The sequence below is a fragment of the Ruoffia sp. FAM 24228 genome (assembly GCF_045528575.1).
GTDB lineage: Bacteria > Bacillota > Bacilli > Lactobacillales > Aerococcaceae > Ruoffia > Ruoffia halotolerans.
The window spans coordinates 1-57,223 of sequence record NZ_JBGQQZ010000007.1; the positions used below are offsets into that span (position 1 = coordinate 1).

General features: G+C 36.9%; 52 protein-coding genes and 1 pseudogene. 48 read left to right on the forward strand and 5 right to left on the reverse strand.

The features are described from left to right. The 10 genes and pseudogenes from ACEN33_RS02005 to ACEN33_RS02050 all read left to right on the forward strand — a co-directional run. A pseudogene (locus ACEN33_RS02005) lies at window positions 1–118 on the forward strand (IS30 family transposase); the annotation flags it as partial. Window positions 119–162: 44 nt separating this feature from the next. Then, complete coding sequence (locus ACEN33_RS02010; protein ID WP_407094451.1) at window positions 163–1,182, forward strand: ABC transporter substrate binding protein; 1,020 nt, start codon at window positions 163–165, stop codon at window positions 1,180–1,182. Between the two features lie 19 nt (window positions 1,183–1,201). Beyond that, window positions 1,202–2,158: an ABC transporter substrate-binding protein gene (locus ACEN33_RS02015; protein WP_407094452.1), complete on the forward strand. Its 957-nt coding sequence runs from the start codon at window positions 1,202–1,204 to the stop codon at window positions 2,156–2,158. 11 nt (window positions 2,159–2,169) lie between these two features. Further along, window positions 2,170–3,120: an ABC transporter substrate-binding protein gene (locus ACEN33_RS02020; protein WP_407094453.1), complete on the forward strand. Its 951-nt coding sequence runs from the start codon at window positions 2,170–2,172 to the stop codon at window positions 3,118–3,120. Between the two features lie 69 nt (window positions 3,121–3,189). Next, complete coding sequence (locus ACEN33_RS02025) at window positions 3,190–4,107, forward strand: ABC transporter permease (RefSeq protein WP_407094454.1); 918 nt, start codon at window positions 3,190–3,192, stop codon at window positions 4,105–4,107. Continuing rightward, window positions 4,107–4,922: an ABC transporter ATP-binding protein gene (locus tag ACEN33_RS02030; protein ID WP_407090444.1), complete on the forward strand. Its 816-nt coding sequence runs from the start codon at window positions 4,107–4,109 to the stop codon at window positions 4,920–4,922. The genes ACEN33_RS02025 and ACEN33_RS02030 overlap by 1 nt, the downstream gene beginning before the upstream one ends. Before the next feature lie 455 nt (window positions 4,923–5,377). Further along, complete coding sequence (locus ACEN33_RS02035; RefSeq protein ID WP_407090445.1) at window positions 5,378–6,658, forward strand: uracil-xanthine permease family protein; 1,281 nt, start codon at window positions 5,378–5,380, stop codon at window positions 6,656–6,658. Between the two features lie 208 nt (window positions 6,659–6,866). Then, on the forward strand, window positions 6,867–7,547 hold the full coding sequence (locus ACEN33_RS02040; protein WP_407090446.1) for a zinc metallopeptidase: 681 nt from the start codon (window positions 6,867–6,869) through the stop codon (window positions 7,545–7,547). A gap of 26 nt (window positions 7,548–7,573) precedes the next feature. Beyond that, window positions 7,574–8,776, forward strand: coding sequence for a YcjF family protein (locus tag ACEN33_RS02045; RefSeq protein ID WP_407090447.1), 1,203 nt, complete (start codon window positions 7,574–7,576; stop codon window positions 8,774–8,776). Between the two features lie 140 nt (window positions 8,777–8,916). After that, the gene (locus ACEN33_RS02050; protein ID WP_407089480.1) at window positions 8,917–9,324 is read left to right on the forward strand and encodes a YbaN family protein; all 408 of its coding nucleotides are present in this window, start codon (window positions 8,917–8,919) and stop codon (window positions 9,322–9,324) included. Window positions 9,325–9,344: 20 nt separating this feature from the next. On the opposite strand, the gene ACEN33_RS02055 is transcribed toward ACEN33_RS02050, so the two are convergent. After that, window positions 9,345–10,106: a hypothetical protein gene (locus tag ACEN33_RS02055; RefSeq protein WP_407089422.1), complete on the reverse strand. Its 762-nt coding sequence runs from the start codon at window positions 10,104–10,106 to the stop codon at window positions 9,345–9,347. Further along, window positions 10,090–11,028 carry an ABC transporter ATP-binding protein gene (locus tag ACEN33_RS02060; RefSeq protein WP_407089423.1) on the reverse strand — a complete coding sequence of 313 codons (939 nt, stop codon included), beginning with the start codon at window positions 11,026–11,028 and terminating at the stop codon, window positions 10,090–10,092. The genes ACEN33_RS02055 and ACEN33_RS02060 overlap by 17 nt, the downstream gene beginning before the upstream one ends. Before the next feature lie 304 nt (window positions 11,029–11,332). On the opposite strand from ACEN33_RS02060, the gene ACEN33_RS02065 reads away from it, so the two are divergent. From ACEN33_RS02065 to ACEN33_RS02095, 7 genes are all read left to right on the forward strand, one after another. Beyond that, on the forward strand, window positions 11,333–12,298 hold the full coding sequence (locus ACEN33_RS02065) for a metal ABC transporter solute-binding protein, Zn/Mn family (protein WP_407089424.1): 966 nt from the start codon (window positions 11,333–11,335) through the stop codon (window positions 12,296–12,298). A 27-nt stretch (window positions 12,299–12,325) separates the two neighbouring features. Beyond that, the gene (locus ACEN33_RS02070) at window positions 12,326–13,018 is read left to right on the forward strand and encodes a metal ABC transporter ATP-binding protein (RefSeq protein WP_407093760.1); all 693 of its coding nucleotides are present in this window, start codon (window positions 12,326–12,328) and stop codon (window positions 13,016–13,018) included. Continuing rightward, window positions 12,979–13,812: a metal ABC transporter permease gene (locus ACEN33_RS02075; RefSeq protein ID WP_407089426.1), complete on the forward strand. Its 834-nt coding sequence runs from the start codon at window positions 12,979–12,981 to the stop codon at window positions 13,810–13,812. Before ACEN33_RS02070 ends, ACEN33_RS02075 begins: the two co-directional genes overlap by 40 nt. Window positions 13,813–13,980: 168 nt before the next feature. Further along, on the forward strand, window positions 13,981–15,771 hold the full coding sequence (locus ACEN33_RS02080) for a PTS mannitol transporter subunit IICBA (RefSeq protein ID WP_407093762.1): 1,791 nt from the start codon (window positions 13,981–13,983) through the stop codon (window positions 15,769–15,771). A gap of 26 nt (window positions 15,772–15,797) precedes the next feature. Continuing rightward, the gene (locus tag ACEN33_RS02085) at window positions 15,798–17,852 is read left to right on the forward strand and encodes a BglG family transcription antiterminator (protein WP_407093763.1); all 2,055 of its coding nucleotides are present in this window, start codon (window positions 15,798–15,800) and stop codon (window positions 17,850–17,852) included. Between the two features lie 15 nt (window positions 17,853–17,867). Beyond that, window positions 17,868–18,311, forward strand: coding sequence for a PTS sugar transporter subunit IIA (locus ACEN33_RS02090; RefSeq protein WP_407089429.1), 444 nt, complete (start codon window positions 17,868–17,870; stop codon window positions 18,309–18,311). Next, window positions 18,311–19,459, forward strand: a complete 1,149-nt coding sequence (locus tag ACEN33_RS02095) for a mannitol-1-phosphate 5-dehydrogenase (RefSeq protein ID WP_407093764.1) — start codon at window positions 18,311–18,313, stop codon at window positions 19,457–19,459. The genes ACEN33_RS02090 and ACEN33_RS02095 overlap by 1 nt, the downstream gene beginning before the upstream one ends. 216 nt (window positions 19,460–19,675) lie before the next feature. On the opposite strand, the gene ACEN33_RS02100 is transcribed toward ACEN33_RS02095, so the two are convergent. After that, window positions 19,676–20,068 (reverse strand): hypothetical protein, encoded by a 393-nt coding sequence (locus ACEN33_RS02100; protein WP_407089431.1) that lies wholly within the window; start codon window positions 20,066–20,068, stop codon window positions 19,676–19,678. A gap of 192 nt (window positions 20,069–20,260) precedes the next feature. Between ACEN33_RS02100 and purR the strand changes: the two genes are divergently transcribed. The 5 genes from purR to ACEN33_RS02125 all read left to right on the forward strand — a co-directional run bounded on the left by purR (window position 20,261) and on the right by ACEN33_RS02125 (window position 26,608). After that, complete coding sequence (purR, locus tag ACEN33_RS02105; protein WP_407089432.1) at window positions 20,261–21,115, forward strand: pur operon repressor; 855 nt, start codon at window positions 20,261–20,263, stop codon at window positions 21,113–21,115. Between the two features lie 108 nt (window positions 21,116–21,223). Next, the gene (gene glmU / locus ACEN33_RS02110) at window positions 21,224–22,609 is read left to right on the forward strand and encodes a bifunctional UDP-N-acetylglucosamine diphosphorylase/glucosamine-1-phosphate N-acetyltransferase GlmU (protein WP_407089433.1); all 1,386 of its coding nucleotides are present in this window, start codon (window positions 21,224–21,226) and stop codon (window positions 22,607–22,609) included. Between the two features lie 2 nt (window positions 22,610–22,611). Beyond that, window positions 22,612–23,595: a ribose-phosphate diphosphokinase gene (locus tag ACEN33_RS02115; RefSeq protein WP_407089434.1), complete on the forward strand. Its 984-nt coding sequence runs from the start codon at window positions 22,612–22,614 to the stop codon at window positions 23,593–23,595. 217 nt (window positions 23,596–23,812) lie between these two features. Beyond that, window positions 23,813–25,213: a sugar transferase gene (locus ACEN33_RS02120; RefSeq protein WP_407089435.1), complete on the forward strand. Its 1,401-nt coding sequence runs from the start codon at window positions 23,813–23,815 to the stop codon at window positions 25,211–25,213. A gap of 255 nt (window positions 25,214–25,468) precedes the next feature. Further along, a complete protein-coding gene (locus ACEN33_RS02125) occupies window positions 25,469–26,608 on the forward strand; it encodes a hypothetical protein (protein WP_407089436.1) in 1,140 nt (379 codons plus the stop codon). 124 nt (window positions 26,609–26,732) lie between these two features. Here the strand turns inward: ACEN33_RS02125 and ACEN33_RS02130 are convergent, their stop codons facing one another. Continuing rightward, window positions 26,733–27,674 carry a YdhK family protein gene (locus ACEN33_RS02130; RefSeq protein WP_407089437.1) on the reverse strand — a complete coding sequence of 314 codons (942 nt, stop codon included), beginning with the start codon at window positions 27,672–27,674 and terminating at the stop codon, window positions 26,733–26,735. A 150-nt stretch (window positions 27,675–27,824) separates the two neighbouring features. On the opposite strand from ACEN33_RS02130, the gene ACEN33_RS02135 reads away from it, so the two are divergent. From ACEN33_RS02135 to ACEN33_RS02155, 5 genes are all read left to right on the forward strand, one after another. Then, window positions 27,825–28,760, forward strand: coding sequence for a 2-keto-3-deoxygluconate permease (locus tag ACEN33_RS02135; protein WP_407094455.1), 936 nt, complete (start codon window positions 27,825–27,827; stop codon window positions 28,758–28,760). 219 nt (window positions 28,761–28,979) lie between these two features. After that, on the forward strand, window positions 28,980–30,479 hold the full coding sequence (locus ACEN33_RS02140) for a nicotinate phosphoribosyltransferase (RefSeq protein WP_407094456.1): 1,500 nt from the start codon (window positions 28,980–28,982) through the stop codon (window positions 30,477–30,479). A gap of 3 nt (window positions 30,480–30,482) precedes the next feature. After that, entirely contained in the window at window positions 30,483–31,310 is an 828-nt protein-coding gene (gene nadE, locus ACEN33_RS02145; protein WP_407094457.1) for an ammonia-dependent NAD(+) synthetase, read from the forward strand. A 34-nt stretch (window positions 31,311–31,344) separates the two neighbouring features. Next, window positions 31,345–32,343, forward strand: a complete 999-nt coding sequence (locus tag ACEN33_RS02150) for an MraY family glycosyltransferase (protein ID WP_407093769.1) — start codon at window positions 31,345–31,347, stop codon at window positions 32,341–32,343. A 128-nt stretch (window positions 32,344–32,471) separates the two neighbouring features. Further along, complete coding sequence (locus ACEN33_RS02155) at window positions 32,472–33,338, forward strand: DegV family protein (protein ID WP_407094458.1); 867 nt, start codon at window positions 32,472–32,474, stop codon at window positions 33,336–33,338. Window positions 33,339–33,381: 43 nt separating this feature from the next. Here the strand turns inward: ACEN33_RS02155 and ACEN33_RS02160 are convergent, their stop codons facing one another. After that, window positions 33,382–34,035 carry a YigZ family protein gene (locus ACEN33_RS02160; RefSeq protein ID WP_407089442.1) on the reverse strand — a complete coding sequence of 218 codons (654 nt, stop codon included), beginning with the start codon at window positions 34,033–34,035 and terminating at the stop codon, window positions 33,382–33,384. Between the two features lie 203 nt (window positions 34,036–34,238). Here ACEN33_RS02160 and ACEN33_RS02165 point away from each other — a divergent pair, with 203 nt between their 5' ends. The 21 genes from ACEN33_RS02165 (at window position 34,239) to ACEN33_RS02265 (ending at window position 57,042) form a co-directional block, all read left to right on the forward strand. Beyond that, window positions 34,239–35,105 carry a DegV family protein gene (locus ACEN33_RS02165; protein WP_407089443.1) on the forward strand — a complete coding sequence of 289 codons (867 nt, stop codon included), beginning with the start codon at window positions 34,239–34,241 and terminating at the stop codon, window positions 35,103–35,105. A gap of 146 nt (window positions 35,106–35,251) precedes the next feature. Next, window positions 35,252–36,331, forward strand: coding sequence for an LLM class flavin-dependent oxidoreductase (locus tag ACEN33_RS02170; RefSeq protein ID WP_407089444.1), 1,080 nt, complete (start codon window positions 35,252–35,254; stop codon window positions 36,329–36,331). Between the two features lie 13 nt (window positions 36,332–36,344). Then, the gene (locus ACEN33_RS02175) at window positions 36,345–37,421 is read left to right on the forward strand and encodes an LLM class flavin-dependent oxidoreductase (protein ID WP_407089445.1); all 1,077 of its coding nucleotides are present in this window, start codon (window positions 36,345–36,347) and stop codon (window positions 37,419–37,421) included. Between the two features lie 14 nt (window positions 37,422–37,435). Beyond that, complete coding sequence (locus ACEN33_RS02180; RefSeq protein ID WP_407089446.1) at window positions 37,436–38,005, forward strand: NADPH-dependent FMN reductase; 570 nt, start codon at window positions 37,436–37,438, stop codon at window positions 38,003–38,005. A gap of 587 nt (window positions 38,006–38,592) precedes the next feature. Further along, window positions 38,593–39,972, forward strand: a complete 1,380-nt coding sequence (locus ACEN33_RS02185) for a DEAD/DEAH box helicase (RefSeq protein ID WP_235888824.1) — start codon at window positions 38,593–38,595, stop codon at window positions 39,970–39,972. Next, the gene (locus ACEN33_RS02190) at window positions 39,953–40,732 is read left to right on the forward strand and encodes a ComF family protein (protein ID WP_138405266.1); all 780 of its coding nucleotides are present in this window, start codon (window positions 39,953–39,955) and stop codon (window positions 40,730–40,732) included. The genes ACEN33_RS02185 and ACEN33_RS02190 overlap by 20 nt, the downstream gene beginning before the upstream one ends. Before the next feature lie 201 nt (window positions 40,733–40,933). Continuing rightward, window positions 40,934–41,149 carry a hypothetical protein gene (locus tag ACEN33_RS02195; protein ID WP_407089447.1) on the forward strand — a complete coding sequence of 72 codons (216 nt, stop codon included), beginning with the start codon at window positions 40,934–40,936 and terminating at the stop codon, window positions 41,147–41,149. Window positions 41,150–41,162: 13 nt separating this feature from the next. Then, complete coding sequence (locus tag ACEN33_RS02200; RefSeq protein ID WP_407089448.1) at window positions 41,163–42,500, forward strand: TrkH family potassium uptake protein; 1,338 nt, start codon at window positions 41,163–41,165, stop codon at window positions 42,498–42,500. 11 nt (window positions 42,501–42,511) lie between these two features. Next, entirely contained in the window at window positions 42,512–43,171 is a 660-nt protein-coding gene (locus ACEN33_RS02205; protein WP_407089449.1) for a potassium channel family protein, read from the forward strand. Between the two features lie 225 nt (window positions 43,172–43,396). After that, on the forward strand, window positions 43,397–43,951 hold the full coding sequence (hpf, locus tag ACEN33_RS02210) for a ribosome hibernation-promoting factor, HPF/YfiA family (protein WP_407089450.1): 555 nt from the start codon (window positions 43,397–43,399) through the stop codon (window positions 43,949–43,951). A 273-nt stretch (window positions 43,952–44,224) separates the two neighbouring features. Beyond that, a complete protein-coding gene (gene secA, locus ACEN33_RS02215) occupies window positions 44,225–46,624 on the forward strand; it encodes a preprotein translocase subunit SecA (protein WP_407089451.1) in 2,400 nt (799 codons plus the stop codon). 112 nt (window positions 46,625–46,736) lie between these two features. Next, a protein-coding gene (prfB, locus tag ACEN33_RS02220; RefSeq protein ID WP_407089452.1) for a peptide chain release factor 2 occupies window positions 46,737–47,838 on the forward strand; the annotation gives its coding sequence in 2 pieces (ribosomal slippage) (window positions 46,737–46,808 and window positions 46,810–47,838; 1,101 coding nt in all). 83 nt (window positions 47,839–47,921) lie between these two features. Then, window positions 47,922–48,608 (forward strand): cell division ATP-binding protein FtsE, encoded by a 687-nt coding sequence (gene ftsE, locus ACEN33_RS02225; protein WP_338490112.1) that lies wholly within the window; start codon window positions 47,922–47,924, stop codon window positions 48,606–48,608. Next, window positions 48,595–49,485 carry a permease-like cell division protein FtsX gene (gene ftsX / locus ACEN33_RS02230; RefSeq protein ID WP_407089453.1) on the forward strand — a complete coding sequence of 297 codons (891 nt, stop codon included), beginning with the start codon at window positions 48,595–48,597 and terminating at the stop codon, window positions 49,483–49,485. Before ftsE ends, ftsX begins: the two co-directional genes overlap by 14 nt. A 218-nt stretch (window positions 49,486–49,703) precedes the next feature. Next, on the forward strand, window positions 49,704–50,504 hold the full coding sequence (locus ACEN33_RS02235; RefSeq protein WP_231606915.1) for a response regulator transcription factor: 801 nt from the start codon (window positions 49,704–49,706) through the stop codon (window positions 50,502–50,504). Continuing rightward, window positions 50,501–52,231 carry a two-component system histidine kinase PnpS gene (gene pnpS / locus ACEN33_RS02240; RefSeq protein ID WP_407094459.1) on the forward strand — a complete coding sequence of 577 codons (1,731 nt, stop codon included), beginning with the start codon at window positions 50,501–50,503 and terminating at the stop codon, window positions 52,229–52,231. Before ACEN33_RS02235 ends, pnpS begins: the two co-directional genes overlap by 4 nt. A 346-nt stretch (window positions 52,232–52,577) precedes the next feature. After that, complete coding sequence (gene pstC, locus ACEN33_RS02245) at window positions 52,578–53,441, forward strand: phosphate ABC transporter permease subunit PstC (protein WP_407089455.1); 864 nt, start codon at window positions 52,578–52,580, stop codon at window positions 53,439–53,441. Beyond that, entirely contained in the window at window positions 53,441–54,262 is an 822-nt protein-coding gene (pstA, locus tag ACEN33_RS02250) for a phosphate ABC transporter permease PstA (RefSeq protein ID WP_407089456.1), read from the forward strand. The genes pstC and pstA overlap by 1 nt, the downstream gene beginning before the upstream one ends. A gap of 5 nt (window positions 54,263–54,267) precedes the next feature. Continuing rightward, window positions 54,268–55,026: a phosphate ABC transporter ATP-binding protein PstB gene (gene pstB, locus ACEN33_RS02255; protein WP_407089458.1), complete on the forward strand. Its 759-nt coding sequence runs from the start codon at window positions 54,268–54,270 to the stop codon at window positions 55,024–55,026. A 42-nt stretch (window positions 55,027–55,068) separates the two neighbouring features. Continuing rightward, complete coding sequence (gene phoU / locus ACEN33_RS02260; protein WP_407089459.1) at window positions 55,069–55,725, forward strand: phosphate signaling complex protein PhoU; 657 nt, start codon at window positions 55,069–55,071, stop codon at window positions 55,723–55,725. Window positions 55,726–55,950: 225 nt separating this feature from the next. Further along, the gene (locus ACEN33_RS02265) at window positions 55,951–57,042 is read left to right on the forward strand and encodes a substrate-binding domain-containing protein (RefSeq protein WP_407089461.1); all 1,092 of its coding nucleotides are present in this window, start codon (window positions 55,951–55,953) and stop codon (window positions 57,040–57,042) included. The last annotated feature ends 181 nt before the right edge of the window (window positions 57,043–57,223 follow it).

The window sequence follows — 57,223 nt, forward strand, 5'->3', positions numbered from 1 at the left end:
TGTGTCATCGATTGCACACAAACGGAACACGATTCCACGGAAATCCTTACACTACCGAACACCGTTGGAAGTATTTTTGAGTTACTTAGATGAAGCAGTTTTGTCTAGCTTAATTTGACAAATCAAAGTTATAAAAAAATAGAAAAAATGGAGGAATAAATTATGTATCGATATTTAAAAACAGCCTTAGTTTCATTATTAGCATTAGGTACAATCGCAGCACCAATGTCTGCAGAAGCACAAGATCAAGAAGAAATTAACGTAGGTGTCCTTCAATTTGTAGAGCATGAATCATTAGACCAAAACTATCAAGGTTTCATTGATGGCTTAGAAGAAGCCGGTTATGTTGAAGGTGAAAACCTAACTTTAAATTATTTAAATGCCTCAGGAGACACAGCAAACTTACAATCAATGAGTGAGAATGTGACGAACAGTAGTGATTATATTTTCGCTATTGCAACGCCAGCCGCTCAAGCTATTGCGAATGTCGAACAAAAGAAACCCGTATTATTCTCATCAGTCAGTGACCCTGTTGGTGCAGGTTTAGTCCAAAACTTAGAAGAGCCAGAAGCAAATATTACAGGTACGACCGATGCTGGTCCAATTGAAGACCAAGTAGCTTTACTCCAAGCAGTTGTTCCTGACGCAGAACGTGTTGGAATCATCTATAACTCAGGTGAAGCAAACTCAATGAGTGAAGCAGAAAAAGCAACAGCAGCCCTTGAAGCAGCTGGCATTGAAGTTGTTGAAGCAACAGTGACTTCAACGAATGACATCTCTCAAGTCATGAGTGGTTTAGTTAATGATGACGTAGATGCAGTCTTCACAGTAACAGATAACACAATTGCAAGTGCAATGACACTAGTTGGAGATTTAGCATTAGAAGCTGAGCTGCCAATTATCGGTGGATCAAAGGATATGGCTTTAGCAAATGGGTTAACGACATATGGTTTAGATTATTACGAATTAGGTAAACAAACAGCGGGAATGCTAGTAGAAATCATTGAATCTGGTGAGATTATCCCAGTTGAATCCGCAGATACATTAGAATTAGTTGTTAATGAAGAAAATGCAGAAATATTAGGTCTAGATTTATCAAATATTGATTTAGGTTCTGAAGAAACATCAGATGAAGAAGATACAGAAGAATCTGAAGAAGAGAGCTCTGAAGATTCCGAATAAAAGATAAGGAGAATTCAAAATGAAAAGTCGATTTAAATTTATTAATATTATTACTACCGTTGTATTAGCTTTACTTCCAATGTTAGCAGGTGGCCAAGCAGTCCAAGCACAAGAAGAAACAATTAATATAGGTGTTGTTCAATATGTAGAGCACGAAGCTTTAGATGCAGTGCTGAAAGGTTTTCAAGAGACGTTAGACAATTCAGCTTATGGCGACCGTATTGAATGGGATATTAATAATGCCAGTGGTGACCAATCGAGTCTTCAATCATTAAGTGAAAAAGTTGCGCGTGACAATGATATTTTATTTGCCATCGCAACGCCTGCTGCTCAAACTTTAGCAGCAGTTGAACAAGAGAAGCCAATTTTTATTGCAGCAGTAACAGATCCAGTTGAAGCTGGTTTAGCAGACTCTATCGAAGCTCCAGGAGGAAACATTACTGGAACAAGTGATATGGCGCCGATCGAAGAACAAGTCGACTTATTAATACGTAATTTTCCAGATGTTGAAACAGTTGGTTTAATTTACAACTCAAGTGAGGTCAACTCACAAGTTCAAGCGGGCGTAGCCGTTGAATTACTTGAAGAACAAGGTTTAGCGACGGATGTTCAAACAGTGATTAGTACGAACGATATATCACAAGTGATGAATGCACTTGTTGGTAATGTCGATGCGATGTTTATGGTAACGGATAATACGATTGATAGTGCCATTACTTTAGTTGGAGATATTGCTAAAGAAGCAGGGATCCCAACAATTGGGTCATCTGATTCAGTTGTAAGAACAAACGGACTAGCAACATTATCAAACTCTTATGAAGACTACGGTGTTCAAACAGCAGAAATGGTAATTCGCATGTTGGATGAAGATTTAAACCCTGGAGAAATGGAAATTGAATTAGGGAAAGATTTTCAAATTGTAGTGAACGAAGATTTTGTTGAAGCCATCGGTGTCGATCCGTCAACGATTGAATAGGAGCATATAAAATGAAAAAAATAATTCAATTAGTAACAATCATTGCCTTAGCGTTCGTATCTATTTTTCCAGCAACTCAAACGGTTAAAGCCCAAGATGAACCAATTAAAATTGGTATCTTACAACACGTCAGTCATGAAGCTTTAGATGACACACGTGACGGCTTTATAGAGCGTATTGATGAGCTATTAGATGGGAATGTCGAGTGGGACTTACAAAATGCGAACGGCGATATGACAACATTGCAATCATTATCAGAAAAAGTTGCGCGTGATAATGATATTATCTTTGCGATTGCCACACCAGCTGCACAAGCTTTAGCAACTGTTGAAGAGGAGAAACCAATATTTTTTGCAGCAGTGGCAGCACCAGTTGAAGCGAAGTTAGTTGATTCAATGGAAGCGCCCGGACGTAATTTAACTGGAACGACAAACTTAGGTCCAATTGCCGATCACGTAGATTTATTACTACAAGTTGTCCCTGATGCACAAAACATCGGAACAATTTACAATTCAAGTGAAGTTAACGCACAACATCAAGTTGATATTGCGACAGAAGTTATTGAAGAAAAAGGACTAAATCATATTGTCCAATCAGTAACGAACACGAATGATATTGCGCAAGTCATGACTGCTTTAGTTAATGAATCCGATGCAATTTTATTAGTGACTGATAATACGATTGATAGTTCAATCTCACTGGTTGGTGATATCGGGAAAGAAGCTGGTTTAGCGTTAATTGGGTCATCTGACTCAACGATTAATGCCAATGCTTTAGCAACAATTTCAAACTCTTACTTCGACTACGGTGTACAAACAGCTGACATGGTTAAGCGTATGTTAGATGAAGATTTATCTCTAGCTGATATGCCAGTTGAAGTTGGTAAGAACTTTGAGTTAATTGTCAATGAAGAATTCGCAGAAGCTGTTGATATTGATGTCAGTTCAATTCAAATAGATTAGTGTTTATTCATTAAAATATGGTAAGATAATATGGATTTTTAAAATTAATTAAAGGAGTATGTTTAACTTATGATTCTAGATGTTATTTCATCAAGTTTTAGCCAAGGGGTTGTATGGGCAGTCATGGCTATTGGGGTATACATTACCTTCAGATTACTTGATATCGCAGATTTATCAGCCGAAGGGGTGTTCCCATTAGGGGGCGCCATCGCAGCCATTTTAATTACAAATGGTCTTAACCCATTTCTCGCAACTGCTGCAGCTTTCGCAGGTGGGGCAGCCGGTGGTTTACTCGCTGGTTGGATACACACAAAACTTCATATCCCACCGCTGTTAACGGGTATTTTACTTCAAACAGGTTTATACTCGGTTAACTTCCAAGTGATGGGTGGACGTTCAAACTTAGCTTTACTTGGTCAAGAAACGATTTTTACACCTATGGAAGATATGTTTGGTTTCAGTAAAAATATGTCTGTAACAGTTCTTGGCTTGATTATCCTAGCGATTATCATTACTTTATTAGTTCTGTTTCTACATACTGAAATGGGCCTATCGCTTCGAGCAACTGGGGATAACCCACGAATGAGTGAAGCAAACGGGATTAATACAAACCTTATGAAGACTTTAGGCTATATTATTGGTAACGGGTTGATTGCCTTAAGTGGAGCAATGGTAGCACAAAAAGACGGCTTTGCCGATCTAAGTATGGGTATTGGTACCATTGTTATTGGACTGGCCTCAGTCATTATTGCTGAAGTGGTAATTCCTAACCAATCAATTGGTTTCCGTTTAACTTCGATCATTTTAGGTAGTTTCATTTACCGCTTAATTATTGACTTTATTTTAAACCAACCATGGATTGATATTCGTCCAACTGACTTACGTATATTCTCTGCTATCTTACTTGGATTTGTATTGTATTTCCCTCAAATTCAAAGACAATTTGGTAGTCGGAAAAAGAGCGCAGTGAGCGGAGGTGCGAAATAATGACTGAAGAAAGAAAAATTAAATTAGAACTATCAGGGATTCAAAAATCATTCGAACGTGGAACAGTGAATGAGAATCACGTTCTAAAAGGCATTGATTTAACACTTTATGATGGAGATTTCGTAACGGTTATTGGTGGTAACGGTGCTGGTAAATCAACTTTACTCAATACAATTAGTGGTTCACTGACACCTGATGAAGGATCAATTAAAATCAATTACGAAGACGTGACACGCCTTCCAATGAACAAGCGTGCGGACTCAATTGGGTACGTGTTTCAAGACACGAAGATGGGGACAGCGGCGCGTTTAACAATTCAGGAAAATATGGCGTTAGCTAACCGACGTGGTTTAAAACGTGGCCTTCGTAAAGGTGTTAAAGAAGCGGATCGTCAACAAATGATCGAACGCTTGAAAATATTAGATTTAGGATTGGAAGACCGTTTAACTACAGATGTTGCTTACTTGTCAGGTGGACAACGCCAAGCGTTAACACTCTTAATGGCAACATTACGTAAGCCACAAGTATTGCTACTGGATGAGCATACGGCAGCGCTAGACCCTAAAACAAGTGAAATGGTTCTCAGACTAACAGATAGAATTGTGAGCGAACAACAATTAACTGCATTAATGATTACCCATAATATGAATGATGCGGTGAAATATGGTAACCGTCTGATTATGCTCCACCAAGGAAGAATAATCCTTGATGTGAGTGCCGAAGAGAAGAAAAACTTAACGATTGATCGTTTAATGGAGCTCTTCCGTCAAGAATCAGGTGAAACATTAGCATCTGATGCGATGTTATTATCTTAATTAGAAACATATTCCAATATACCGGCCAGCAGCCAGCTAAAAGCGACTGCTGGTCGGTTTTTGTGTTAGTTTTGGTTAAGGGGTAGGTCTAACGGGACGTGTCATGTGGTGACACGTCCTGTTAAGTGTTTAATTACCACTGTCACTGTCTGACCTGTCCTATTAACCGATTAATTCCCTTCTCACCACCCAACATCCCCCATCAACAAACTTTTCTAAACAAATATTTAATAAATCTTACATTTTCTATTGCAATATTCCTTATACATGGTAAAATTTTGACAGGTTAAAGGGACTTTTAAAGTAATCCAGAGAGGTTACTAAAGACTTCATTTTATTGAGGGTATTGCGTTGAGCGAGCCATCAATTTACATATGAACTTCTTTAAAGCCCTGTTTTTGCAAAGGGCTATTTATTTTGTCCAAAGTGAACCTAAACAAAAAGGAGCTGTTTATATGGAAAATTCAGGAAAAGAAAAAAGAATGTTGTTAGATGTGCATGAGAAGCCATTATTAATACCTGGTTTATTATTAAGTTTCCAACATGTGTTTGCGATGTTCGGTGCGACAATTTTAGTGCCTTTAGTATTAGGTTTACCAGTGTCGACGGCACTTTTAGCAAGTGGGGTTGGGACGCTGATTTATATGGTTGTGACTCAGTTTAAAGTACCGGTATATTTAGGTTCATCATTTGCTTATATTACAGCGATGTCATTTGCGATTGATCAAATGGGTGGAAGTATTGATGCAGCTCAAACTGGAATTATGTTAGTTGGACTTGTTTATGTTGTTGTAGCATTTATCATACATAAAATCGGAAGCGGCTGGATTAATAAATTATTCCCACCAATCGTTATTGGACCAATGATTGTTGTTATCGGATTAGGATTATCAGCGACAGCGGTTCAAAATGCTGGCTTTGTTTCAGGTGGTGATTGGCGCCAAATTCTTACGGCTGTTGTGACTTTTGCCGTAGCTGTATTTGTGACATGTAAAGGGAAAGGTTTTGCCAAAGTGATTCCATTCTTAATCGCAATTATTGTGGGTTATATAGTAGCGTTTTTACTAGGTATTGTTGATTTAACCCCAGTTCATGAAGCAAGTTGGTTTGCGTTACCAGATATTCGCCTACCATTTGGAAACAGTCCAGATCGATATAACTTCTACTTTGGTGCTGAAGCATTAGCGATTATCCCGATTGCGTTTGTAACAATTGCGGAGCATATGGGAGATGTGATGGTTCTTGGGGAAATTACAGGTCATGATTACATTAAAAAACCTGGTTTAGACAGAACTTTAGCCGGTGACGGAATTGCCTCATTATTCTCGGCATTCATTGGTGGACCAGCCAATACAACCTACGGGGAAAATACAGGAGTTATTGGTATGACAAAAGTAGCGAGTATATCAGTCATTCGTAATGCTGCTATTATTGCAATTATCATCAGTTTCTTAGGGAAATTCACGGCTCTAATTTCAACAATTCCTCAATCAGTTTTAGGTGGAATGTCAATCTTACTTTACGGGGTTATCGCAAGTAACGGATTAAAAGTATTAATCAGTAATCGAACAGACTTTAACCAATCCCGTAACTTAATTATCGCAAGTGCGATGCTAGTTATTGGTTTAGGTGGGGCAGTTCTTGAAGTAGGTTCAGCCTTAGTTATTTCAGGGACGGCTTTAAGTGCGGTTGTTGGAATTATCTTAAACTTAGTTTTACCTACCGAAGAAAAATAATATCCGCCTTAAGTTGCATGTCAATTTATCAAATTATGCGATAATAAATATACGCTAATCTACAAACCGAAACGTTCAGAGCGTTTCGGTTATTTTTTATTCATCTTAAATTAATGTCAGTATTATATAATCATTACAAGTTGTCAGATGCAAAGAAAAATGGTATATGTGGTATAATTATAGTGATTTCAACTAAGGAGGAATACATATGTTTTATATGGATTGGACTTACATTTTAGTCCTTATCGGAATGGGGATTGTTATGTTTGCACAAAATCGTGTGCAATCGACATTCAATAAATACGATCAATTAGATACAGAAAAAAGAATTACAGGGAAGCAAGCAGCAGAGCATATCTTGCAAACAGCAGGAATATCTAATGTAAAAGTGGAACAAGTAAGAGGGCGCTTAACTGACCATTATGACCCTAGAAATAAAGTGTTGCGCTTATCAGAAGCAACTTACAATCAAACTTCAGTAGCTGCAGTAGCCGTAGCAGCCCATGAGGTTGGACATGCGATTCAAGATCAAAAAGATTACGCATTCTTAAAAGTAAGAAGTGCGATTGCACCGGTCGTTCAAATTGGGTCATCTATCGCGATGCCTTTAATTTTAATTGGTTTATTATTTCAATTAACTGGTTTAGTTAATATAGGGATTCTTGCTTTTGGTTTAGTTGTCGTTTTCCAATTAGTCACTTTACCCGTAGAGTTTGATGCAAGTAAAAGAGCCCTAGCGATTCTAGGGGATACAGGAGTATTTGTGCAGGAAGAAGTGCCCGCAGCGAAAAAAGTGTTAGATGCAGCGGCTTTCACATATATTGCAGCCACGTTAAGTACGGCGCTCCAGTTAATACGACTCATTCTAATATCGAACCGCAGAAGATAAGAATGAATTGAAAGGGATGGTAGATTGTGAGCTTATGGAATAAAATCACACAAAGAAAAGCGAATCGAGATATCGCGAATAATTTAATGGAGAAGACTCAGCAAGAAGTGGACCACATTGAACCCATTAATATTTTAGTTGCTGGAAAAACAGGAAGCGGTAAAAGTACTTTAATTAATGCTGTCTTCCGGGAAAAATTAGCAGAAACCGGTGTTGGACAACCGATCACTCAACATGTTGAGAAAATTACTAAAGAGGGTGTCCCACTGACTTTGTATGACACAAAAGGTTTAGAACTTAATCCTGAAGCGCAGCATGAAGTCTTACTGTCACTTTCAGATTTAATTAAATCACAAAAAGAAAAAGGTCCTCATGAAGCCATTGATATAGTTTATTACTGTATTAACAGTACAATGGCGCGGATTGAGCCATTTGAAATGGAGTTAATTGAAGCAATGGCTGAGCATGTGCCTGTGTTACTAATCTTGACGCAAGCGATAGGTGAGAAGAATAGTGACTTTGAGAAATATTTAAACGAGCTTGATATGCCAGTTCAGTCAATTATTCCATTGTTAGCGAAAACATATTTGATACGTGGTGAACAAAGAATACCTGCCTATGGATTGCAAGAATTAATTGATACAACACTTGAAGTGGTACCAACAGAGGTTCACAAGGCTTTTATCAACGCCCAACAAATAGATTTGAACATTAAAGTGGAACACGCTAGGCGTTGGGCAAATAAGTATGTAGCTTCAGCTTTTGGAGTTGGTTTTTCACCGATTCCGATTTCCGATGCCACGCTTCTTGTGCCGATGCAAATCACAATGTTAGCGCACATTACATCTATATTTGGTTTGTCATTGGACAAATCACAAATTGTGTCAATTATTGCAGGGATTGGTGGGACTGGTGGGGCGACTTACTTCGGTAAAATCCTCGTCTCATCAGCTTTTAAACTCATACCAGGTATCGGGACAGTTGCTGGTGGGATGATCTCTGGGACAACTGCAAGTGTGTTGACTGTAGCTTTAGCTTTCAGTTATATTGAAGTACTTCGTCAAATTGCGATCGCTGAAATTATTGGACGCGATATGAAGATTAAAGAAATTCAACAAATAATGAACAAAAATTTATCTGAACAACTTGATGTTGTTTACGAAAATCTTCCTAAAGACATTAAAGAAAAATATTTACCTGAATGGTTAAGTACATTTTTAAATCAATAGACGCTAGAGTAAAGTGATTGTTTCCAATATGTTGGACACAATCACTTTTTTTGTATAAATTCAAAAGAATCTTTGAAAAAGTTTGTGATTAAGTGTACAGTGATACTATCTTGAATAATAAAAAGGAGGGATATAAATTGATAAAAAAATATATTTACATCATCTGTGGGTTTATTACGTTTGTGATAGGTTTTATTGGGACTATCTTACCTGTATTGCCGACGACTCCCTTTTTATTATTAGCCGGTTTCTTTTTTGCACGAAGCTCCGAACGCTTTACAAACTGGTTGCAACAAACTAAAATGTATCAGTTTTACGTTTCAGATTACGTTGAAACTAAATCTATTCCACGTAAAAAGAAATACAAAATGCTTGTCAATATCGTGATTTTAATGGGCGTATCAATTTATTTCGCACCAATTATATTTGTAAAAATTATACTCGCTTTATTAATGTTGGGCATTCTGTCTGTCTTGTTCTTAGTCGTACCAGATAGAGAAGAATCATATCAGTGTAACGAAAAAAACACGAGCCACACCGGAAATTAATCCGAAGTGGATCGTGTTTTCTATTTTATTTCACGTCGTTTGAATAGACTGATCCCAATAAACATAAAGATAGCGAAATAAATCAAGGCTAACCATGGCGTGAAATCAATCCCTTGAATCATGATTGGATTATCCGGACTTAATTGGGTGAAGATGTAAGGTTCAATCATTTCGATAAAATCAAAACGCAATGCCAAAAGCTGTAAGATTAAAGGTAAGGCAACGATACCTAGTATCGTTAAATTCATCAAAGCATTACTCGTTGAGAAAAAATATATGATTTGAAAAAGTGCCAAGTACATTAACCAAATTGGTAAGTAACTTAAAACAGTCTCCATAAATAAAATCTCATAATAAATCGAAATGCCACCATTGAAAATCATAGAACCCGCAATAGCAAACCCGGTGATAGTAATAAATAAAAAGCAAACAGCTAAAAATAGACTACTTAAGTATTTAGTTAAGTAAATCTTCATTCGAGAGTGCCCTGTACTCACAGTGTTAATTAAAGTGCGGTTTCGCGTTTCGTCATGAAAAGCCGTATTGCCTAGACCGATTAATAGGAAAATTGCGGTACTTGTCATTAATGGGATAAAGGCAAAGTAAATTAAAGACTCTGCCGGAAGGACTTGAATAATTGGGCGAATGCCTTCTTCTACCCAAGTTCCGAGATAAAAAATTAACGGAATGGCTGCACCCAGTAATAAACCAACAAGTAACCAAATTTTAGGTGCAAGGCGGGTTGAAAGTTGGTATAATTCAGCTTTAAATAATCTCATCATTAGAATGCGCCTCCTCAGTTAAATTAATAAACATCTCTTCAAGATTATGGGAGTTACGCGATAAATGAGAAAGTTTCAGATTGTTCTTTACAAAGGTATCAGCAATGTCGCTGGCTTCAATATTTGGGTCAAATACATGGATCATCCCTTCAGCTGTCACTTCAAATTCAGTTGTATTTAACTCTGTTTCAAGCAGTTGGCTAGCTCGGCCAGTGTCATCTACTTTAAACTCAAAGTAACTTTGCAGACGTTGTTGTAATTCTTCTTTGGTGAACTCATCGATTTTCTTGCCATGGTTTAAGATTACAAAGCGGGTCGCCAAGTTTTCTAACTCCGAAAGAATATGTGAAGAGACTAGAATCGTTAAGTTTGTTTCTTTAGCTAATTTTTGTAATAACTTTCTCACTTGAATAATACCTGCAGGGTCGAGACCATTTGTTGGCTCATCAAATACAAGCAGTTCCGGTTCATGAATTAGAGCTAAGGCAATGGCTAAACGTTGCTTCATACCTAAAGAAAAACCTTTGAATTTCTTGTTTCCAACATCTGCTAACCCGACAAGTGTTAATAATTCATCGATGCGGTTCTTATTTTTAATGCCTCGTTGAATCCGATAGAATTCTAGATTTTGTTTGGCAGACATTTCCGGAAAGAAGGCAGGGTCTTCTATAATAGTACCTAAATACTTGCGGTTTTCTCTTAAACCTGCCGCATCTAAGGAACCAAATAATTTTAAGTCCCCATCATAAACGGGAGTCATACCGGTAATAATTCGAAATAAAGTTGTTTTTCCAGCGCCATTGGGACCAGCGACACCGACAATTTCACCTTTGCTCACATTTAAATTAAAGTGTTCTAACGCTTGTTGTTTACCGTATTGTTTAGATACATTGTTTACTTCTAATACTAGCGAATTTTTCATTTTCTTATCCTCTCATTCGCATTTGGTTTATGCGATCATTTCTCTTTAAATATACGCGAATTGAGTACGCTTTTCATAGGACTCTAGTTGTATATTGAAAAATATGTGAACTATTCAAACGGTTTTTTATCCTTTCATACATAATAACACCGTCAAACAATAAATACGAAGAGAAACACATAGAATTATACATTTTTCATATGATTAAATTGTCATGTTTAATGGTCTTGACTTTAGCAAACTTCGGGAGTAGTATAGTGAAAGCCTAAATAGTAACCATTACATTTAAGAGAGGTTGATCATTATGAAATTATTTAAGAAGTTTATTTTATTTGTTATTGCTTTCGCTTTAATTATACCTGGAGCCAACATTCATGCCCAAGACAAAAAGACGGTCATGACTACATTTTATCCAATGTATTACTTAGCGAGCCGAATAGGTGGAGACGCTATTAATGTTGAGATGCTTTTAGAAAGTGGACAAGATGCGCATTCGTATGAATCTACGGCAAAAGATGCTGTGGCAGTTCAAGAGGCGGATTTATTCATCTATCAAGATGATGAGATGGAGTTTTTTGTCAGTGATTTATTAAGGATTGTTGATCAAGCGGCAACTCAAGTGCTTGAATCAACGGAAGGCATTGACCTATTATCAGGTGATCATAATCATGAAGAAGAGGAACATGATCATGAGGAAGGTCATGAAGAGGAACACAATCACGGCGATGAACATGACCACGAAGAAGGTCACTCGCATGAGTTTGATCCACATACGTGGTTAGATCCAAACTTTTATTCTCAACAGGCAGAAAATGTCAAAAATGCCTTAATTCAACTCGATCCAGCGAATAAAGCAACTTATACTGAGAATGCCGAAAAACTATCTGAAGAATTAACAGCATTGAATGAAGCATTTGAAACTGGTTTAGCTGATTTGAAGAACAGAACAATTGTCGTTCAACATGAGGCTTTCGGATACTTAGCTCACGCTTATGATTTAGAACAATTAGCCATTAGTGGCTTAGCAAATAATGCCGAACCGAGTGCTAAAAAGTTAGCTGAAATGACCAAAGTAGTGAACGAAAGAAACGTTCAAGTTATTTATATTGACCCGACGACATCAACGACTATTTCAGAAACAGTGAGCCAAGCAACCGGTGCAGAGTTACGACCATTAAGAACATTGGAATTCATTACAGAAGAAGAAATTGAGCAAGGTGAGGATTATTTCAGTATAATGAGAGAGAACTTAGCTCAATTAACGAAATAAAACGTACAACTAGAAAGGTGTAACATTATGTCTCTATTAGAAGTGCATGACTTATCATTTTACTATGATGACGAAAAAGTGCTAGACAGTATTAACTTTACAATTGAACCCGGAGAATTTGTTATCTTAACTGGGGAAAATGGTGCAGCAAAATCAACTTTAATTAAAAATATCCTCGGTTTGTTAAACCCAGCCACTGGTCGAGTCATCTATTCAAAACTAAACCAATTTGGAGAGAAGTTATCTATAGGATATGTCCCACAAAATGTGACGTCCTTCAATGCTGGTTTCCCCAGTACCGTTCAAAAATTAGTTGAATCAGGTCGTTACCCTAAAGGACGTTGGTTCAAAAAACTCGATGCCACAGATTATGAATATGTAGACCGAGCGTTGAAATCCGTCGGGATGGATCATTTAAGAGGTCGTAAAGTTGGGGAATTATCTGGCGGTCAAAAGCAACGAATTAATTTGGCTCGTACATTTGCGGTGGATCCAGACTTTTTTGTACTCGATGAGCCAACAACTGGGATGGATGTTGCTTCAAGAAAATCTTTTTATAAATTATTACGTCATACATCTAAAGTTCATGGGAAAGCGATCCTAATGGTAACACATGCGGATAATGAACTGGATGGCTTTTTTGACCGTGAGATTCGACTTGTCAGAGAGGGGGGAACACCATGGAGTTGCTTCAGTATGACTTCATCCAACGCGCATTAGTTGCGGGTGTTGCGATTTCCTTTATTACACCGATTATTGGCTTATTATTAATTTTACGCAGACAGTCATTATTAGCCGATACTTTATCACATATTTCCTTAGCAGGAGTAGCCTTAGGGATGTTCCTTCAAGTAGATCCAACACTTTCTACTTTATTATTTGTTGTCGGTGCATCAATTATCATTGAGTACTTGAGAACAATTTACAATACCTTCTCAGAGATTTCCGTTGCAATTATGATGTCAGCTGGAATGGCGATAGCCTTAGTATTGGTAAGTTTGAACTCAAACTCAGGTAATTTCCAAATTGATCAATACTTATTTGGTTCAATCTTATTGATCTCACCAAGTGAAGTGAAAATTCTAGTTGGACTCTCAGTCACTATTGTTATCTTCTATCTAATCTTTAGAAGAACACTATATGTGATGAGTTATGATGAGGCGACTGCTTATACTAGTGGACTGCCAGTTCGATTCATTTCAATTATTTTTTCGGTATTTACAGGGGTTGCGATTAGTATTATGATGCCAATTGTTGGTGCATTACTTGTTTCAGCATTAGTCGTTATCCCATCTGCAACTGCTATTAAAATATCAGATAGCTTTGGGAAGACAATTGTTATAGGTATTATCATTAATTTAATTGGGATATTTGCTGGTATATTTGCGAGTTATGAATACGATACACCGCCAGGAGCGTCGATTACATTAGCCTTTATCGTGATTTTTGTCATTGTATCGTTGGCTACTTACTTTGTGACTTTACGCAAACGTAAACAGAATAATCCATCGTAAACTTTAAAGCTAAGCGCGTGAGAGTTTGGCTTTTTTGTGTCATTTTATATAGAGTGTGTCATTGTCACAAAGAAGTGTGCCAAAGTTCCTAGTTGCTTGCTATTGAAGCGTTACCAAAAAGTCTATATTATAATAATTGAATACAAATTAAATTAAGGAGGCGTCGTTGTGGATAATACAAAAAATAATGCAGGGCTGAAAGCAAAAGTCCAGAAACTCGGTAGTTACTTAAGTAGTATGGTTATGCCAAATATTGGAGCGTTTATTGCGTGGGGTGTTTTAACAGCCCTATTCATTCCGGATGGATATTTCCCGAATGAAGATTTTGCTGGGATAGTTGGGCCAATGTTAAGTTACTTACTTCCAATCTTAATTGGGTACACTGGAGGTAAGATGGTACATGGTGATCGCGGAGCGGTCGTAGGTGCGATTGCAACAGTAGGTGCGATTGTTGGGTCAGATGTAACGATGTTTATTGGTGCAATGGTGATGGGACCTTTAGGTGGTTGGTTAATCAAGAAATTTGATGAGAGATACCAAGATAAGATTCCATCTGGTTTTGAGATGTTAGTCAATAACTTCTCATCTGGTTTAATTGGATTTGCATTAGCATTAATTGCTTTTGTGGTTGTTGGACCAGTTGTTGCTAGTTTAACGTCAATGATTGGTGTTGGGGTAGAAGCCTTAGTTCAAGCAGGCTTACTACCATTAGCAAATATTCTTATCGAACCAGCGAAAGTTTTATTCTTAAATAATGCGTTGAACCACGGTATCTTTACACCTCTTGGTTCTGAGCAAGTAGCTGAAGCAGGAAAATCAATTCTATATCTATTAGAAACTAACCCTGGACCAGGTTTAGGGGTGTTATTAGCTTTCATGTTCCTTGGTAAAGGGTCTGCAAAAGGATCTGCACCCGGAGCAGCGATTATTCACTTCTTAGGTGGAATTCACGAGATTTACTTCCCATACGTTATGATGAAACCATTATTATTCTTAGCAGTAATTGCTGGGGGTATGACAGGAACATTCGTATTCTCTCTATTTGATGCGGGTCTTACAGGTGCAGCGTCACCTGGTTCAATTGTTGCGATAACTGCGATGACCGCTCAAGGTAGTCACTTAGGAGTGTATGCAGGTGTGTTAGCTTCAACGATTGTTTCATTCTTAATCGCAGGTGTGATTATCAAATCCGATCGTAAAGCTGGAGTCGATGATGCATTTGAAGAGCAAGTTGCAGCGACTCAAGCAGCAAAAGCATCTTCAAAAGGTCAAAGTACAGATGTAGAAGCATTATCAGATTCTGCACCTGCCTTTGAAGAGATTGACCAAATTATCTTCGCTTGTGATGCAGGAATGGGTTCAAGTGCCATGGGAGCTTCATTACTTCGTAAGAAAGTGAAATCTCAAGGAATTGATATTAAAGTAACGAATTCAGCGATTAATAACTTAAAAGATGATTCGAAAACTTTAGTCATTACTCAAGAAGAATTAACAAATCGTGCGCGCAAACAATCACCATCATCGACTCACTTATCAGTTGAGAACTTCTTAGATGGCGATCGTTACGATGAGATTTTAAATGATATGTACAAAAAATCAGATGAGCCAGTGGCAACTAGCGAACCGGTTATGGCTAGCGAGCCAGAAACAGCAGCGACTTCAGTTGGACCGATTGATTATAGTGCAGTGAAGCAAGTATTTGTTGCCTATGACGGAAAAGTTGGGGCAAGTACAATGGCAGCGTCACAATTACGTAATCAATTTACGAAAAATGGCATCAATGTTCCGGTTGAAGCAAAAGATATTAATGACTTAAGCAATGATAGTTCAAACTTAGTAATTGCGACACCAGAAGTGGGCGAAAAAGTTCGTCAGCAATATGCTAACGTGATGGTCGACACTTATGATAAACTATTAAATGAAAGTCATTACAATCAGTTAATTGAATATTTTAAATAAACACAACTAACGTTAGGAGGGGTAAAATGTTCTTAACAGATCGAGAAAGACACATAGTGTCAATTTTGCTGAACGCACCGAGTGGTGTCAAAGTAAAAGAATTGACTGACCTATTAGACGTAAGCCGTCGGACTGTGTATCGTGAACTATCGAGTCTGGAAGAAACTTTGGCCCATTCTAACGTTTCTATTATTAATCAAAGAGGCATGGGTTACCAATTAGAAGGCGATGAAGAGAAGATCCATTCACTAGGACGACAGATTGAAGAGGCCCAGCCAAGCGAAATGACGATTCAAGAACGTCAACGGGCGTTGTCATTAAGACTTTTACTAAGTGAGAGCTTAACAATGGAAACTTTAGCAGATGAGTTACGTGTGAGTCCAAGTACGGTTCAAAGCGATTTAGATGATGTTGAAGAGGAACTTGAACGCTTCGGTGTGTATATTGACCGGGTTAAATTTCAAGGGCTCACGGTCATTGCGAGCGAACGCAAACGACGCGAGATTGCGAGTCAACTCATTTATGGTAGCGTTGAGGATTATGATTTTTTCAAGTATTTAAACACTTTAAAAGAAGATTCTGAAAATCAGTTTAATGATTACTTTCTGTCTTGTTTGACGCCAGAATCTTTGCGCTTTGTAAATGAAGCTATTAATCATGATTCGAGCCAACAATTTAGTAAAGTAACTGACAATCAACTCCAACATGTGATTATCATCTTAGCTTTGACGATTGACCGAATTCAAACGGGACATCCAATTAATGAAGCCATTCCAGCCAAAGCGATTTCTCAAGATATTATTTATTTGTCGCATGAGATATTTGGTTATATTTCCTCAGAAATGGCCCTAGCCATTGATTTGGATGAACGACATTTTATTGCTCTACAGCTTGAAGGTTTAAATTATAAGACCAGTCAAAGTATCTTTTTTGAAACCTTTGATTCGCAATTAACGTATCAAGTGAAAGAGTTAATTCGTTTAGTGACTGAACATACGGGGAATGATTTCCGATATGATGATAGTCTATTTTATGACTTAGTGGCACATATTCAAGCCACTTTAAAACGACCGGTCCTACTCGATTACAAATTAGATACTCCTGTCTTGAAGCGAATCAATGAAGAATATCCAAATCTCGCTGTGGCATTAGATATGGCTTGGGAAGAAGTCTTCACAGGTCATGAACTGACGAATGATGAGAAAGCTTATGTTGTGATACATTTCGCAACGAGCTTAGAAAGGCATCCAAGCATTCAACGCGAAGTGAATGCGATTGTTGTTTCTTCAAGTGGGGTTGGTACCGGGAAAATTTTAGAAAGTAGATTAAAACGCTACTTACCTGAAATTAATTCGGTAACAGTGATTCAATTATCAAGACTCCAATTAGTCGATTTTTCTAAGTATCAATTGATTTTGTCGACAATTTATTTATCCGGGATGGACCGGGATTACCGTGTCATATCACCACTTCTAACTGATAAAGAAATCGCGGCGATTCGTCAAGATATTCATGCAAGCATTCAAGTTGACGATAATAGCAAGAGCCAGATAACACAGCATACAAATTTGTCTTTTGATCAATTGTACGATTATTTAGCGGATGCAAAATACATTTTAGATCAGCTTGATCTAACCCAAATTGAGGCGGAGGCGACGGTAGAGTTAACCTTAAAGGCAATAATTAAAGAGTTGGATTCAGACATTATTGCAGATGCAGCTAAAGTGAGCCGTAAAGTGAATGAACGTTACTTAAAAGCACCGATTGGGATTCCTAAATCAAGTGTTGCCTTGTTCCATAGTTCGAATCATTGGGTGAAGCAGCCTTACTTCAGTATTTATGAATTAGACAAATCATTTGCTCTTGTTGGGATGGATGGGCAAGAAATTCAGTTAAAACGCATGTTATTGATGATTGCTCCTGAAAAGATGACAGTTTATCAACAACAATTATTAGGTTTAATTAGTTCATCAATTATTGAAAGTGATATTAATACAGTCATTTATGAAAATGGTACTTTAGAAGAGATACGCGAGTTAATCAGTTCACTTTTTGTGAAGGAAGTTCAACATTTACACTAAAGGAGAGAGAGAAGTATGGAATTAAAAGCAAAAAACATATTATTAAATCAAACATTTTCGACGAAGGAAGAGGCAATTAAAGCGGTTGGAACTTTACTAGTTGAGGATGGAGCGGTTGAAGAAAGTTACATTGATTCAATGTTAGACCGTGAAAAAGTGGTCACTACTCACATGGGGAATTTTGTGGCCATTCCACACGGCACCGATGAAGGGAAAGAGTTTGTGAAAGAAACAAGCATTACGATTGCTCAAGTACCTCAAGGTGTGAACTTTGCCCCAGGTGAAGACGAAGAGAAGATGGCTATGATGATCTTTGGAATTGCAGGAGTAGGTAATGAGCATTTAGATGTATTATCTAAGATTGCTGTCTTCTGTTCAGATGTTGAAAACGTCGTGCGTTTAGCAAATGCAGATTCAGCTGAAGAGATTATCGCGATGTTTGAGGAGGAAGTAGAATAATGAAAGCAGTACATTTTGGAGCAGGAAATATCGGACGCGGATTTATTGGAGAGATTTTATCTAAAAATGGTTTCCATATTGATTTCGTAGATATTAACGAGACGATTATTGATGCCTTAAAAGAACGTAAAGAGTATGACATTGGCTATGCAGCTAAAGATGGCGAAACAATTCATATCGATAATGTTAATGGTTTAAACAATGGGAAAGAACCTGAAGCGGTTGTTGAAGCAATCAAATCAGCAAACATTGTGACAACGGCCATTGGACCTAATGTTCTCCCTTACATTGCCGAATTAATCGCTCAAGGAATTCAAGCGCGTCAAGAAGCAGATGTTAAAGAAGCGATTGATGTGATTGCTTGTGAGAATATGATTGGTGGGTCAGACTTTTTACGTGAGAAAGTTGAAGGGTTCTTAACAGAAGATAACTTATCTTATGTGGAACAATATGTTGGCTTCCCGAATGCAGCGGTAGATCGTATTGTGCCGAATCAACAACATGAAGATCCACTATTCGTATCGGTCGAGCCATTTAGCGAATGGGTGATTGACTCAACAAAAGCGAAAGCAAAAGATATCCGCCTAGAAGGTGTGTTATATGTTGATGATTTAGAGCCTTTTATTGAACGTAAATTATTCTCAGTGAATACAGGACATGCAACGGTTGCTTATGCTGGAGCTTTCTATGGTTACAAAACAATTGATGAAGCCATCAGTGATGAGCGAATCTTGAACCTTCTACAAAATGTACTCAAAGAAACTGGCGCATTATTAATTAACAAATGGGATTTTGATGCAACTGAGCACGAAGCTTATGCAAATAAAATTGTAAACCGCTTTGAAAATACATATATATCAGATGATGTTACTCGAGTGGCGAGAACACCAATTCGTAAATTAGGACCCAATGAACGCTTTATTCGTCCAATTCGCGAAGCTAAAGAACGTGATTTAGAGTATCAAAATCTAATGGAAGTTGTCGGAATGATCTTCCACTATGATAATCCAGAAGATAAAGAGAGCGAACATTTACAAGCGATGTTAAAAGAACAATCAGTTGAGCAAGTTGCGCGTACAATAACGGAACTTGAAGATGAAGTTCTATTAAACCGTATTGTAGCAGCTGTTGCGAATGTAGAAAAATAGATAAATACGAAAAGATCACCGTGACTCAGTCCGGTGATCTTTTTTGTGCTGTTATTGTAAATGGGTGAACTTGAGCCAAATGGGATAACGGTTTGTCTTGAGTAGCGCCAACTCCGGCCAAATGGGATAACGGTTTGTCATGAGTAGCGCCAACTCCGGCCAAATGAATTAGCGATTTGGCTCAAGTTTCGCTAAAAAAATATCGGTTAAGAAATCTTACAAGTGTCGTTTACTTAACCGATAATGATAGCCAGGAATCATAAAATGACTAATTCCATAACCTAAGAGTGCAATAGTCGCCAAGTACCGTGTCCAATGTGTTTCGGAAAGTGAGCCAGATATTAACATTAACAAGATGATCGCAAGAAAACTAAAGGAACTAAAAGATGAGGCAGTGATTGTGACAATGTCACCATCTAAGATTGGGAGCTTATTACTACGTAAACCCCCGAATTGAGATACTTGTAACTGGACTTTTGGCGTTGAGATGTCAATGTTTATTGAGCTATTATCTGCTAATTTGCCAACGACAACTCCATTAATTTTAATGTTTAATTTTGCACCCATATTGAATAACCAACCCGTTCGGCGAGTGATTTTAATTGCCATTTACTTTACCTACCTTTTGTACGTTAATCACGTGAAGTTTAATATTGACTATATTTTAACATAGTATAAGTTGGCTCCCTAAGAGAAAGAAAAATACACGAACAAAGGAAATAATTAAACACGAACAAAATTAAAGCATATATATTTATTGTCTGTGTTTTGGTAATATATGCTTAAGAGGTGACTTTCATTATGACTGATAAAAACTATAAACCAAAACGCAATCAACGTATGTTGTATATTTCCCACTATTTAGTAGATAGACCAGGACAGTTAATTAACTTGTCTTATTTTGTTGAGTTTTTGAATGCCGCTAAATCTTCAATTAGTGAAGATATTGATTTTGTTCGAGAAGTCTTTGAAATTAATGGACTCGGAGAAGTAAAGACGTTTCCGGGTGCAGCGGGTGGAATTATCTTCTATCCAAAAGTTCCTTTTATAGAACAGAAAGAGTTGTTGAATACTTTAATTGAGAAATTTACGCATGGAAAGCGAATTTTACAAGGTAATTACATTCATATGAGTGATATTTTGCAAGATTCATACATGTTAAGTAAAGTAGGCAGATTGATTGCTTCTCATTATATCCATAATGATATTGATGTAGTCATGACTGTAGAGTCAAAAGGAATTGGTCTAGCAACGATTGTTGCACGCTATTTAAACGTTCCTTATGTAATCGCGAGACGTGATTCAACAGATGGTATCGGACCAACCATCTCTGTTAATTATGTATCTGGGTCACACCAAACAGTTAAGAAAATGGAATTAGAAAAAAATAGCCTGAAAACAAATCAACGTGTCTTAATCGTAGATGACTTCCTTCGTAATGGTGGAACGGCGCAAGGGATGATTTCACTACTTGAAGAATTTGATTCGACGGCGGTCGGAGTTTGTGTCCTTGGTGAGAATCGTTCACACGAAACGAACCAATTAACTTTACCAATCGATTCACTCATTAGTGTTCAATTAGTTTATAACGATGAAGAGAGAGGTTATGAACTGGATGTTCAACCAGGAAGTTTATTTAATCAATTAACAGAGTAAACGTTTTTTTGTCGTTTCATTTAGGATTGTCAAATTAAACGGTAGATATCTTCGCCTATAATCGCTATAATTATTAAGAGTAGAATGTTTAAAATAAGGAGTGTTTATATGGAGAAGCGATTAGCCGTTGTACTGGCAGCGGGTAAAGGAACACGTATGAAATCAGAGTTATATAAAGTGCTACATACGATTAACGGCATCTCAATGGTAGAGCATGTATTACGGGCAGTTCAACAAAGTAATGTTGAGCGAATTGTAACAATTGTAGGACACGGTGCAGAAACAGTGCGAGATGTATTAGCTGATCATTCTGAATTTGCATTACAAGAAGATCAATTAGGAACAGGTCATGCTGTACTACAAGCTAAAGATCTATTAAAAGATGAAGAAGGAAGTACTCTTGTAATATGTGGAGACACTCCTTTGTTTTCAGCAGAAACATTAAATCAATTGTTCGATTTCCATGAAGAATCTAATGCTAAAGGAACAATCTTAACGGCAATCGCCGAAGACCCAGCGGGGTACGGTCGTGTAGTTAGACAAAGTGATAAAGAGGTTTCACGAATTGTTGAGCAAAAAGATGCAAACAAAGAAGAGCAAGCCATAACAGAAATTAATACGGGGACATATGTCTTTAATAATAAAGCGTTATTTGAAGCCTTGGATAAAGTCGGCAACGAAAATGCACAAGGTGAGTATTACTTACCAGATGTGATTAGTATTATGAAAGAAGCTGGCGATACTGTTAAAGCCTTTACGATGGATAACTTTGATGAAGCTATTGGAGTTAACGACCGTATCGCGTTAGCAGAAGCAACACGCTTAATGACTAAACGCATCAATGAAAAACATATGCGTAACGGTGTTACGTTTGTTAACCCAACAGCAACTTATATCGAAGCAGATGTTGAAATTGGACAAGATACATTAATTGAATCTGGCGTATCCCTTAAAGGAAATACAAAGATTGGTTCACATTCAACGATTGGTTCAAATTCAGAAATTATATCATCAAATATTGCTGACCATGTTGAAATTCGTCAATCTGTGCTAGAATTTGCAAATGTCGAAGAAAATGTAACTGTGGGACCATTTGCACACTTAAGAGCTAAGAGTGTCTTAAAAGAAGGGGCACATATCGGAAACTTTGTAGAAGTCAAAAACAGTGTTGTTGGAAAGAACTCTAAAGCAGGACACTTGACTTATATCGGGGACGCGGATATTGGTACAGATGTCAACGTAGGTTGTGGAACTGTATTTGTAAATTATGACGGAAAGAATAAATTCCGTTCAACAATTGGCAATGACGTATTCATCGGTTCAGGCTCAAATATTGTTGCACCTGTAACAGTAGGAGACCGAGCAATCGTTGCAGCAGGTTCTACGGTTAATAGTGATGTTCCAGAAGAAGCACTTGCAATTGCTAGGTCACGTCAAGAGATCAAAGACAAATACTGGAAACGCTTCAAGGACAAACAAAATCTGGAGGATTAATAATGATAGAGAAACCATATTCTGATTCAAAACTTAAAATTTTCGCACTAAGTTCTAACCGCCCGTTAGCAGAAAAGATTGCGGATGAAGTAGGTGTAGAATTAGGAGATATTAATATATCTCAGTTTGCTGATGGTGAGATTAAAGTTAATATTGATGAAAGTATTCGTGGAGACCATGTTTATTTGGTACAATCAACATCGTATCCGGTGAATGACCACTTAATGGAGTTATTAATTGCTATTGACGCATTGCGTCGTGCAAGTGCTAAAACAATTAACGTAGTTATCCCTTATTACGGATATGCACGTCAAGATCGTAAAGCACAACCTCGTGAACCAATTACAGCGAAGTTAGTTGCGAATATGTTAGTTCAAGCTGGGGTAGATCGTTTAGTAACGCTAGACTTACACGCGGCTCAAATTCAAGGCTTCTTCGATATTCCAATGGACCACTTATTAGGTGCGCCATTATTAACAAATTACTTTATCGATAACCATCTTGAAGGTGATGATGTTGTTGTTGTATCACCTGACCACGGTGGAGTGACTCGTGCCCGTAAATTAGCCGAATTCTTAAAATCACCGATTGCGATTATCGATAAACGTCGTCCAAAAGCAAACGTCGCTGAAATCATGAATATCGTTGGAGAAGTACAAGGGAAAACGTGTGTCATCATTGATGACATGATTGATACAGCTGGGACTATTACATTAGCAGCAGATGCTTTAATGGAAAAGGGTGCAAAAGATATTTATGTTTGTTGTACACACCCAGTATTATCTGGACCAGCAATCAGTCGTTTAGAAGCATCACCAATCAAAAAAGTGATTATTACAGATTCAATCTCTTTACCAGAAGAAAAATATTTAGATAAAATTGAAACAGTGACGGTTTCTCAACTTGTGGGAGAAGCGATTAAACGTATCCACGAAAACCGTTCAGTGAGTCCTTTATTTGAAGAACAATTCAAATTAATTGACTAAATATGATGATTGAAAAGTGCCAACAGGAGGGATCTTGTTGGTGCTTTTTTATTCTTAATGTATATTCTAATCAGTTTACTATTGATAGTTTGGGCTATATATGCAATAATTCTTTGATATTCCTATTGAAATTGTATAGAATTAGACAGGGTAGAAAAAGAACATTATATATAAGAAATATTTTATAGTAGAATAATGAAAGAAAGGAAGTTATTGCGTGAATAAGCATCGCTATGAATGGAATAACTTGTTACGTTTTGGTGCTGTTATACTAAGCTCAATAGTGGCGATTGGGTGTATTTATTTATCATTTTACATCAAATTTTTAGGCGATATACCGGCTAGAAACTTTAGTGCTTTTGAAGATAGTTATATATGGATATTTATCGGTTACATTATTATTAACTTTCTATTTGGTACTTATGTTTTCTATAACAAGAGTGTGTTAGATATTTTTTACTTTACGATGTTAAGTCAGTTAGTACTGAATGTTTACATTATGGCTCTGACTTTTGCGGGAAGCTGGCTAACATTTCCAAGATCAGTGTTACTAGTGAACTTATTTGTTGGGACCTTTGTGTTATTTATCTTTAATGTATTGGTTTACTTACTTTACCAGCAACTACGTGGGCAAAAGAAAATCTTAGTTGTTGGAGAATCGGACCGGGCACTTGAAGCAGTTCGGAACTTTTCATTAATGAAAAACAAACGTCATAAAGTGACACATGTAGTCTTATCAGATTACTTAAAACATGTTGAGGAATTAGCGAATCATGTGGATATTGTTTATTTAACAGGGTATATACCGGAAGAACAACGTTTAGATATCTATGAATATTTAATGCGCCAGAATAAAAAGTTATTTATAAGTACTCAATTTGAGAATTTAATGATGGTTAATCCAAATATTATGAACTTTGAAGATGAAAGTATTATTGAAGTTTCTAGTTTTGAAATTCCATCTGAAGATAATATGTTAAAGCGTATCATTGATATCTTAGTTTCTTTAGTTTTAACTATTTTGACCTTGCCGATTATGTTAGGAACAGCTATTGCGATTAAGATTGATTCTCCAGGACCTATTTTCTATAAGCAGGAGCGTATTACTAAAGGTGAAAAACACTTCAATATCTTAAAATTCCGCTCAATGTCAGTGACAGCAGAATCCGATTCAGGACCTGTTTTAGCGGCGAAAAACGATACGCGTGTGACAAAGGTCGGTAAATTTATTCGAAGTACACGAATTGATGAATTACCGCAATTGTTAAATGTGCTTAAAGGGGATATGTCGCTTGTGGGACCTCGTCCGGAGCGTCCGTTCTTCGTTGAACAGTTTAAGGAGCAAAATCCGTATTATACTTTAAGACATCACGTAAGAGCAGGAATTACCGGCTATGCGCAAGTTTATGGAAAGTATAGTACCGACTTTAATAGCAAACTGAACTTTGATCTGTTATATATTAAGAACTTTTCCATAGCTTTTGATTTTAAACTATTATTCCAAACGGTGAAAATCTTATTTGATAAAGTGAGTTCGCGTGGTGTTGATGATGAGGAAGAAGTTTCAACACAAGATGAATGGTCAGATTTTGCGAAGACAATTATTATCGTGAAATAAAAAGTATGAATCTTTTATGAACAAGTATGGTGCTCGAATGAGTCCATGCTTGTTTTTATCTTTAGGCAAATGCTATGGATAAAGAATAATAGATGAAAGTTTAAAGATAAAGTAGTAATAAATTGTTTAAATAAAGATCAGGTTATCGATAAATTCTCAGTGGATTATTTGTTTTTATTTACTGGGAATGGATATCATTTGGCTTACTATTGATAAATATAGTATAATTAACTGTAAAGAAAGGATAGTGAAAAAATGAAAAAATCTATTAAAATATTTTTTAGTTTATTGACAACTGTAACAATGGCATTCGGTGTCGTAGCACCCACTGTTTCAGCTCAAGACACTAACTGGGACGAAGTCCTAACTCAACTTAATGAGGTAAACCAAGAGGTAGTATCTATGGAAGGTGACGGAACAATTAATGTTTCTGCCGATCAATTTATCGATGCTGCATTAAACTTTGACTTCCGTTATAACGTAGAAGAGGCTTTTGCACTTGAATTAGCTGGAGACGTTACGGGTGAGTTAGTTACAACCGATGCAGAAGGTAACCCATCTACAATGCCTTTAGATTTCGCAGGACAAGCATCAATAATTGATGGTATTGCTTACTTATTTGATGGTTCAAGTTGGATTGTTGAAGATGTATCAGCTCAAGAAGAGCAAATTGCTGCCGAATTTGATAGTATGATGGCCCAAATACAAGAACAAGCAGATACAATGAGTAACCCTGAATTGACTCAAAAATACTTTGATTTAAGTGAGACGGATTCTGAATACGTGATGACTTTAAAACAAGATATTAATCCAGATGAATTCTGGGCAGATATTGAAAGTCACGTAGACATGGAACAAATCAAACAAGAAACTATTGACCAAACGATTCAACAAGCAGAAGCAAATGGACAAGAATTTACTGAAGAAGATCGTCAAACATTAGAAGAACAAATGGATCTTTCAATGGAAGCAACTAAGAGTGTCATGTTCCAATTAGTTGATACGATGGAATTCCGTTACTCTAAAGAAACTTACTACTTAACTCATATGTTAATGGACTTTAGTTTGGATAGAGCAAACATGGAAGAAATCGCTGCTGATATGGGAGAAACAACTGAAGGAATTCCAGAAGACCTTAATGTAGCATTCTCTATGGAATTCAACTTTGCTAACCATGGTGAAGTCTTTGATATCGTAGTTCCAGAAGGAGCACCAACTTTTGATGAAGCTAGCTCAACTGAAGAGTCAGCAACAGAAGGTACTGAATCATTAGAAGAAAGTACAACTGAAGAATCAGTTCCTGCTGAAGAAACATCAGAAGAAACAACTGAAGTGCCTGCTGAAGAATCGTCAGAAGAAGAAACGACTGAAGAAAGCTCAGAAGCTGCAGAATAATTTATGATTGATTTAATACCGCAAAGGTTCGCCTTTGCGGTATTTTTTTGTTGCAGTGAATTTTAGGGTAAAAGTAAGTAAAAAAAAATATCCTCCCGAAACGGGAGGATAGGGTTATTCGTAATTATTCAGTTCCTTCACTGCTAGAGTCTTCCGAACTAGATTCTTCAGGTGTACTTTCTTCACTTGATTCTTCATCTGAACTTTCCTCAGGAGTAGACTCAGACTCTAATCCAGATTCTTCATCTGACGATGATTCTTCGCTTCCACTTTCATCTTCTGACGATGATTCTTCGCTTCCACTTTCATCTTCTGATGATTCAGGAGTAGACTCTGATGTAGCTGGGGCAGTTTCTTCTGCGCCATCTAAAGTTGCTAACTCATCTTCTGTTACCCATTTGTGGTTAATGACTTCTTCGCCACTTTCAGTATCGATGTAATCAACTAAGTAAACAGTTGTTTCATTTACGGCATCGATTGTAGCCATTGCACCTTCCATACCAGGCATATGATAAGCTTCAACTGTCACTTCATCACCGACTTCAAACGGTGCGTCTACGTCTTCTTGATCAGCTGCTTCAGCAATTTCTTCTTGCACTATCCAACGGTGATTTTCTACGGGTTCACTGTCATCTGTTGGTGTGTAAGAGATTTCGTATGCAGTTGTATCAAAGGCAGCAACAACTGTCCCTTGAGCGCCTTCCATACCAGGCATATGTGTTGCATTAATTTGAACATCGTCGCCTACTTTATATGTAGGTTCGCGTTCAATCTTAATATTTCCAGGTAAGCGACCTTCGTCATCATGCGTCATTTCTCCAGGTTCTTCCGTTGTTGATTCACTTTCTTCACCTGTCACAGCATCGCTAATATCACTTGCTGCGTCATCAACTGTATCCCCAACCGATTCAGATGCATTGTCAACCGTATCACCAATCGATTCAGAAATTTCGTCTACTGTATCTGAGTCTTGAGCAAATACGCCATTTAAACTTGTTGCGGAGGATGCTCCGAATAATAACACTGCTGAGAGCACCATTGCACTTTTACTAATGTATTTTTTCATATATAACATCTCCTCTATTTATTACTATAAAACAAATTTAAATCGATTTCAAAAAATATGATTAATACGTTTACACAGCATGTTTAATAGTTACAAGTGTTAAACATGCTATGATAGGATTTCCAATAAATAAGGGGAGTTGAAATTTTAGTGTTAAATGCGATTAAAAAAGTTCCTGCAGGAACTTTTCTAGTCCCAATGTTGATTAGTGCAATTTTATATACTTTTTGGCCAAACTTGTTCCAAGTAGGCGGTCTAACTGAACATATTTTTGGAGGTTCAGGAACGAACGGAATCGTTGGTGCGATTGTTTTTTGCTCGGGAACTGGGATTGACTTAAAGAAAATCGGATATGCTTTAAAACGTCAAGGTGTTCTATTGTTAGTTAAATTTGCTGTTGGAGTTGGATTAAGTTTATTGTATATTTCAATCTTTGGCTTACCAGGAGTTTTTGGAATTAATGCCTTAGCATTTACAATTGTTATTTGTTCAATTAACCCAGCTGTGTATTTATCATTAATGCAACAATACGGAACGGAACAAGATACAGCAGTTTACGGTATCACAGGTCTATTCAGTATCGCTGCAGTTCCAATGATTGTATTTGGTATATCAAGTGGGGGCGGCATGGACTGGACGCCTGTTTTAAGTACACTTATCCCGATGGCAGCAGGGATTGCCTTTGGCAATATTGATCCGAATTTTAGAAGTTTATTCATGCCCGCTTTACCAGGTTTAACGATGTTAATGGGTTGGAACTTAGGTTACGGGATGAACTTAATTGAAGCGTTCCAAGCAGGAGGAGCAGGAATTATTGTAACAATTGTCTTCTATATTGTAAGTGTCATCTTTGTTGTTATTGACCGCAATGTCTTAGGCAATGATGGGTCCGTTGGTGCGACATTTATGACAGTTGCTGGATTATCAGTTTCAACAGCAGGAATTTTAGGAAGTATTTATCCAGAGGTTCTTGGAGAATACATAACTGCCGCTGCATCTGAAACATTAATGGCAGTTGTCATCACCAGCGTGATTACACCTTCAATTGTTGCTAAATTATCGTCACGTGAGAATAAATTATCATAATAATTTTATTAGGCAAGAGACTTTTCCGGAAGTTTCTTGTTTTTTTATTGCTTCATAAAAGCCCATTAAAGTGTAATATATATGAATTCTTGCTCATTTATGCTATATTTAAAATAATTTAAGTGATGCTCGAATAATTAGTGGCGAGTTTAAAATACACTATTAGTTATGTGATATAATATACAAGAAATGAAGTAAACAGTTTACTGGAGGATGCTTATGTATAAATTTGAAGATGATAGTTTAATGTTACACACAGATCTGTATCAGATTAATATGTTACAAGCCTATTGGCAGAATGGAATGGATCAACGCAAAGCAGTCTTTGAATCTTATTTTAGATCAATACCTTTCGAGAATGGTTTTGCTATTTTTGCAGGGTTAGAGCGGATTTTAAATTATATCAATAATTTGAAATTTACTCAGAGCGATTTGGACTACTTAAGAAGCTTAGAAATATATCCGGAAGAATTTTTGACTTATTTAGAGAATATGGAATTCAATTTAACCATTCGTTCAATGCGAGAAGGTGAATTATGTTTCGCAGATGAGCCATTGATTCAAGTTGAAGGTCCGTTAGGTCAATGTCAACTAGTTGAGACGGCCATTCTAAATATGCTGAATTACCAAACTTTAATTGCGACGAAAGCAGCGCGCTTAAAATCAGTCGTTGACGAAGACGATTCTTTAGCAGAATTCGGATCACGTCGTGCTCAAGAAACAGCGGCGGCGATTTGGGGATCAAGAGCGGCTTATATTGGCGGGTTTGATTCGACAAGTAATGTGCGTGCAGGGAAATTATTTGGTATTCCCGTTTCTGGAACACATGCTCACTCATTAGTTCAAGCGTACCGTGATGAATATGAAGCTTTTACTGCTTATGCTAAAACGCATAAGAACGTGGTGTTCTTAGTAGATACATACGATACTTTACGTTCAGGTGTACCTACCGCAATTAAAGTAGCGAAGGAACAAGGTGATAAAATTAACTTTATCGGTGTTCGAATTGATTCAGGCGATATGGCCTATCAATCAAAACGTATTCGTGAACAATTAGATGAAGCAGGGTTCCCTGATGCGCGCATCATAGCATCTAACGATTTAGACGAGAAGACTATTCTGAACTTGCGTATGCAAGGGGCTAAAATTAATGACTGGGGTGTTGGTACAAAACTGATTACAGCTTATGACCAACCAGCTTTAGGTGCCGTATACAAATTAGTAAGTATCGAAAACTCTAAAGGCGAATTAGTGCCAACAATGAAAATTTCAAGTAATGCAGCCAAAATTTCTACACCAGGAATAAAACAAGTGTGGCGTATAACACGTAACCATGATGGTAAATCAGAAGGAGATTACGTGGCACTTATTGGAGAGCGTCCAGACTTAGAAGAGTCACTCTTTATGTTCCACCCGGTTCATACTTATATTAATAAGACTGTCGTTGATTTTACCGCACGTCCACTACTTACCGAAGTTTGGAAAGACGGTAAATGTGTGTATGATTTACCATCAGTCGACGAAATACGTGACTATGCGGCTCATAATATCTCTGCTTTATGGGATGAGTACAAACGTATCTTGAATCCAGAACAATATCCAGTCGATCTGTCTCAAAACTTATACGATGAAAAGATGCGTAGCATTAAAGATATTCGTGATAAAGTTGACAATCATGTCCTTGAGATAGAAGAAGAGCTTTCAAAGGAAGGTGAGTAAGCAATGCGCCCATTACAAAAAGAAATCATCGAAGAATTAAAAGTCTTACCTGAGATTGATGTCCAAAAAGAAATTCGTCGCTCGGTTGATTTTTTAAAAAACTATTTATTAAAGAATCAAGGACTCTCTACTTATGTTCTTGGAATTAGTGGCGGACAAGACTCGACTTTAGCAGGAAGACTTGCTCAAATGGCTATTTCTGAATTGCGTGCGGAAACTGGTGATGAACGTTATCAATTTATCGCGGTTCGTTTACCTTATGGAGTTCAAGCAGATGAAAGCGACGCTCAACTAGCACTTGAATTTATTCAAGCCGACCAAACAATGACGGTTAACATTGAAGCAGCCACAAATACAATGATTGAAGCTGTTGAAGTCAATAATATTGAAGTGAATGATTATCATAAGGGGAATGTCAAAGCACGTCAGCGTATGATTGCACAATTCACCATTGCAGGTCAACTAGCAGGAGCCGTGATTGGTACAGACCATGCGGCTGAAGGTGTGACAGGCTTCTTCACAAAATTCGGAGACGGGGCTGCAGATATTCTGCCGCTCTGGCGCTTAAACAAGAGTCAAGGAGCAGAAATGTTGAAAGAACTTGGTGCTGTCAAAGAACTTTATGAAAAAGTTCCGACAGCCGATTTAGAAGAAAATCGTCCACAACTAGCTGATGAAGATGCACTTGGTGTGAGTTATAAAGCGATTGATGCTTACTTACGTGGGGAAGATGTGGCTGAAAAAGATGCCAAAGTCATTGAAGATTGGTTTATCAGAACACGTCATAAACGCCATTTACCTATTACGGTTTATGATGATTTTTGGAAATAAATTAAAAGATTTGTGAGTTAAAGGAGGGAGAATGTTGGCAGTCATAACTGTAGGCGGATGGAATATATTGCTGACATTCATCGCTTCTTTTTGTTTTACTTTTATATTGCAAAAGCTACTTCCTAACAAAGACGGGAAACCGCCTAATTATGGTGGTATTGCTGTGTTTGCTAGCTTTTGGCTGGGCTTTTTTACGATGTTTCCAGTCTTGCTTTTTAGCAGTCCGCAATGGAATATCTTCTTAGCCTCTGCCATTGTCTTAATCACTGGAATTATCGATGATACCTTTGATTTAAAACCTTGGCAGAAGACTTTAGGGGTATTAATCGCGGCGAATGTCATTTATTTTTATACGGATGTGGCTTTTTCATCTGTATTAATCGCTGAAGTGCCGGCTTGGTTATTTGACTCATTAGGTTACGTATTAACAATTGCTTGGATCTATTTTGTAACGAATGCGATGAATTTATTAGATGGGTTAGATGGTTTAGTCAGTAGTGTTGCGACAACAAGTTTAGTGACACTGACAGTCATGATTTACATTTCAAGTCTGTCAATTCGACTCACTCTCATTATGATGCTCGTTTTATTAGCAGCATCGATTCTAGGTTTTTTACCATTTAACTGGTTTCCTGCCAAAATATATTTAGGTGACACAGGAGCATTATTTATTGGGTTCATGTTCGCGACCTTAACAGTGTATAATTTAAAAAACATCAGTATATTTTCACTGATTGTGCCGATTTTATTTTATGCAGTACCATTATTTGATACTTCTTACGCCATAGTGAGACGATTTTTAAATGGACAATCGATGGTTGAGCGAGATGAGGATCATTTGCATCACCGTTTACTTCGTCAAGGTTTTACCGTGCCGCAAATTGTGATATTGATGATTGGGATTACGCTTGTTTTTTCAGTATTTGCGATATTTTCGCAACTTTATCATCAATTCCGTTGGGTCTTTATTTTTCTATCTGGAGGGCTCATCGTACTACTGACGGTCTTTATGTCGCGCCTTGATAATAAATAGTAACTGAAAGCATCGCTTTTTCGATGTTTTTTTGCATTTTTCGGCCATATAATACATACATAGTTAATGTTTCTTTGTTACAATTCGTAATGATTAAAATACAACCAAGTCATTTGAAGGAGATAGATATGAAAACTGCGTATATAATAGATAGTTCATCGAGTATTAATGAAACTCTAGGAAACCGTTCTGATGTTTATGTGCAAAATCTTGAAGTCACTTGGGGAGACGCTGCATATACCGATACAACGGATTTAAGTTTGATGAAAGAATTTTATCAACGCTTAGAATCAACGGAAGATTTACCGAAGACATCGCAACCTAGACAAGGGAAATTAAGTGAATCCTTTGATGATATTGTTCAAAAAGGGTTCGATTCAGTAATTATCATTACACTAGCGTCAGCAATTAGTGGGACGTATAATACTTTCCGTATGATTAGTGAGCAATATCAAAAGTCTTTAGATATTCGAATGATTGATTCCAAGGGAACGTCATACGTTGAAGAGCGACTGTTAGAATATTCGATTGAATTAAATGAAGCTGGTTTTGATTTGGATACGATCGAAGAAAAATTAAACCGGTTCTCTGAACAAGCAAAGATTTATGTTGTCATTGAAGACTTGAATGCGATTGTGAAAGGTGGTCGATTAAGTTCGTTCGGTGCCTTTCTAGGAAGTACCTTAAAAATCCGTCCGATTTTAAATTTTGATGATGAGGGGAAAGTCAAAGTGTTTGAAAAAGTTAGAACAACTAAAAAAGTTTATCAAAGGTACCTAACTCTAGTGGATGAAGCTGTGGCTAAATATCCAGATGGTATTGATTTGACCTTAGCACATGGGGACTGTGAAGACAGTGCTTTAGAAGTGAAAGAGTTAATATTGGAAAAATATCCGGAGATGTCTTTTAGAGTAGGCTACTTAACCCCCGTTCTTGGAACGCATGGGGGTAAAAACTCATTAGGAATCGGAATTTTACCAAAGTTACCAAAATAAAAAAGACTAGCATTAAGTGAATTAATACTAGTCTCTAATTGCTTTAGTTAGGTTGTGTAGATGTTACTGGAACATCAACGGTTTGTTCACCGATTTCAGTCCATTCGATTTGCCCACTGAATAGGTCGATTAATTCTTGATGGACCGGCTCAATGTCACCTAGATACAAAGCTAAGGTTAGAGACACTTTATCTGTATACTGAGTGTCAAGAACTGTAATAGGCGTACTCGTTTGTTCCAAGTAGTAGTTAAAGTTATCCACTTGATTATATTCTAATGTTAATTCAATCACCATTTGCGTTGCATTCGCAATCAATTTAGCGTGGTTTAGCGTTTCGCTGACCGACATACTATAAGCGCGAATTAAGCCACCCGCACCCAGTTTTGTTCCGCCAAAGTATCTTACGGTCACGGCCATAATATAGGTTAGATTGTTTCGCTTTAAAACTTCTAACATCGGAACACCTGCGGTTCCACTCGGTTCACCATCATCACTCATACGTTGAATCGATGAATCTGCGTTTAAGATAAAGGCTTGGCAATGATGCGTCGCTTTATAATGTTTTTTGCGGATCGCAGCAAGTTGCTCATTGAATTCTTCTTCTGTTTGAATGGGAATTAGATACGTAATAAAGCGAGATTTCTTAATATCAATCTCATGAATAATCGGTTCTTTGATACTATAATAATTAACCAAAGTGATGCTCCTTGTCTATGTAATTGTCTTATGACTATATTATCATGCTTAAACTACTAGCTCAAATAAGTAAAAAGAACATTGAAGCTTTAGTATAAGAAAAAATGGTAGTATCACTAGTTGACATAAACCTATGAATTCCATAATATAGTCTAATCGAGATGAATAAAATCATCTTAGAATCTTATAGAAAGGAGACCAGAATGAAACCAGCAATTATTACTGATAGTACAGCATATTTATCAGAAGAATTGAGACAACTTCCAAATGTTTATCAAGTAAACTTAAATGTTATTTTTGAAGATGGTTCGATTGCCCATGACACCAATGATCCAAAAGAGCAAGAAGCATTCTTCAAACAGTTAGAAACTCAATCCTCACTGCCAACAACGTCACAACCGTCTGTTGGACATTATTATGACACAGTGGATCAAATTATTGAAGATGGTTACGATACTATCTTTGCTATTCATCTATCTAGTGGGATTAGTGGTACATTCCAAAACGGGAAAATGGTTTTAGATGAATATAAACATCTGATTGATAGCTACTGTATTGACTCTTTAGCAGCGTCTGTTGCGATGGAGGCCATCATCGAGAACATCATTACTTGGTGTCAAGAAGGTGTTGACGCTGAAGAGATTTATCGACGTGCCACTTGGCAAGCAACGCATTTGGATATATATTTAATGGTCGAGAACTTAGACAATTTAGCTAAAGGCGGTCGTTTAAGTACGACAAGTGCCGTCTTGGGAAATTTATTAAAAATACGTCCACTATTATACTTTAACGAAGAAGGTAAAATCGTATTATTTGAGAAATTACGTACAAACCGTAGAGTGTATCAAAGATGGCATGAACTTGTTCAAAAAGCATCCGAAGAATACCCTGATGGGATTGAAGTGCGATTTGCACATGCTTTAGACCAAGAAGAAGTTGAGATAATCGCTCAAGGCATGGAAGCAAAATTCCCAAATATAAACATACGTATAAATGGTTTAGGAACGGTTATTTCAACACATACTGGTAAAGGAGCAAAAGGGATGTTAATCCTCCCTCTAATAAATTAATTGCAATTATAATATATTAAATATTAACAAGCCGTTCTTGGCTTGTTTTTTTTTAGCGAATTTTATCAAGAATGGTCAAAGATGGTTTATACTATAAGAGAAACGTAGTAAAATGAATATATAAATATGACGAAAGTGAGGATGACATGTCTAAATCGAGTTTGATTCACAGTCCTAATCCTAAGATTGATACATCGAATGGAATAGAATTTGGACTTTACTCATTAGGAGATCATTTACCAAATCCACATACTAAAAAGCGTATTTCAGCCAAGGAACGGATTCAAGAAATTATTGAATTAGCAAAGCTTGCTGAAGATGCTGGTTTCGATATTTTCCAATTAGGCGAGTCTCATCAGGAATATTTCGTATCACAATCACACTTACTTATTCTGACAGCAATTTCAAAAGCGACGAAAAATATCCGATTGTCATCGGCAGTTACAACGATTGGCGTATTAGACCCAGTTCGAGTTTATGAAGATGCAGCGACCTTAGATTTAATATCGAATGGCCGAATGGAATTAATTGTAGGACGTGCATCAAGGTTTGGTTCCTTTGAGTTATTAGGTTATAATAGTGTTGCTTATAAAGAATTATTTGAAGAAAAATTTGAGTTATTATTGAAACTAAATAAAGGTGAAAGAGTCACTTGGGAAGGTGAGTTTAGAGCACCTTTAAATGATGCATTAATATTGCCGCGTCCTTTAAAGAATCATCTACCTATTTGGCGAGGCTTAGGGAATACAATGACTTCAGCAATTCGTGCAGGTGAATTAGGCGTGCCTGTGTTTCAAGCGACATTAGCAGGAGCGGTCATGACCTACGCAAACCGCATTAATAATTTTAGAAGCGCTGCCAAAGAAGCAGAGCATGATATTGATAATATTCCTGTCGGGACGGGTGGTTGGGTCTTTATTCGTGAAAGTACGAAAGAAGCCTACCGTCAAGTTTATCCGCATATCAATGAAGGTTTTAAATTAACGAATGGAGAGTCTTTCCCCAAACGTGCATTAGCTCAAGGACAAAGTATTAAAAGCGTTGTAACTATTGGAGAACCATCACTCATCATTGAGAAAATTTTGTACCAACACGAAGCGTTTAAACAACAGCGATTTAGTGCTGAAATTGACTTTGCCGGGATGGAGTTTGACGAAGTGAAAAAGACACTCTACTTATTAGCTGATAAAGTTATGCCCACTGTAAAAAAATATACGAAGTCATAGAAAGGAAATCACTATGAAATCTCAAAAAAATACATTACCACAAATTGATACATCAAACGGAATTGAATTTGGTCTTTACACATTAGGAGATATTGTAACCAATCCACATACAGGTGTTAGAATGTCTGAGAAAGAGCGTATTGACCAAATCATTGAGATGGCTTTACTTGCTGAACAAGCAGGAATGGATGTGTTCCAAGTAGGGGAATCACATCAAGAACATTTTGTGTCACAAGCACACATGATTATTCTATCTGCGATCGCTCAAGCAACCAAAGATATCAAACTAACTTCTGGTGCAACCATTATCAGTACATCTGATCCAGTCCGCGTTTATGAAGATGCGGCAACCATTGACTTAATTTCAGACGGAAGATTCGAAATAGTCGCAGGGCGTGCTTCTCGTGTCGGAATCTTTGATTTATTAGGTTACAAATTAGATGACTATGAAGCTTTATTTGAAGAAAAGCTAGATTTATTACTTAAAATTAACCGAAACAAACGTGTCACATGGGAAGGGGAATTCCGTGCACCTCTAAATGATGCGCAAGTTCTTCCAAGACCGGATAATGAATCAGGTAGCTTGCCAATTTGGCGTGCGGTTGGTGGTTCTTTAAATTCTGCTAGAAACGCAGCGATTGCAGGTATTCCGCTTTACTTAGCTTACTTAGGTGGCCCTGCTGAAGCCTTTAGACACTTAACGGATGCTTACCGTGAAACTGCGGTTCACGAAGGTTATGACGTAAACACTTTGCCAGTCGCAACAGCGAGTTATTTATATGTTCGTGAAGACGCTCAAAAAGCATTCCAAGAGTATTACCCACATGTAAACTCAGGAATGGTTCACTCGAATGGACAGTCATTCCCTAAACAGCAGTTTGCTCAAGGACTAGATTCAAGAAGCATCATTAATGTTGGAGATCCAAGTTTAGTTATTGAAAAGTTACTATATCAACACGAAGTCTTTGGAATGGATCGCTATGTTGGGCAAATCGATTTAGGTGGTGTTTCAACCGATGACATCAAACGTACGATTGATTTATTAGCAACAAAAGTCATTCCAGAAGTTAAAAAACATACTAAGAAATAGCTAGGAGTAATCGATTGAAAATTTTAATATTATCCGCTTCAACCGGTGGAACTAAAACTAAGAAAATAACGACGACTTTTTATAATTTGATGAAAGAGTCCTACGAAACTGAACATGATATTCGCTATTTAAATATTCAAGATAAGAAAATTCAATTCAGTGATGGACGCAATTATTTAGATTATTCGGGTGATACATTAGAAGTAGCGTCAGCAATTATGGAAAGTGATGTCATTATGTTTGGCGCACCAATCTTCCAAGCATCGATTCCAGCTGCTTTAAAAAATCTGTTTGATTTATTACCCGTTCGAGCCTTTGACCGAAAAGTGATCGGACTAATTATTACTGGAGGATCACTACGCCATTACTTAGTTCCAGAAACCCAAATTAAACCAATTATCCATTATATGCATGGAGTTATTATTCCAAAATATGTTTATGCTATTGACACGGACTTTAATACGGATGGCAAAGTCAATGATGAAATCGAATTGAGATTACAAACTTTACTGGATGATACGATTTCAATCTCAGAAACTTACAAGGAAGTTTGGAATAAACAAGACGACATGTTTGGTTTTTAGAGGACGCGACTATGGAAATCGAATTTTTCACAATTCTGTCTGCTCGTATTGTTATATCCAATCCAGACGTTTGCAAGAGATTTTAAAGAAATTTCCAGAAGCGACAGTAAAACAACGGTCATTTCCTTTGAACCTGCACAGTGAAGAACTGCGATTTTAACCGCGAAGATCTTTTGACATCAATTATATTCCTGCCTTAGTGATGAATGGAGAAATAGTTATCAAAGGAGCCCTTCGCCCACAACTGGTTCAAGAAAAACTTAATAGTATTCGCCTATCATAAGCAATGACCGTTTTTCAGTGAAAACTGAGGAACGGTTTTTTTGTTGTCTGGAATCACAGTACGGCGTCTTAGGCCAAATGAGATTGTGGTTTGTCTTTAATTACTTCAACTCAAGTCAAATGGGAATGCGGATCGTCTTTAGTGTCATCAAAAGCAAATTTTTATAAAAACTTAATAATGGAAACACCTTAAAAATACGTATTTATATATAGAACGGTAAGCGTTCAAAAAATACGAAAGGCTGGAAGAAATAGTGATTCCAATCCAACAAGAAGATTACCTAAAAAATCTGCGGGGACGACTTTTGACTAGTGCAGAAGTAGAACTGCAATTAAGTGACTTAGATGAAACACCACAACTCAATGAAGTATTAGACCAAATGGAGCAACAACCAGCAATTGAAATAACTCAAGATGGTTATTGCTGTCGGCGTTGTCGTAATCAACAATCTAAATTATTCACCGCCTTACCCACTCAAGCCGTCTTCAATTTAACAGATGAGCGCGTGTACTGTTTAAATTGTCTACAGATGGGGCGAGTTCTTCAAGGCGATTCGCTTTATTACTTACAAGACCAACAAAGTTATCTAACAACACCAACACAGAGTAAACTCACTTGGCAGGGAACTTTATCACCTGAACAAGCACGCGCTTCAAAAGATTTAATTGAAAGTCTAGAGGACAGTGACCGGACCCATATGGTGCATGCGGTGACAGGAGCAGGCAAGACAGAGATGATTTTTCCAGTGATTGATCACATTATACGACGCAACGGTCGAGTCTGTGTAGCGTCGCCTCGTATCGATGTTTGTATGGAATTGAAACCCCGACTTCAAGCAGCTTTTGAAAGTGTTGATGTCACTCTCCTTTATGGTGGAAGTGAGGAAGGGTATCGTTATTCTCCGATGGTAGTGTCTACGACTCACCAGTTATTAAGATTTCAAGACGCTTTTGATTTATTAATTGTTGATGAAGTCGATGCTTTTCCCTACGTCAATGATGTCAGTTTACATTTTGCGACGCAAAGAGCAGTGAGAAAGCTCAATGGGAAGTTGGTTTATTTAACTGCAACGCCTGATCAACATTTAACGCAAGAAGTAGCTAATAAAAATATGACATCCACCATTCTTCCCGCAAGGTATCACCGGAATCCGCTTCCCGAGCCGCAATTTTTTTGGATAGGTGATTGGCGCCAACAAATTGAAAAACGCAGAAAAAGACGACTGTACTCATTGCTCAATTGGTTTCTAAATCTAGAGGGAGTGAAATTAGTCTTTATGCCAAATATTCGCTTGGCGGAGAATCTGTTTGCATGGTTGAGTAAAGCTTGGCCAGAATTGAAGATTGCGGTAGTTCATGCAAAAGATTCCCAGAGAAAAGAGAAAGTGCAAGCATTGCGTGATGGTAATTATGACGCGCTGATATCAACGACCATCCTTGAAAGAGGAGTTACTTTCACCAATTGTCATGTATGTATTGTGGGATCAGAGAGTCAACTATATTCAACATCAGCTTTAGTTCAAATGAGCGGGCGTGTCGGTCGTAAACCTAATTTTCCCACCGGAGAATTAATTTATGCCCATGGAGGTAAGAATCTTGCAATGCTAGAAGCACGTAAGCAAATTAAGGAAATGAATCAATTGGCTAATGAAAGGGGATTAATCGATGACTATAGCTCAAAGTGATATCTGCATAATTTGTAGTGAACACCTCAATCATTACTTATCTATTAAGCAATTATTTACTTTTAAACCATTAGCGTTTCCAATTCTTTGTCGAACATGTCAAAGTAAATTTAATTTACTAATCCCGCATACTGATGACTGCAAAGGTTGTGGGCGGCCTTTAGAGGTTAGCTCTAAAAATGTTTTTTTAAAACCTATAGTCATATCTCAGCAGGCGTATTGTTTCGATTGTGCGAATTGGCATAAAAATACACCGAGTCAACTAATCAGTCACCAAGCCTTATTTGACTATAATGAAGCGATGCAAGAGTGGATTGTAAATTACAAATACCATGGTGACGTTCGTATGGCTGCCATTCTATCCCCATATTTAAAAGAGGTTTATGAAAAATACAAGGAGTACCAATGGGTAGTATTACCAAGTTCCCCGAAAAGTTTAAAAATCCGACAATTCCACCCTACTGCTTATTTACTTGATGTAGCAGACATACCCTATCAAGTTCCTTTTGACTATATCGGTGACGGCGTAAAGCAAGCAAAAAAATCAAAAAAAGAAAGATTAAATCTAAATAACACCTTTAAAATTAAAGAAGAGGCACTAGACTTGTCAAAAGAAAACTGGTTAATTTTTGATGATATTTATACGACTGGAGCCACGCTTATTCATGCTAAAAAAATTTTGTATCAATTTTATGAAGAACGTGATAGAATAATCCGGTTAATAAGCGTTAGTGTTGCTAGAGACCAATTGAGCGAGTAATAACAAGGCTTTTAATTGTGTTTTAAATAAGGGTATGCTAGTATAGGCTCATTATAAAAAGAAAATGGTGAATACAGATTGAATAGGCGGACACTTGCTGTTTTTATTATAATAATCACGGCAATATTATGCATATTTGAATGGTCATATGGCTTAGGTTGGTTATATGGTTGGTTCTTTATTTTCATACGAAGAACATTCATGTACAAGTATTTAAATTATGTATCTGATAAAAAATCATTCAATATGGGACTATACATTCTTTATACTGTCCTATCATTTGCGCTTGTCATTGGAACAATCTACTTAGCGATTCAAATGCAAGAATGGATTCACCCGGTTTCAGTCCTTGTAGCCTACATCATTGACTACATTCTTTGGATGATCAAAAGTATGAGTCAAAGCAGAAAGGAGTGAGTTGTAAGAAAAAATGAAAAATCGAATCATAGATAAATTAACTATTCCGCAAATTGTAGTCTGTATATATTTGTCACTTATCCTAATTGGTGGGTTTTTGCTCATGTTACCAGTGTCTTCACAAGCAGGTAATTGGACGAATGGCGTTGATGCGATATTTACAGCTACATCTGCTATTTGTGTGACCGGTCAAGTCACTTTGAATACAGCAGAACATTGGAGTCCCTTTGGCCAAACCATTATTATTACCTTAATTCAAATTGGAGGGCTTGGATTCTTAACGATTTGGATGCTTTTTTTCACTATACTCGGTGCAAAAGTTAATCTTAAACAACGAAATCTAGTTCTAGAAACACTGAATTTATCTTCAAGTTATGGGATGCAAGATATCGTAAAAAGTATCGTGAAAGTGTCTTTAACTATTCAAGCACTGGGGGCTTTAGCGTTAAGTTTTGTTTTAATCCCAAGACTCGGGTTAAGTACCGGCTTTTTTTATTCAATCTTTCATAGTATTTCAGCCTTTAATAATGCAGGATTTGATTTATTTGGAGATAGTTTAATCGGCTTTCAAGATAACTCTTATATCCTTTTAATAATCGCGAGTTTAATATTTTCGGGTGGTTTAGGTTTTATTGTTTGGATGGATATTATCTCTTTTCCGAAGAATAAAAAACTGACTCGTTATTCTAAATTCACCCTAATTTTGACGGGGATTATTCTGACAATCAGTATAATATTTATTGGTTTATCAGAATGGCGCTATGGGACATTCAATCACCTTTCTCTTGGCGATCAATTAGCCAATATTATCTTCATGGCGGTCACCCCAAGAACAGCAGGGTACGCGAATGTTGATTACATGGACGTTTCTCATGCAGGTTTATTTATGACCTTCATATTAATGTTTATCGGTGGATCTTCTGGCTCAACCGCTGGGGGAGTGAAAGTGTCAACAATCGGGCTGGTTGTTATGTTTATGTACCGAATGTTTAAAGGGGAAGAAATTAATGTCTTCTCGAGACATATCTCTTATGACAACGTTAAACGCGCGTTCTTCATTATCTTCGTGGGTATCATTATGCTAATATCGAGTTCAATGATTCTCTTTATAACCGAAGAGATTCCGCATGGTTTTGGAATGGAGTATATCTTAATGGAAGTCATGTCGTGTTTTGGAACGGTTGGTTTGTCACTTGGTTTGACACCAGATTTAACAGTTATAGGCAAATTTGTCATGATGTTATTAATGTTTGTTGGACGTGTCGGATTAATGACTTTCTTTTGGTCATTAGGCGGACCAAAGAAAGAATCTAAAGTGCATTATCCAGAAATGAATATTATGGTAGGATAAAAGGAGAAATTATGAGAAGAAAAACAATTGCCGTGTTAGGCTTAGGTTTATTTGGAACATCACTAGCGCGTACTTTAACTAAAGAAAATATTGATGTTATTGGGATGGACAAAAATATGGATCATGTTGAAGAGATTATTGATGAAGTAGCTCAATGCCTTCAAGGTGATTTTACAAAGATTGATCAACTGAAAGATGCCGGTGTTGGTGACTGTGATATCGCAGTTGTTGCAACATCACAAAGATTAGAAGACACTATCCTAGCTATTCTCCATCTACAAAAATTAGGCATCGAAAAAATTATCGTCAAATCTAAAAATGCGGATTACCGAGATGTCTTACTAAAAGTTGGTGCGGACGGTGTCATATTACCAGAAGTAGAGATGGGTGTTCGAATTGCACGTGAATTAAGTAACCCAACGGTCCATGAATTAATTGGACTTGATAACCGTAACAATATCAGTATTTTCCCAGTAAAAGACAAGTGGATTGGTAAGAAAATAAGCCAAATGAATTTCCGTGAAAAATACGGTACGAATATTATCGCCATTCGCAAAGAAAATACGGAGCAGTTTCACGTGGAGTTCACTGGGGATTATATCATTCAAGAAAATGATGAATTTCTTGGGATTTCGACCGGTGATACTTTAAGACAACAGTTTCGTAATTAATACGAAATCTAGAGAGTGTTTACGTTTTCAATATACTGGATCTATGATATAATAAATAAAAGTGGTAGATAACTACTTTTTTTCCTAATCACTATTTATTCTTTAGAATCAAATGTTAAGTGAGAGGTAAAGTTGAGTGAATAATAGAGACTTGCATTTATTCCATATTAACTTTGAGTTTAATTAATTCATAGTATTAGAAAATATTGGAAAAGAGGGATTAGTATGTTTAACTATAATGTACGTGGAGAAAATATCGAGGTTACACAAGCAATTCGCGATTATGCAGAGAAAAAAGTTCAAAAATTAGAACGTTTCTTTACAGACGTTCCGGACGCAACTGCTTATGTAAATTTAAAAGTATATTCTGATAAAACTGCAAAAGCTGAAGTAACAATTCCATTACCATTCTTAGTTCTTCGTGCAGAAGAGACAAGTGAAGATTTATATAAAAGTATTGACTTTGTCGTGGATAAATTAGAACGACAAGTAAGAAAATACAAAACAAAAATTAACCGTAAGTCAAGAGAACGTGGTTTCGAAGGCTTATACCCAGATACATCTGCTCCAGCGGAGCCAGTTTCTGAAGACCCAGAATTAGAAATCGTTCGTTCTAAACGAGTAGATTTAAAACCAATGGACAGCGAAGAAGCAGTTCTACAAATGAACATGCTAGGTCATGACTTCTTTATTTATACAGATGCTGAAACAATGGAAATTTCAATTGTTTACCGTCGTAAAGATGGTCGTTACGGCTTAATAGAAACCTCATCACTCTAATGACAGCATTATAAAGATATTAAAAGGCAAGGGACAATGTGTCCTTTGCCTTTTTTGTTGATATATTTTAAGAAATTACAAAGAATTAAAAATTACTTTAAAGACAATGAGAAAAACCCCTGAAATTCTTGATAAGAGTGCTTATGAATGCTATTTGATATTTTCATTTTTCGATATTCATGTTAGAATAGGGAAGTGTGTTTAACTATTGGCCGATTCAGACTGAATCAAGGTCTTACATGACATAGATAATGAATAAAAGGAGCAGTATTGATGGCTAATTTTCTTAAAAATTTAATTGAAAATGATAAAGGCGAATTACGCAGAACAAGTAAAATCGCTGACGAAGTTATGGCTATGGAGCCTACTTACCGTGAAATGACTGATGAACAACTCCGTAACATGACTACTGAATTTAAAAACCGTCTCGCTAACAAAGAGACTTTAGAGGACATTTTACCTGAAGCATTCGCTGTTGTAAGAGAAGCAGCTCGTCGTGTACTTGGATTATTCCCATATAAAGTTCAAATCCAAGGTGGAATTATTCTCCATGAAGGTAATATTGCTGAGATGAAGACTGGTGAAGGTAAGACGTTAACTGAAACAATGCCAGTTTACTTAAACGCGTTAGCTGATAAAGGTGTTCACGTTGTAACAGTGAACGATTACTTAGCAACTCGTGACTCGAAAGAAATGGGAGAAGTGTACCGCTTCTTAGGCCTAACAGTTGGCTTGAACTTAAACTCAATGAACCCAAGTGAAAAACGTGAAGCTTATAACTCAGATATTACTTATAGTACAAATAACGAACTAGGCTTTGACTACTTACGTGATAATATGGTTGTTTACAAACACCAAATGGTTCAAAGACCACTTTATTACGCGATTGTCGATGAGGTTGACTCAATCTTAATTGATGAGGCAAGAACTCCTTTAATTATCTCTGGGCAAGCTGGTAAATCAACAGCTTTATATACGCGTGCCGATTACTTTGTTAAAGGGTTAAAAGAAGATGAAGATTATACAATTGATCTAACATCAAAATCAATCAACTTAACAGACGGCGGAGTGGATAAAGCAGAGAAAGTATTCCGTTTAGAAAACTTATATAACGTAGATAATACTGCACTTGTTCACCATATTGACCAAGCCTTACGTGCCAACTACATTATGTTAGTCGATATTGACTATGTAGTTGACGAAGGAAAAGTAAAAATCGTTGACGGCTTTACCGGACGTATCATGGAAGGACGTCGTTACTCAGATGGACTACACCAAGCGATTGAAGCGAAAGAAGGCGTAGACATTGAAGATGAGTCTAAGACTATGGCGACAGTAACGTTCCAAAACTACTTCCGTATGTACAACAAATTAGCTGGGATGACTGGTACAGCTAAGACGGAAGAAGATGAGTTCCGTGAAATTTATGCGATGAGTGTTATTCAAATCCCAACAAACCGTCCAGTGATTCGTGATGACGCAGCGGATCTATTATTCCCGAACCTACGCTCGAAATTTAACGCAGTAGCGGATGAAATTATTCGCCGTCACGAAAAAGGCCAACCAATTCTAGTTGGTACGGTTGCGGTAGAAACATCAGAATATTTATCACAACTTTTAACTAGAAAAGGTGTACCGCATGAAGTATTAAATGCGAAAAACCACTTCAAAGAAGCAGAAATTATTATGCAAGCTGGTCAACGCGGCGCAGTTACAATTGCAACCAACATGGCTGGTCGTGGTACCGATATTAAACTAGGTAGCGGAGTGAAGGAGTTAGGTGGTTTATGTGTAATCGGTACAGAACGTCATGAGTCACGTCGTATCGATGATCAATTACGTGGTCGTTCGGGTCGTCAAGGTGACCCAGGTGCATCACAATTCTACTTATCATTAGAAGATGATTTAATGCGTCGTTTCGGTTCAGACCGTATTAAAGGACTCTGGGAGAAATTAAACGAAGACGAAGATGAGAACGATGTAGCAATTCAAAGCCGCATGTTAACTCGTCAAGTTGAATCAGCTCAAAAACGTGTAGAAGGTAATAACTATGATACACGTAAAAATGTTCTTGAATATGACGAAGTTATGCGTGAACAACGTGAAGTTATCTATGGACAACGTCACGAAGTGATTGATGCAGGTGAACCATTAACAGATTATGTCAAAGCAATGATCAAACGTACCATAGAACGCCAAGTTGCTTATGCAACCGAAGGTGAGAAAAAAGATTGGAAATTAGAATCTTTACTAGACTTCGCACATTCAGCGATTGTAAATCCAGAAACTTTAGAGTTATCAGACTTACAAGGTAAAAATAAAAAGGAATTAGTAAACTTCTTATATGAAAAAGCTGAAGAAGTATATAGTGAAAAAATCTCTCAACTTAATGGACCAGAACAAATTGCTGAGTTTGAGAAAGTAATTATCTTACGTGTTGTTGACTCTAAATGGACAGATCATATTGATATGATGGATCATTTACGTCAAGGTGTAGGACTAAGAGCATATGCTCAAACGAATCCATTAACTGAATACCAAACAGAAGGATTTGACCGCTTTGAAGAAATGGTTGCCGCGATTGAATATGATGTCACTCGCTTTATTATGAAAGCTCAAGTAAGACAAAATGTTGAACGTGAGCAAGTGAATAAACCAGGTGGAACAAACTAATTTTTGAATAAGTTAGCCGGCAGGGGAATTATCACTGCCGGTTTTTCTTTTACGAAAGATTATTATGGTGCTATACTACAAAGGAATTTAATTAGATGGAGTGAATAGAACGATGGAACTTTATGAAATGACACAATTTGTCGAAATTGCTCAAGAAAAGATGGATAGCTTTAGGGGGTCTCTTTGACTTAGACGCATTAGAAGCGGATATTGCAGATTATGAATATCAAATGAGTCAACCAGATTTTTGGGATGATAATGAGGTAGCTCAAGAAGTCATCCAAGAGTTAAACAGTAGTAAAGAAACATACCAAACCATTAGCTCACTTGAAGACCAAGTTGAAGAGTTGACGATGGCACTTGAATTATATAATGAAACGAAAGATGAAGAGATGTATCAAGAAGCTGAGGAATTAACTGAAGCTCTTTCTAAAGCCATAGATAGTTATGAAATAATGCTACTACTCTCTGGTGAATATGATAAAAATGACGCTATTCTTGAAATTCATCCCGGTGCTGGAGGAACTGAGTCCCAGGATTGGGGAAGTATGCTCCTTCGTATGTACCAAAGATATGCAGATCATAAAGGTTTCAGCGTTGAAGTCTTAGATTATCAAGTTGGAGACGAAGCGGGTATAAAAAGTGTCGTCTTAGAGATTAAAGGACATAATGCTTATGGCTTACTTAAATCAGAAAAAGGAGTCCACCGTTTAGTTCGTATCTCGCCTTTTGATTCAAATGCACGTCGTCATACTTCTTTTGCTTCTATAGAGGTAATGCCTTTGATTGACCAATCAGTTGAAATAAATATCAATCCAGATGATATTCGAATTGATACATATCGTGCAAGTGGTGCCGGTGGACAACATGTTAACAAGACGGATTCTGCTGTACGTATTACTCATATTCCAACTGGAGTGGTGACTCAAAGTCAGGCTCAAAGATCACAACTTCAAAACCGTGAACAAGCGATGAAACTATTAAAGTCGAAACTGCACCAACTTGAAGTTGAACAAAAAGCAAAAGAACTAGCTGAAATTAAAGGGGATCAAAAAGAGATTGGCTGGGGCTCACAAATTAGATCATACGTCTTCCATCCCTACTCAATGGTTAAAGACCACCGTACAAATTATGAAGTTGGAAATACCGATAAAGTCATGGACGGGGATTTAGATGATTTTATTGATGCCTATCTAAAATGGTCCATTGAATAATCTAATAGTTAGCAGTTTGTTATCACTGTGATACATATTTCATATACAATGGGACAGAATATTTTGAAAGTGAGGATAAGGACATGATTCAATTAACAAACGTATCGAAACGATATGAGAATGGTGTTGTTGCATTGAACGACATTAATCTACGAATCGAACAAGGCGAGTTTGCCTACCTCGTTGGACCGAGTGGGTCCGGTAAATCGACATTAATGAAAATTCTTTACCGTGAAGAAATACAAACGCAAGGAAAAGTCGTCGTAGGAAAATATCACTTAAATAGATTAAAACCAAAAGATGTCCCTATGTTAAGAAGACAAGTCGGGGTCATCTTCCAAGACTTTAAACTCCTTCCATCCCTAACGGCGTATGAAAATGTCGCCTATGCGATGGAAGTAACAGGGAAAAGTCGTAAAGAAATTAAAAAGCGAGTTAAAGAAGTTATGGAACTCGTTGGGTTAAGAACAAAAGTAAACCAATATCCAAAAGAGTTATCAGGTGGGGAGCAACAGCGAGTATCGATTGCACGTGCGATTGTTAATCACCCACGTATTCTCGTTGCCGATGAGCCAACCGGAAACTTGGACCCTGAGAATGCAATTGAGATATTTAGATTACTCGAACGCATTAACCAGAATGGAACCACTGTTCTCATGGGAACACATAATGACCATTTGGTTAATGAATTTAAGCACCGCTTAATTCGTTTAGAAAAAGGCAATCTCGTTCGTGATGAGTATGAGGGGGAATATAATGAAAAGCATTAGAAATTTCTTCAGACAACTCCGTAATGGTTTCCGTAATTTATTTCGTAATGGTTGGATGACTGCTGCCTCTATCTTAACAATGACAGTCACACTCTTAATGGTGGGTGGATTAATTATGCTCTTGAGTAACGTTGATAATATAACTCAAGATATCGAAGAAGGCGTTCAAATTCGAGCTCACATCGACCTAGCTGCAGATGAACAAGATGAAGCGGACTTACACCAAGCCATCGAAGAGATAGAGTATGTGTCTGATATAACGTATCGAACAAGAGAAGAAGAACTAGAGGACTTAATCGACCGGGTCGGGGAAGAGTTTGCTCTATTTAGTGATGATGCGAACCCATTATTTAATGTGTTTGTTGTATCTGTTGAAGATACAGAATATTTAGACGCTGTCACAGAGCAAATTAGTGAATTACCTTACGCTGTGGATGTCACTTATGGTGAAATTGATACGCAAAACTTATTGAGCACCCTTGAAATTGTCAGAGTTGTGTTTGCATTAATTGCAGCCGTTCTCGTTGTAATTGCAGTAGCGCTAATATCGAATACAATCAAGTTAACCATCTACGCACGGCAAACTGAAATTGAAATTATGCGCTTAGTTGGGGCACAAAATAGCTATATCCGCGCACCATTTGCTTATGAAGGAGCCTTTATAGGTTTAATTAGTTCGATCTTTGCCAGTGTCTTACTTTACGGAGCTTATGAAGGGATGCAAAGTGCCACCGTTGAGATTACAGGAGTAGAAGTCATTGCCTTTACACCAACCACACCATTTATTTATTATGTTGCGGGTGGTTTAGTCATTATAGGAATTTTATTAGGTGTTATCGGAGCAAGGCGGTCGATTAAACGATTTTTAAAATTTTAAATAGTCATATGAAAACTCAAAGATTATTAAAGCAAGAGCTTACGTAACCTTTGAGTTTTTTTTAATGGATAAGGTACAATATATACACAGAATGAATATTAAAAGAATGTTATAATAAAAAATGATGTAGAGTTTCCTGTACAAAATGGTTTGATACTTTGATAAGATAGGAGACACGAGCATTATTATAGTATATAGGTATGAACTGGAGGATAATTATGAAACATATTCTAGTTGTTGATGATGAGATTGCAATCTTAACATTATTAGAATACAACTTAAAAGAAGCCGGATATACCGTTGACACCGCCAATAATGGTGAAAGTGGATATAAGATGATAAAGACGAATGAATACGACTTTATTATATTAGATGTGATGTTACCAGGAATGGATGGTATGGATATTTGCCGTCGGGTAAGACAAGAGGATATAGATACACCGATTCTGATGTTAACTGCTAAAGATGACGAGTACGATAAGGTAATCGGCTTAGAGCTTGGTGCAGATGATTATATGACTAAGCCATTTAGTCCTAGAGAAGTAACGGCAAGAATAAAAGCAATCTTGAGAAGAACTGAAGCAAAACATATGTCAGAAAAAGACAGTGAACAAGCTCATCAAGAAGCAGTTGATGCTGAGTTACGTGAATTAGAAGATAATTATAATGACTACGAAGAAGATCGTTACTTATTACAAGATGAATCAGATTCAGTGATTAAATTAGGTGATATTGAAATTTACGCTGATCGATATGAAGTTGTCGTTCACGGCGATAAAATTGAAGTGACACCTAAAGAATTTGAGTTATTAGTTTATATGGCTGTTCGTAAAGGTCGTATCTTAAGTCGTGAACAATTATTAAATAGTATTTGGCGCTTTGATTATGCGGGTGAGACACGAATTGTCGATGTTCATATTAGTCATTTACGAGAAAAAATCGAAAAGGATACGAAAAATCCTGAATATATCAAAACCGTGCGAGGATTTGGGTATAAATTCGTGGTGCCAAAAGAATGATTTTTAACCAGAGATTACATAAACGCAATTCCCGAATTATTTTAATTGTGTGCGTAGTAATTGGAATCAGTATCTCTGGGTATTTTGTGAGACAACTTATTCATCGTTCAATATTACAGCCTTTGGAGACACGAGCTGAGATTCAAGCAGAATTTCTAGAAGATTTAGGAGTGAATGCTGAGAACTTTTCAGAAGTCGAGTTAAAAATTGAACCATTCAAGCGTACAGATAGCGCAGAATCAATTGTACTGAAAGATGGCGAAGTTATTTGGAATGATTTTGCTGAAAGAACCCGACTACAAACGGTTCGACAACAGTTAAAAGACTTTCCAAAAGATAAAGTGTCGAGCAAGGTATATCTAAATGGTTATGTTGTTTACACGCCAATCGAAGCAAATGATGGGACGTATCAGTTAGTAAAGTACTATAACAAGTCGTTGTTTCAAGATCAGTTAGATGACTTTTATTTGTGGATGGCAGTCATTATTTTCCTAATCTTACTTCTAATATACTTGGTGTATAGACATATAATCAACTTTGTTACAAAACCAATCGAAGCCATCAATTTAGCGGTTGAACATGTAGAAGATGATCAGTACCAATTTGAATATATACGAGGTAATTTACCCGTTATCGATAATTTAGGTACAAATATTTCGACATTAAAACAAGAGTTAAAAACCAAACGTGGTGATTTAAATGCTAGTGAGCAACGACTATCCTTATTAATGGGACATTTAAACTTGGGTGTAGTTTTAATAAGTAATTCTGGAAAAATCGAATTAATTAATTCTGAAGCGATGCAATTATTAAATATAGATATACATACAACGCAAAGATCTTTCCAGGCAGTAATTAAGAGTTATGTACTGGTAGATATGATTAATGAAGCACTTAAGACGCATCAGCCATTAAGCAATCACATCGAACTATATATTCCGACGTCTAAATTTATAGATGTGAATATTATTCCTTACGGGAAATCACCTGATGAGATTGAATCGATTCTTGTCTTGTTGTATGACATTACACAAGTAAGACGCTTAGAAACAGTTCGAACAGAGTTTGTTGCGAATGCTTCACATGAGTTAAGAACACCAGTGACAGCAATCAAAGGTTTTGCTGAGACACTTTTAGATGGTGCTTTAAAGCAACCAGAGTTAGCGGAGAAATTTATTACAATCATTGCAAATGAAAGTAATCGGTTAGAGACGATTATTAGTGATATTTTAGAATTGTCTCGTGTTGAGAAGAAAAGTGAACCTATGGTTGTTAAGCCGTTTGAAGTTGTAGAGACCGTGAATAATCTAATTCAGTTCTTCTACAAACAGGCTGATAGGAAACATATTAGTATTTCAGTTGATGCTGAGAGACCTGTGATGATGAAGGCAGATCAACATCGTATTGAACAAATTTTTACAAATCTGATTGATAATGCCATTAATTATTCAGATGTCGATAGTGAGGTAAAAATTAATATTGAACAAGTTAATAATTCTGTACATTTTTCTGTTTCAGATAAAGGAATTGGAATTCCAAAAGCAGACCAAGAACGAATTTTTGAACGCTTCTATCGAGTAGATAAAGGGCGAAGTCGAAATTCAGGTGGAACCGGGCTTGGTTTATCAATTGTACGTAACTTAATTATGAACATGAACGGAACCATTCATGTTGAAAGTGAGGTGGGAATTGGTACCACATTCCATATCAAACTCCCTTTAGAATAATTTATTTCCCATTGAGTCAAGCTAAAAGTTATATTAAAAAAGCATTTAATAAAGCGAAAAAGTATGAGTCTCACCTATGCAATCTATATATTTTTAATCATAGAAATTATATGCAGAAAAATATATATAGATTCATTTGTGTAATTCGGTTGTAACAATACTTGATGATATAAAGTGTTTTTTTATTGTTGCAATTTTTCCCGAGTTCCCGTCTTTACAATGACTATAATAAACCGCTTTATAAATATTTACACAAAATTTACAATTGAGTTGTAAAATGAAGACGCAAGTATTCTATTACGGTACTTAATTGTAATGTAACTTATTTTTTTAAAGGAGATTCTGTATGCAGTCTAATTTTACTGAAACATTTATGAAATATGTTTTCATAGTGTGTGCGTCATTATCGATTCTTTCGATTATTTTAATATTCTACTTCATTTTTGAAGGTGGAGTACCTTTTATACTTGAAGAAGGAATTGGTAACTTTATTTTTAACGAGGTATGGCGTCCAACTGCTTCCAAACCTTCATTTGGTATCTTACCAATGATTGTTGGGTCACTTGTTGTTACAGCAGGAGCAATTATTATTGGGGTTCCAATCGGTGTTCTTTCTTCTATCTTTATGGCATTCTACTGTCCTGACTGGTTATATAAATTTGTAAAGCCTGCAATTAACTTAATGGCATCAATTCCATCTATTGTATACGGTTATTTTGCATTAAGATTATTTGTGCCATTCTTCCGTGATTTAATGGGTGGAACAGGGATGAATATTGTAACGGCTTCTACATTGTTAGGTATTATGATTTTACCTACTATTATTGGTTTGTCTGAGGCATCTTTACGTGCTGTTCCTAAAGAATACTACTCAGCGAGTGTTGGTTTAGGTGCTGATCATGACCGTTCAGTTATGCGCGTTATATTACCTGCTGCAAAATCAGGTATCTTATCTGCGATTATCTTAGGTATTGGTCGTGCGATTGGTGAGACAATGGCTGTTATTCTTGTAACTGGTAACCAACCAGCAATCCCTAACGATTTAAACCAAGGTGTTCGTACGTTAACGACGAATATTGTTCTGGAGATGGGTTATGCAAGTGGTCGCCATAGAGAAGCGTTAATTGCTACAGCGGTTGTATTATTTATCTTTATTATCCTCCTAAATACTACTTTCATGTTCGTTAAAAACAGAGGAGGGAACGACTAATGACTAAAAAAATCAGCTTTTTTAAAATATTAGTATGGGCAGCAGGTTTATTTACATTAGGTATGTTACTTTTCATTGTAGGTTATATCTTCTATAATGGAATACCTCATTTATCTGCATCAATGTTTGAATGGGATTATACGACTGATAATGTGTCTATGATGCCGTCAATTATTTCAACATTAATTATTATTGGTGCATCATTACTCATTGCAGGTCCAGTAGGAATCTTTACTGGGTTCTACTTAGTAGAATACGCTGATCAAAAAAGTAAATTCTTACCAATTATTCGTTTAGCAACTGATACATTAGCGGCAGTTCCATCAATTGTTTACGGACTGTTTGGTATGCTTTTATTCGTATATCAGTTTGAGTGGGGATATTCTCACTTTGCGGGTATTTTAACGGTAACAATTATGATTTTACCAATCATCATCTCATCTACTGAAGAAGCATTGCGTTCGGTCAATGATTCTTTACGTATGGGTAGTTATGGTTTAGGAGCAGGAAGATTAAGAACAATCTTTACTGTCGTTCTGCCAGTTGCGATGCCAGGTATTCTTTCCGGAGTTATCTTAGCAATTGGACGTATTGTCGGTGAGTCAGCAGCATTTATCTATACTTTAGGATCATCATCAAGTATGATATCATCACTAGGAGATTCAGGTCGTACTCTTGCGGTTCACATGTATATGTTATCTCAAGAAGGACTTCACGTAGATGAGTCATATGCTGTTGCATCGATTCTAATATTAATTGTTCTATTCATTAACGGCTTATCAAATTTAATTGGTAATCGACTAGGCTCTGGAGGGAAATAAAAAATATGGCTAACACAAAATTTAAAATTAAAGACTTAGACTTTTATTACGGTGATTTTCAAGCGTTAAAAAATATTAATATGGATATTGAAGAGAAAGTAGTTACAGCATTTATCGGACCTTCAGGTTGTGGTAAATCAACATTTATCAAAACATTAAATCGTATGCAAGATTTAGTATCATATGCTCGTGTGGATGGATTAATTTCTTTAGATGGTCAAAATATCTACGAAAAAGGCTATGACGCTAATTTATTACGCAAAAAAGTTGGTATGGTGTTCCAACATCCAAACCCATTCCCAAAAAGTATTTATGACAACATTGCTTATGGACCTAGAACTCACGGGATTAAAGATAAAACTCAACTTGACCAAATTGTTGAAGAAAGTTTACGAGCAGCAGCAATTTGGGATGAAGTAAAAGATAAATTAGATAAAAATGCAACAGCAATTTCTGGTGGACAACAACAAAGAATTTGTATTGCACGTGCGATTGCTAACGATCCAGAAGTATTACTTATGGATGAGCCAACTTCTGCACTTGACCCAATTTCTACTGGGAAAATTGAAGAACTTATTTCTGAATTAAAAGAGAAATATACGGTTGTTATTGTTACTCATAATATGCAACAAGCTGCACGTATTTCTGATAAAACAGCATTCTTCTTAACTGGGGAAGTCATTGAATTTGATGATACTGAGAAAATCTTCATTAACCCGTCAGAACAACGCACTGACGATTATATTTCAGGTCGCTTCGGTTAATTTTATTTAAACTAATACGTATATTTTCTAGGAGGAAAAACAGTGAGAGAAGCATTTCAAGAAGAATTAGAAAAATTTTTGGATAAATTAATTATGTTAAGTAACTTCGCTAATGAGTCATTACATAAAGCGATTAAAGCGTTTGACGAAAATGATAATGAATTAGCGCACGAAGTAATTGCTGATGACCTAAGAATTAATGCTTTAAGTGTTGAAATCGAAAGAGATGCATACCTTCTAATAGCATTACAACAACCAGTGACTGGAGATTTAAGAAAAATCTTTACAGTATTTTCTGCAAATTCAGATGTAGAACGTATCGCTGACCATGCAACATCTGTTGCTAAGACTGTCATTCGTCGTAATCCTGACGAAGAAAAAATCGAGCGCCTAGATGATATTGTTAAACAAATGGGTGAGCTTGCTCAAGAGATGATTACTGATGTCATTCAAGCATTTGTTAAGGGTGATGTTAGAGCAGCACGTAAGATTGCTGACCGTGATAATGAGTTAGATGCTCTACAACAACAAATTTATGGAATTGCTGCACAAACAATGGAATTTGATACTGAAGTAATTATCGGAGGTATTAACTATATTGGTGTTGCAAATAACTTAGAACGTATCGGAGATTATGTGACTAATATTTGCGAAAGAATTGTGTACTTACACTCAGGAGACATCGTAGAATTAAACTAATGGCATACCCATCCCCTCTTCATTAAGTTAAGGCTTAATAAAGAGGGGATTTTATTTTATTAAAGTAATCGTTAAGGAGAACAGAGAGTCTTAACATAAAATTTACAATAGATTTACATTAAATTTACAATCGCTTGTTATAATAGAGGTGTGCTGATGGTTTGACTATCAGACGAGTGATTAGATGTCGTTGAAACATTAGAAATCAAAAGGAGATGTACATTAATGAAAAAAACATTAAAAGCTTTACCATTATTAGCAACTGCAGGATTAGTATTATCATCAGTTGTACCAGCATTCGCACAAGAGGGAACAATTAACGTTGTTTCTCGTGAAGATGGATCAGGAACACGTGGAGCATTCGTAGAAATCGTTGGTGTTGTTGACGAAAACGAAGATGACATGACTACTACATCAGCTGCAATCCAAAACGGTACTAACGGAGTTATGCAAACTGTTGCTGGAGATCCAAATGCAATCGGATATATCTCATTAGGTTCATTAAATGATACAGTTAAAGCTGTTACTGTTGATGGAGCAGAAGCTACTCCAGAAGCAATTAACGCTGGAGATTACCCAATCGCTCGTCCATTCGTAGTGGCATGGGGAGAAGATCAATCTGACTTATCAGCTGACTTCTTAACATTCATCCACTCTCAAGAAGGACAAACAATCGTTGAAGAAGAAGGATACATCGCTGTAGACGCTTCTGCATCTGCTGAAGGTGAAGAATCATCTGAAGAAGCTTCATCTGAAGAAACAACTGAAGAATCAGCATCAGAAGAAACAACTGAAGAGCCAGCTGAAGGCGAAGAGTCTGCTGGAGCTGAAGAAGCTGCGTCTGAAGAAGAAACTACAGAAGAAGAAGCTTCATCAGAAGAAACAACTGAAGAAGAGTCAGCTACAGAAGAAGAATCAACTGAAGAAGAATCAGGATCAGTTGTTGCTTCATTACCTTCATACGAAGCTGCTGGCTTAGAAGGAACTATTGAAGTTGTTGGATCTACATCAGTAACTCCAGTTATGGAAGTTTTAGCTGAAGAATACATGGCTTTAAACCCAGACGTAACTATTAACATTACTTCAAATGGTTCATCTGCTGGTATCCAAGCTGCAACTGGTGGAGCTGCTGACTTAGGTATGTCTTCTCGTGAATTAACAGAAGATGAAGCTGCAGCATTAAACCAAACAAACATCGCTCTTGATGGAATTTCTGTTGTAGTTCACCCAGAAAGTACAGTAGAAGATTTATCATTAGAAACAATTCGTTCGATCTTCTTAGGTGAAGTTACTGAGTGGGAAGAAGCAGCTCAATAATTTTTAAACTATCATAGAGATTTATAACACACCTCTTCGGAGGTGTGTTTTTCATGTGCGCCCGGCATGGGCGATAACTTGGTGGTGAAAGTCCACTACAGACTTGGCAGTAGGAACTGTTAGCTAAAGGCAAGGGTGTCCACCGTGAGGTGGAATCTGAAGGAAGCCGGAGGCAAACACT

Bases quoted from the DNA above. Each gene is read 5' to 3' on its own strand.
- ACEN33_RS02010 (WP_407094451.1), top strand. From the start codon at position 163: ATGTATCGATATTTAAAAACAGCCTTAGTTTCATTATTAGCATTAGGT.
- ACEN33_RS02015 (WP_407094452.1), top strand. From the start codon at position 1,202: ATGAAAAGTCGATTTAAATTTATTAATATTATTACTACCGTTGTATTA.
- ACEN33_RS02020 (WP_407094453.1), top strand. From the start codon at position 2,170: ATGAAAAAAATAATTCAATTAGTAACAATCATTGCCTTAGCGTTCGTA.
- ACEN33_RS02025 (WP_407094454.1), top strand. From the start codon at position 3,190: ATGATTCTAGATGTTATTTCATCAAGTTTTAGCCAAGGGGTTGTATGG.
- ACEN33_RS02030 (WP_407090444.1), top strand. From the start codon at position 4,107: ATGACTGAAGAAAGAAAAATTAAATTAGAACTATCAGGGATTCAAAAA.
- ACEN33_RS02035 (WP_407090445.1), top strand. From the start codon at position 5,378: ATGGAAAATTCAGGAAAAGAAAAAAGAATGTTGTTAGATGTGCATGAG.
- ACEN33_RS02040 (WP_407090446.1), top strand. From the start codon at position 6,867: ATGTTTTATATGGATTGGACTTACATTTTAGTCCTTATCGGAATGGGG.
- ACEN33_RS02055 (WP_407089422.1), bottom strand. From the start codon at position 10,106: ATGATGAGATTATTTAAAGCTGAATTATACCAACTTTCAACCCGCCTT.
- ACEN33_RS02060 (WP_407089423.1), bottom strand. From the start codon at position 11,028: ATGAAAAATTCGCTAGTATTAGAAGTAAACAATGTATCTAAACAATAC.
- ACEN33_RS02065 (WP_407089424.1), top strand. From the start codon at position 11,333: ATGAAATTATTTAAGAAGTTTATTTTATTTGTTATTGCTTTCGCTTTA.
- ACEN33_RS02070 (WP_407093760.1), top strand. From the start codon at position 12,326: ATGTCTCTATTAGAAGTGCATGACTTATCATTTTACTATGATGACGAA.
- ACEN33_RS02075 (WP_407089426.1), top strand. From the start codon at position 12,979: ATGGAGTTGCTTCAGTATGACTTCATCCAACGCGCATTAGTTGCGGGT.
- ACEN33_RS02085 (WP_407093763.1), top strand. From the start codon at position 15,798: ATGTTCTTAACAGATCGAGAAAGACACATAGTGTCAATTTTGCTGAAC.
- ACEN33_RS02090 (WP_407089429.1), top strand. From the start codon at position 17,868: ATGGAATTAAAAGCAAAAAACATATTATTAAATCAAACATTTTCGACG.
- ACEN33_RS02095 (WP_407093764.1), top strand. From the start codon at position 18,311: ATGAAAGCAGTACATTTTGGAGCAGGAAATATCGGACGCGGATTTATT.
- ACEN33_RS02100 (WP_407089431.1), bottom strand. From the start codon at position 20,068: ATGGCAATTAAAATCACTCGCCGAACGGGTTGGTTATTCAATATGGGT.
- purR (WP_407089432.1), top strand. From the start codon at position 20,261: ATGACTGATAAAAACTATAAACCAAAACGCAATCAACGTATGTTGTAT.
- glmU (WP_407089433.1), top strand. From the start codon at position 21,224: ATGGAGAAGCGATTAGCCGTTGTACTGGCAGCGGGTAAAGGAACACGT.
- ACEN33_RS02115 (WP_407089434.1), top strand. From the start codon at position 22,612: ATGATAGAGAAACCATATTCTGATTCAAAACTTAAAATTTTCGCACTA.
- ACEN33_RS02125 (WP_407089436.1), top strand. From the start codon at position 25,469: ATGAAAAAATCTATTAAAATATTTTTTAGTTTATTGACAACTGTAACA.
- ACEN33_RS02130 (WP_407089437.1), bottom strand. From the start codon at position 27,674: ATGAAAAAATACATTAGTAAAAGTGCAATGGTGCTCTCAGCAGTGTTA.
- ACEN33_RS02140 (WP_407094456.1), top strand. From the start codon at position 28,980: ATGTATAAATTTGAAGATGATAGTTTAATGTTACACACAGATCTGTAT.
- nadE (WP_407094457.1), top strand. From the start codon at position 30,483: ATGCGCCCATTACAAAAAGAAATCATCGAAGAATTAAAAGTCTTACCT.
- ACEN33_RS02155 (WP_407094458.1), top strand. From the start codon at position 32,472: ATGAAAACTGCGTATATAATAGATAGTTCATCGAGTATTAATGAAACT.
- ACEN33_RS02165 (WP_407089443.1), top strand. From the start codon at position 34,239: ATGAAACCAGCAATTATTACTGATAGTACAGCATATTTATCAGAAGAA.
- ACEN33_RS02170 (WP_407089444.1), top strand. From the start codon at position 35,252: ATGTCTAAATCGAGTTTGATTCACAGTCCTAATCCTAAGATTGATACA.
- ACEN33_RS02175 (WP_407089445.1), top strand. From the start codon at position 36,345: ATGAAATCTCAAAAAAATACATTACCACAAATTGATACATCAAACGGA.
- ACEN33_RS02190 (WP_138405266.1), top strand. From the start codon at position 39,953: ATGACTATAGCTCAAAGTGATATCTGCATAATTTGTAGTGAACACCTC.
- ACEN33_RS02195 (WP_407089447.1), top strand. From the start codon at position 40,934: ATGTACAAGTATTTAAATTATGTATCTGATAAAAAATCATTCAATATG.
- ACEN33_RS02200 (WP_407089448.1), top strand. From the start codon at position 41,163: ATGAAAAATCGAATCATAGATAAATTAACTATTCCGCAAATTGTAGTC.
- ACEN33_RS02205 (WP_407089449.1), top strand. From the start codon at position 42,512: ATGAGAAGAAAAACAATTGCCGTGTTAGGCTTAGGTTTATTTGGAACA.
- hpf (WP_407089450.1), top strand. From the start codon at position 43,397: ATGTTTAACTATAATGTACGTGGAGAAAATATCGAGGTTACACAAGCA.
- secA (WP_407089451.1), top strand. From the start codon at position 44,225: ATGGCTAATTTTCTTAAAAATTTAATTGAAAATGATAAAGGCGAATTA.
- ftsE (WP_338490112.1), top strand. From the start codon at position 47,922: ATGATTCAATTAACAAACGTATCGAAACGATATGAGAATGGTGTTGTT.
- ftsX (WP_407089453.1), top strand. From the start codon at position 48,595: ATGAAAAGCATTAGAAATTTCTTCAGACAACTCCGTAATGGTTTCCGT.
- ACEN33_RS02235 (WP_231606915.1), top strand. From the start codon at position 49,704: ATGAAACATATTCTAGTTGTTGATGATGAGATTGCAATCTTAACATTA.
- pnpS (WP_407094459.1), top strand. From the start codon at position 50,501: ATGATTTTTAACCAGAGATTACATAAACGCAATTCCCGAATTATTTTA.
- pstC (WP_407089455.1), top strand. From the start codon at position 52,578: ATGCAGTCTAATTTTACTGAAACATTTATGAAATATGTTTTCATAGTG.
- pstA (WP_407089456.1), top strand. From the start codon at position 53,441: ATGACTAAAAAAATCAGCTTTTTTAAAATATTAGTATGGGCAGCAGGT.
- pstB (WP_407089458.1), top strand. From the start codon at position 54,268: ATGGCTAACACAAAATTTAAAATTAAAGACTTAGACTTTTATTACGGT.
- ACEN33_RS02265 (WP_407089461.1), top strand. From the start codon at position 55,951: ATGAAAAAAACATTAAAAGCTTTACCATTATTAGCAACTGCAGGATTA.